This window comes from Pseudomonas pichavaramensis (assembly GCF_050473265.1).
Taxonomy (GTDB): Bacteria; Pseudomonadota; Gammaproteobacteria; order Pseudomonadales; family Pseudomonadaceae; genus Aquipseudomonas.
In genome coordinates, this window is sequence record NZ_JBJKFJ010000009.1 from 1 (window position 1) to 57,395 (window position 57,395).

Here is a 57,395-nt window from a genome sequence, read left to right on the forward strand (position 1 = left end):
CTAAGTTTCCGCATCCAAAGAACTTCTTCGAGAAGATAAAGAAATGGCAGGACGGCCTAGATAACGATGACTCGTTCAGCCTTGGTGAAAGGCAGGCACTGGGTGCGTTCACAGATAAAATTTCCGAGTTTTCCCAAGCTCGTAGTGGGCCGTATCCGACCTTTGATTTCACCCGTGGCGAAATTGACGAGTTTTTAGCACTAGCTAGAACAGCCCATGCGGCATTTGGTGGTAGCGATACCGATATCTTGCCAATTGATGCAGACGTTCCTCGTGAGTTCACAGGTGATCAACTGTTACGCAGCGTGGAGGCTAATGCGGAGTTATTGAATGTCTCGGAGTATGTCGAGACGATGTTGATGCGTATCCGGACGATCCTTTCGGATAGTCGTATGAAAACCGTTACCGGTGATACTCAGGGCGTGACCCTGGCCAGCTGGTTGGAAAACTACATCGGAGACAACCAGGCCTCGAACGGTTCAGTGACAGTTATCGACCTGTCTTTAGTACCAGCGGAGGTGGTGCATATCATCACTGCTGTTATCGCTCGCATGACGCTGGAAGCCTTGCAGCGCTATCGCAAGCTGAACCACGGCAAGACGCTCCCCTCCGTGCTGGTTATGGAGGAAGCGCATACTTTCATCAAGCGCTACAAAGACGATGCAGAGAACCAAAGCTCTGCCGCCATTTGTTGTCAGGTGTTCGAGAAAATTGCCCGTGAAGGTCGTAAATTTGGCCTCGGGCTGGTGCTTTCCTCCCAGCGGCCAAGTGAGCTTTCGCAAACAGTGCTTTCACAGTGCAACAGCTACTTGTTACATCGCATTAGTAACGACCGCGACCAGGAGTTGGTGCACAAGCTAGTACCAGACAATCTGCGAGGTCTATTACGTGATCTCCCTTCCCTACCTTCACGTCATGCCATTCTGCTGGGCTGGGCTTCAGAATTACCTGTATTAGTTCAGATGAATTCTTTACCTGATGGTCAGCGGCCTAAGTCAGATGATCCAGACTTCTGGGCCGTATGGTCTGGAAGTCGCGTTGATGAGGCAGGGAACCGAGTCAATGTGGAGCGGGATGTTAACTGGAAAGAGATTGCTGATGATTGGCAGCAGCTAGCACCTTCAGACGATCAGGAGGAGTGAGTAGGGTTGGTACCCTCTCGTTTGTTGGACATGTTAATGAGACGGATGATTGATGCACGGAGATCTGGAGGTAGAACCCAGAAGGAGTGGCTACCCGCAGGATGGCTTTAACCACAACAGCTTCAGGTATGCAGTTCTCAAGACACATGCCGACGCGATCTACATTGTGGATGGCATTATCTCGCCTGAGAGTTGGCACCAGAGCCGGGTCAAGGTGCTGTTTATCCTGAAGGAAGCGAACGGCTATGACGGTTCAAATATTGCTGAACTGATTCGCAAGGCCATTGTGGAAAAGCCCAAGAGTAAGCTCTGGTGCAGGCCGACATTCCATAACATCGGTCGCTGGGCCTATGGTTTGCAGCGCTGTGGCGAAAGTATTTGTGGGTTCAAGGAAGCACACCGTAACCGAAAATCCGCCCTGCTTGCGTCGGCCTTTATTAACCTTAAAAAAACAACTGGTGGACGTCGCGCTACCGCTGAAGTTCGGGCATTTGCCGAGGCTCACGGCGCGTTTTTGCGCGAGCAGATTCTTTCAATTACTCCAGATGTTGTGGTGATGGGCGGGACATACGACATCATCAAGGAGCACGTGTTTCCTGAGCTGGAGAAGGCTTCCTACCGGGTTCATCTGCTCCACGGCGTGCCATTCATCAACGCCTTTCATCCGGCTTGCACGAAAGTTCGCAAAGCCCTGTACGAGCAAGTCCTGGATAGCTATCAGGATTACCGGCAGCAGGCCGAGGTCACCGTGCCCTTATAGCTCCACCGTCAGCACCTTGATCCCCAGCCCTTTGCAAAACCGCCCCACCGCCGTCAGCGAGCGCCATAGCCGTACCGGTTCACGCCGGGAGCGCACGGGCAGCCATTTCACCCCGAGGCGCTGTCCCAGTCTCGACCAGCGCCTGCAACGTCTCCTGCTCGATGGCTCTTTTCATGGCCCCCTACCCTCGCGTCAAACCAGTCCCCAGGGTTCCGGTATAGCGCAGGGCCGCAGGCCGGATACCGCCATCGGTCGAGCGGTCACCGGCATGGGGTCAGGTGAGGGGGTGGATTAAACAGAACTTCCTATTACGCGCAGACCTATTATTCTGCTCCTCGGATCTCTAGGTCGCCTTCCAATTCCAGCCGCTTGATAAATTCAGTCTTCTCGCTCGCGGTGGCGATCAGGTAAGCAGCCGAAAGCCCTACCAGCCAGACGCCAGAACCAGTCGTCCCAAATCTGCCCAGTACCACGGAGAACAAATCGGAGTGGTCGCGGTAACTACCCACCAGCGAAGTCGAAGTAACTGAACAGGGTCAAATAGGCTCATCAGCGGGGCTTGTTGACCCCTCGCACAGGGGCAGTCTATCTGCCTGGTTGCGTCCTGCCGGATCCCTGCCCTGGGTCAAATTTAGCCGGCAGAGTGGATCGAGATTTTCTTAACAGGATTGTTAATAAACTCCTGAGCAGCGCGGTGGCAGGAGGCTCAGCCCACGCTCGTCAATTGTGAGCGAGCGGTTGCCAAATAACCGTAAGGATGCCATCGTAACGACGAATGTCTTTACATGGAGGCCGCTACCATGGCTTCGATCAATATCCGCATCGACGACGAGCTGAAAGCCCGCGCATACCGGGAACTGGAAAAGCTTGGTGTCACCCCTTCTGAGCTGATGCGCCAAGCTCTGCAATACGTAGCCGAACGCGGTCAGCTGCCCTTCCGTCCGGTACTTATGACCGAGGAAGATGAGGCCCTGATCGCCACTGTGCGTGAACGCCTTGCTGCTCCGCAGCGCGTGAAGGTCTCGCTGGATGACCTATAGCCTCGAATTCGATGCACGAGCACTTAAGGAGTGGCACAAGCTGGGGGATACCATCCGCGAGCAGCTCAAGAAAAAGCTCGCGGAGGTGCTGGTCAATCCGCGCGTTGAGGCGAATCGACTTCACTCACTACCCGATTGTTACAAGATCAAGCTGCGCAGCAGTGGTTATCGCTTGGTCTATCAGGTGATCGAGCATGAGGTGGTGGTGTTTGTCGTCGCGGTGGATCGGCGTGATCGCGAGCAGGCCTATCGCAAGGCTGCTGAGCGGCTCAAATAACGCGCTGCCTGCGTCAAACAGAATCGGGTTTCAACGCGATGAGTGACGGCTACTGGCTGAGCTGCCAAAGCCTGAGCAGGCTGTGGTGCTGCCACCGCTAGTCCCAGTTCTGATTATTGGGGAATTGGAGTTACGCCTACCCTAACGTTTGCGTGTTTTCCTATGTCGTTCGCGCCACGCTGCGCGCTGGCTACGTACCTCCACCATGGCGTCGAGCATGGCGCGGTAACGCTTGCTGTTGAGCGTCAGCAGCGTCACCAGTGGCAGCAGCAGGCCGATGACATACATCAGATCGGCCGCTCGGCGGCCCCAGTGAGTGAGCACCACCAGCATGCACGCCGCCATGCCTGCGACGATCACCCACACCGCCCAGGGGCGGCCGCGTACGATCAGAAAGTTGGCAGCGCACAGGTAGACAGCTATCCCTGCGCTGGCTGACATCATGTAGATACCGTATTCGTCCGGGGCAGGTGGATAGACCTCGAGCAACAGAATCATGCTCACAGCCAGGGCAAACAACGCCAGGTAAAAGGCACCGATAAAAATCAGAAAGTGTCGGCGCAGTATCGTCAGAAAATCCGGCCCCTGCTTCACTCGTCCAGCTCCTCATAGAGGCCGATGGCATAGGTCTGCACGGTGCTGCTGCCAAGCAGACCGATTCCGGCGCCCAAGGCGTCCTTGATATTGACGGCCAGTGCCGAAGAAATTTCACTGGTCGCCATACGTTTGGGCAACTCGCCACCGCGTTGCAGTGCCTTACGCATCGCGGGCGTGAGTGCGGGGTTACGGTTTTCGAGAATCTCGTTGGTCAGACGTCGGCGTTCCTGTCGGCTGAGTCCTTTGAGGCTCTGATACCAACTACGTCCTGTCATGGCTTTACGCATGTTCATGACGCGCAGAATGGTCGCACCGCTTCCCGCCACTCCACCCAGGGAAATGATATCCAGAGCCTTCGAGGTGTTCTGGTACCACTCTTCGCTGTCGAGCTTGTCCAGCGCCTCCGGGTTATTGATCTCGGTATAGACCCTTGCTGCACCTGCAACACACTGCAGGGAGCTCGCCGACGCAGCCGCCACGCCAAGACTGGTAATCACCAGGCTCGCACCACCGGTGAAGGGAATGATGGCGCTACCGCCGATAATCGCGATCCAACCCAGCACCGCGCCCGCACAGGCCAGGCTGGTATTGACGCTCTCGGCCAACAACCGGGATTCGCGGGGATTGCTCTGTACGTTCTGAGCGAACTGTTGCGGCGAGATATTGCGCGGTGCTTCGCGGATGATGATGCGTTTGGGTTTGATGCTGCAGATCGGGGTGAACTCGCGCAGGGTCACCACGTTGAAACTGGAATCGATGTAAACCACGCCTGCACCGGAGATAGCCGGGTCGGCGTCGATGGCTGTATAGAGTTTGCGTAGATCGATCATGGCTTCGATGCGACGCCGCGCCATGATTTGTGATGGGGTATTTCTCAACCCGATCAGGTAGTCGGACATTGGCCCTCCTTGGTCGAAATTACGATAGCCGCCGGCCCTGCCCTGAGGGAGGACCAGCGGAGCTTTCGATCACACAGTCATCTGCGATGACTCAGACGTTCGGGCAGGGGATCGGCGCCCAGTCGCCCATATCCGGGTTATTGCACATGCTGTTGATCTGCGAAGTACCGGCAGTGGCCACTTGCTGGCTCTTGGCCTGCTTGGCTTCGGCCTGTTGCAGCACTTGCTCGGTCTTGACCGCTTCGGTCGGTACCTTGGCCGGCTTCTTGGCCGGAGCCTTGGCCGCGGTTGCCACTTCTGTGCGCTCGACACCAACGTTCTTCAGGTCAGCCTCGTAGGCCTGGGTGTAGTGGTCCAGGTTCTCGCCAGCCTTGCCGTTGACGGCGGTGATCAGATTGTTCGACTCGTTCAGGCCGGCAATGATTTCCGCCAGGCGCTTGCGTCCTTCGGTCTCGTTGACCGCGCCGGACTTGCGCTGCTGCAACAGGTTGGTGAATTCCTTCTGATAGCAGCTCTGCGAAGCTTCTGCGTAGGCGATGCTGCGATCGAAGGTACCGGCACTGGTGCTGATATCGGTGGAGTAGGAGCCGATGCGCTGTTTGTCATCGCTGATCTGTTGCTGCTTGGTGGTGTAATAGGCCGCAGCACCACCGACCAGCGCGCCGCCAGCAGCGCCGATGGCGGCATTGCGCTTGCGGTCTTCCTTGTCCGCGGTCAGGGCGCCAGTCAGGGCGCCGCCTAGCGCACCGATCGCGGCGCCAGTGGCTACCGAGCGGGTCAGGCTGGAGTCGGTGTCACGCAGGTGCTGTACCGGCTGGTAGCAGCTTGGGTAGTAGTTGACCTCGGTGCTCTTGCCGACGCTATTGACCGCGGAAGTGGAGCAACCGCTGATCAGAACGGCCATCGAGGTGAAGCCGATGGCTGCGAGTGTCATGACGCGGCTACGGGATTGCTGGGTGTCGTGCGATTTGGTTAAGCGCATAGCTAGACTCTCTGCTGGGGTTGGAATAATGCGGGTCGACCGAAGTCGCCCGTTTTTCTTGGGCAGACGCTGAAGTTGCTCACGGCTGTCGGGCCGTTCGTGCCTCCAGCAACTGCTTGAGAATGTCCTCCGGATCGGCACGCTGTTGGCGGCGATACAGGTCGACGTGGTTGACGAACAGGGTGGCGCGGCTGACCAGGCTGTTGCCGATCACTGGTTTGCGCGCGAGCTCTTCCTTGATGCGCTGGAACTGCACCTGGATGACCTCATTGGTGTAACGGGTGCCGCTGGCCATGTTGTCGATATAAATGGCAACAGCACCGTTCAGGGCGCTGGTGCCGTTGCGGATGGCTGCGGCGAATATCTGTGCGGTCGTGCTGTCGCCCTTCTGCTGCGCCTCGCGCTGGCTCTGGCGCAGGTTGGTCAGGCGGATGTTGTAGTTGTTGATGGTTTCCGCCACCAGCGCGGCAGACTGGATCAGGTTGCCGGCGGCCTCTTCGCGCTGGCGGGCGATCAGCGAGACATTGCGCTTGAGCTCTTCGTTGACCAGACCCAGCTCGGCCTGCAAGCGCGGATCGCTGGCACTGGCGATGATGCTGTCGAGGCGCTGGGTCGGATCATCGGCGTCAGCGATGTCATCGGTCAGGCCGGCCAGGCGGCCCTGCTTCTGCCACTGGGCGAACAGCTCGTCGTAACGCGAACGGGGCGCCGACAGCGCGCCGATGGCCACGCGAAAACCGGTGGTTTCGTTGCGCTGCTCGCTGCCGTCGGTGCCGAACAGCGGGTACTCGCGGCGCATGCCGGTAAACAGCGTGCCCTCGCCTTCCAGGTAGTTGCCGCCCTTGACCACGAAACCGCCGTAGGTGCCCTGGCGGCGGCCGGCGCTGACCAGCTGGAACGACTCCTGGACCATCTCGGCGGCGTTGCCGATCACGTCGAACAACCCCAGCGGGTTTGCCTGCCGGGTGCCGATCGGCATAAGCCGTGGTGCCTGACCGGTGCCGCCGGCGACCTGGTTGAACACGGCCCACTTGGCCAGCGGGCCGTCATCGTCGCTGCCTTCGACCGGACGCGGGAAGAGCCGCGCTTCCAACTGCTGGCGGCTGACCTCGGAGCCGCCGCGGGCGGCGAACTCCCATTCCACTTCGGTGGGCAGGCGCACGAATGCGGCGCCGCCCTCTTCCGCCTGCTTACCTCTGCCGCTGACTGGCAGCAGATCACGGTGGTTGGCCAGCAGCCAGGCGCTGTATACCGCGGCGAAACGCTCGGCCTCGAAGCGCGATAGTCGGACCTGGGGCAGGCGGCCACTCATGTCAGTGACGGGGGCGCAAGCCGGTGCTGGTTCTCCGCTGGCCAGCGATTGTGCCTGGGCCATCACCTGTGCGTACTGGCGGGCGGTGACCTCGTACTTGCCGATGAAGTACATCATCGGTTTCAGCGGGCTGCCAGCGTCGATCTTCGGCAGGCGGTCGGCTATCTGTTTCTGCCACTGCGGCGCCAGATCCGCCAGGCTGAATTGGCCATTGATGAAGTCGCGGCGATAACCGGAAATGAACGACTGCTTGTAACCCGCCTCGCCCTCGCTGAACGGATAACCCAGGCTGATCTCGCGGTCATCCAGGCTGCCCTGGGTCAGCACGTAGACATGACGGAAGACCATCTCGCCGCCACAGGGCAGCGGCAGGCTGATGTCGCCTGGCAGCGGCTTGGGGTTATCCAGTTTGGCCAGTTGTTCCGGGTCCAGCGCGCGCGCCGGCGCCGCAGCCGCTGCCGGGGCAGCGCTGCTGGCGGCTGCTGGCTTGGCTTTTGCCGGTGGTTCATCGCCCGGCGAGCAGGCGGCCAGGGCCAGCGTGCCGAGCAGCAGCGCAGAGGGAGCGAGGCGACGGTCAGACATCACGAATTCCTTGAGAAGCGTCGATCCGCGCCACCCGCCAGCCGCCCAGCGCGGCGGCGCAGGCACTGGCCAGCAGCACGGTGCCGAGGGCGATCAGGTAATGCACGGGCAGCAGGCGACTGGCGTATTCGCCCGGCACCTGCACGAAAAGATGGTTGAGGCCGCTCTCGGCCAGGCGGTACAGCAGCGCCGCCAGCAGGCTGGCGAACAGGCCGCTGTACAGCGCCTGAGCGATCAGGAACAGCAGCAGCGCGGCGCTGCCTAGGCCGAGCAGGCGCAGCACCGCCAGCTCGCGCTGCTTGCGCTCCACCGCCGCCAGCGCTGCGGCGCTGCTGGCGGCCACGGCGCCGCCCAGGGCCAGGGCGCAGATCAGCCAGAACAGCAGATCGAGGTTGCGGCTCAGCGCCTGCACCTGAGCGATCTGCGCCGCCTGGGTGACCACCTGCAGCTGTTGTGCGGCGAAGTACTGGCGCAGCGGCTCGACGTCGTCCAGCGTGCGCGCGTACAGACGAAAGCCCGGGTAGATACGTGGCGCCGGGCTGGCCGTTGCGCCCGGCCAGCCGAGGGCCTCCACCGCCAGACCGTCGCGGTAATCCTCGACCGCCTCCAGCAGCGCCGCCGGGGCCAACAGCGCGTCGCGTTCGAAGGCCGCCAGCGGCAGCACCGCCAGCACCTGCACGGTGCTCTGCTGCCACTGCAGAACGCCTGCGCGCTGGCGGCCGAAGCGCGCCTGCAGTTCGCTGCCGGCGCGGACGCCAAGCTTTTCTGCGGCACTGTGGCTGAGCACCACCTGCTGCAGCGTCTGCGGCACCGGCAGATTGTCGAGCAGCGGATCGCCGGCAGCGGTGGGTAGCATTTCCACGCCTACTCGCCGCGAGCCGGCCTGCAGTTCGCTGGTCGCGGCAATCTGCCGGGTGCGCGGGATAGCGAAGGCGACATCGGCGCGCTGGCTCAGCGCCTCGATAAAATCAGCCTGCAGCCGCGCCCCGCCCAGCGGGATGATTTCGCGTACCGCCGCGTCGCTGCGCAGGCGCTCGGTCAGGCTGCCGACCAGGCCGTGCTTGAGGCCGAACAGCACCAGCAGCGGCGCGATCACCGCCACCAGCGCCAGCACGCTGCACGCCGACAGGCGCGCTTCGCGGCGATAGTCCTGCCAGGCCAGGCCGGCGATCAGCAGCGGGCGCATCAGGCGGCCTGCTCCAGGCTGGCGCTGACACCGCCGTCGGCATCACGCCGGCAGTGCAGGCGCAGGATGCTCAGGCCGGCGCGCCGCGCCAGCCCTTCGTCATGGGTGGCGACCACGCAGGTGGCGCCGAGCGCTTCGGCCTGGCCGAGCAGCAGCTGCATGACCCGCTCGGCATTGAGCGGGTCGAGTGCGGCGGTCGGCTCGTCGGCCAGCAGCAGTTGCGGGCCATGCACCAGCGCGCGGGCGCAGCTGACCCGCTGGCGCTGGCCGATGGATAGCTCGGCCGGGTATTTGTCCAGCTGCTCCTGCACGTCCAGCGCCTGCGCCAGGCGCTGCACCTGGCCGCCGTCCGCGAGGCCGAGCAACTGCCGTGGCAGGCTGATGTTGCCGCGCACGTCGAGGAAGCCGAGCAGCCCGCCGGTTTGCAGCACGTAACCCAGATGGCGGCTGCGCAGGCGCGCCAGTTGCTCCAGGCGGCGCTGTTGCCACAGGCTGGCGACATCACTGGACACGCCGTTCGGCGCCAGGCTGAAGGCCTCGGCGCTGTCCGGCGCCAGCACCAGCGCCAGCAGATCCAGCAGGGTGCTCTTGCCGCAGCCGCTGGGACCGACCAGTGCCACCCGCGCGCCGGCGTCCAGCTGCAGCTGGTCGATGACCAGGCTGAAGCGCTGGGCGCCCTGGCCGCGGGCTTTGTGCACCTGCTGCAGACGCATCATCACGGCAGCGTCGACAGCGGCACACGGTACAGGGCGTCGCCCGGCTCGGCATTGCCGAAGCGCACCCAGTTGGCCATGTCGTTGTGGAAGGTTTCGTAGAGGCGGATCTTCGACTCCAGCTCGTCGATGAAGTCCTCCTGTTCGGCCACCGACAGCGACAGCCACAGGTCCTGAGTCATGCTCAGCGCCTTGCTGCGGTAAGGCAGGCCGTCGAGGTACTCGCCGAGCACCCCGCTCTGCGCCAGGTTGGCGCCCTGGCGCAGGGCCGCGGGGTCGCGGCTCATGTAGGCGCTGGCGCTGGCGATCTCGCTGAAGAAATCGACCGGCGAGGTCCTGGTCTTGCGCGCCGAGTCGACGATCAGCTTGAGCGACTGCTGCAGGTCGTTGAGCTGCAGCTTGGTCAGCATCACGCACACCTGCAGGGTCGGCAGGCTCGGGTTGCTCAGGTCGCGGTCGGCGGTCCAGGCGCTGACCAGTTGTGGCGCCTGGCTGGCGCTGCGGCGGCCGAGGAAATCCATGTGCATGGCATAGCCGATGGCCTGCGACTTGGCCGCCAGGCTGGCGCTGCCAGCCAGTTGCGGGGTCAGCGGTGCCTGTTGCGCGCGCACCTGCTGCGCCAGTTCGGCGAAGGTCGAGCCGATCTGGCGCACGCGCTCGCCGAAGGTGCCGACATCGCCGCCCGGCACCGACACGTAGAGGTCGCCGATCTGCGGGTTGCTGTCGGCGGTGAGCACCCGGTACTGCTGCTCGGCGGCGCCGTGATTGGCCTGGCCGGCGGCGGTGCGCAGGTGCAGGGCGAAGATCTTGATCTGCTTGCTCAGCGCCGCCTGGCGCACTTCGGCCTCGTTCATCCGGGTGCTGCTGTAGGGGTCGTTCTTGCGCAGCGCGCCGGCATCGCTGACCAGCAGGATCAGGCGCCCGCCATAACCCGACCAGTCCATGCCCTCGACGGCCTGCATGACCCCGGCGAAGGCATCCTCGTTGAACGAATGGCTCGACACCCGGGTGGCCTGCACCTGTTCGGCGGCGCGCAGGAAGCGCTGTGGATCGCTGCCGTCCTGCAGGCTGACCAGGGTCTTGCTCAGGTACTGAAGGCCCGGCGTGCGCTCGGTACTGTTGCGGTAGCCGACCAGGCCGAAGCTGACGTTGTCCAGCTCGCCGCGTGCCTGTAGCTGCCCCTGCAGTTCGCTGACCACCTGGCGCACGCGGTCGATGTAGGGCTGCATCGACACCGAGGTGTCGACCACCAGCACGATGCCGGTGCGGAAGCCGTCCGCGCCAGCGGCGGCCGGCGCTGTGCTGCCGCCCTGCGGCGCCGCGCTGCCCGGGTCGATCGAGGCGACATTGAGCAGCTGCACCGGCTGGCCTTCGCTGTCGAAGGTCTCGCGGAAGTCGAAGATCGGCATCAGGTAGAACTGATCCGCCGGTACCGCACTGGCGGTCGGCTCCAGCGCCACCACCTGCGGCACCTGTTCGGGCTGGTTCTGCGCCTGCAGCAGCTGCTCTCGGGCGAGGCTGACGTGATCGATCAGGCGCTCGACGTCGCTGGCCTGCTGCATGAACTGCACCGGCGCGCGACCGGAGCGTTCGGTGAATTTCAGCACCAGGCTCTGCTTCCAGTCGGCGGCCTGTTCGGCGGCGACCCAGCCCTGCACGCGGCCATCGCTGGCGGCGCCGACCTGCAGCCAGTCTTGGCCGTACTGCTGGTGCCGGGCATATACATAGAGCACCGAGAAGGCCGGCAGCGCTTCACCCTGAGCTGCGCCCGGGGCATCCAGCAGCTGCGCCCCGGGTTTGGCCAGGATGCGCTGGTAGAGGGTCTGCTTGCCCGGCATCAGCAATGGGTGCTCGCCGGCTTCGCCGGTATCGGCCTGCTGCGTCTGACTGACGCTGGCGGTCGGCGTGGTGGCTGACTGATTATCTGCGGCAACCACCGCTGCCGGCTGCGCCATCCACCAGTAGGCGCCGCCGCCGAGGCCCAGTGCGGCGGCCACCGCCAACGCCAGCAGTGCCACGCGTGGACCTTTGCCGGCAGTGGCCGGGCGCGCTGGGGCAGCGTTATCAACGGACGCAGGCGCTGACGGCGGAGCCGACCTGGGCGTTGGTGGCGTGCGCGGAATTTCGATCGACACCGGCTGCAGGTCACCTAGCTCGGCAGCCGACGGTGCGCCCAGTGCGGCTTGCGAGACAGGCATTGGACGGACCAGCGTGGCGTCCTGATCCGAATGTGCTTGTGCATCCAGAGCGGCCACCAGCTCCGCTGCGTTGCTGAAGCGATCGTTCGGCTCCTTGGCCAGCAGGCGCTGCAGCAGCGCCTGGTAACGGCCGTGCTGCATCGGCAATTCCGGCAGGGGCTGGGTCAGATGGGCCAGCGCCGTGGACAATGCATCGGTGCCCATGTACGGCAGCTCGCCGACGAGGATTTCATAGAGCACCACGCCCAGTGCGTAGAGATCGGCGCGGCCGTCGATCTCCAGGCCACGGGCCTGCTCCGGGCTCATGTAATTGGGCGTGCCGACGGCGAAGCCGGCCTGGGTGAACTGGGTGCGGTCGTCCAGCGACTTGGCGATGCCGAAGTCCGAGAGCACTGCGGTGCCGTCGCCGCGGAAGAGAATATTGGCCGGTTTGACGTCGCGGTGGATCAGTCCCTGGCTGTGCGCGTAACCCAGTGCCGCGGCGATCTGGCGAATGTACTGCAAGCCCTGCTCGGGGCTCAGGCCGGCGGCGATGCGCTCGCGCAGGGTGCCGTTGGGCAGGTACTCCATGGCCATGTAGTACTGGCCGTCGACGTGCCCGATGTCGTGCACGGTGACGATATGCGGGTGCGCCAGGCGCGCCAGGGTCTTGCCCTCGCGCAGGAAGCGCTCGCAGAACGAGGCGTCGGCGGCCAGCGCCGGGGCCATGATCTTCAGCGCCACCTTGCGCTCCAGCGAGCGCTGCAGGGCCAGGTAGACGGTGGCCATGGCGCCTTCGCCAATCACCCCTTCGATGTCGAATCCGGGAACGTTCAGGTTCATGACGCAGGCTCGCTCGCCTTGATGACGATGGCAGTGATGTTGTCGGGCGCGCCGCGGGTCAGGCCCAGGTGCACCAGGCTGCGCACCATCTGGTAGGGGTCGCTGTGGGTCAGCACATCGCGGATCTCGTGATCCTCGGCGGTGCGGGTGAGGCCGTCGCTGCACAGCAGCCAGGTATCGCCGGCGCGGATATCCAGCGCGACGCTGGCCAGTTCCAGCTGCTCCTGCACGCCGACGGCGCGGGTGACGATATTGCCGCGCGGATGTACGCGGGCCTCGGCCTCGCTGATCAGGCCGCTGTCCTGCAGCTCCTGCACGTAGCTGTGGTCGCGCGAGATGGCCTGCAGCTCGCCGTCGCGCTGGCGGTACAGGCGGCTGTCGCCGGCCCACAGGCACAGGCCGCGGTTGCCACGCACCAGCAGCAGTACCAGGGTGCTGCCCATCATGCTCACGCCGCGCAGGCTGGCCTGCTCGCGGACGGCGGCGTTGACCTGGGCCAGGCTCTGGTGCAGGGCTGCTGCGGCGTTTTCCAGGCTGTCGTCGGCCGGCAGATGGCGCAGGCTGTCGACGATCAGGCTGCTGACGTAATCGCCCGCCGCATGCCCGCCCATGCCGTCGGCCACCAGCCACAGGCCGGCCTCGGGGCGTTCGAGGTAGGCATCTTCGTTGATCTGGCGCACCAGGCCGACATGACTGTGGGCCGCCGAGTGATAATGCAGAACAGTCATCGGGTGGCCCCCTCCGGCCCCAACAGATAAGCCGCGAAGGACTCGCCTGGCGGCAGGCCGCGGCAACGCCGCAGCCCCGCCGCGATATGTTGTGAACCACGGCCCCACCACAGGCTGGCGCCGTCGCAGGCCTGGGCGGCGAGTGCCGCCAGGCGCCCCGGGGCATCGAGCACCGGCCAGTGCTGCAGGCCGTGGTTGTGTGTGGCGGCGGGCATGCTGGCCGGTGGCAGCGGCGCGAGTGCCTGCACGCCGGCCTCGAAGCTTTCCAGGCGGGCGCCGTCTTCGAGGGTGCTCAGCAGCAGTTCCTCGATCTGTTCGAACCACGCCTCGTCCGCCTGCAGGGCCTGCAGCGGCTGGTCAGTCCCGAGGCGGTAGGCCACCGTCAGCGGGAAGTAACGGCCGACCCGGTCGATGCTCGGCATCAGCACCCCGGCCATCGCCGCCGCGCCGCACACGCCCGGCGCCAGGGCGAAGCGCCACAGCGGGCTGGTCAGATAGGCGTCCAGCCAGCGGCTGCCGAGCTGCTGCTGGCTGCTCTGCAGCCCGGCCGCCAGCCAGGCGTCCCAGCTACGCAGGAAGTCGCCCGCCAGGTTGCGTTCGATGAAGTCGCCGCGGCAGGCGATCTTGCCGTAGAAGCCAACCGTCATCAGAGTCGCTCCGGCAGGCTGAAACCGGCAGCGGCGCGGCCCTTGAACGGGTTGAAGGCGCTGCTGGCGCGCAGCTCGTAGGCCACGCTGGAGCGATCCAGGCGCACCCGCAGGTTGAAGCGGTCCGGCGAGGCGCCGCCGACCAGTTCGGCCTGATCGAGCAGGCGGAACCAGGCCCAGGGCCCTTCCAGGGTCAGCGCCGAGCGCCCGCCTTCCACCGGTGGCGACACGCTCAGGCGCACTACGCCGATGCTGCCGGGGTTGGGCCACTGCACTGACACCGGCCGGCTGGGGCCGTGATCGAAGCTGATCAGCTGGCCGTCGAGGTCCAGCTGCGACTGGCTGATGGTGGCATCCATGCTCACCGGCTTGAGCTCGAAGCGCACGCTCGGTTGCAGGCCGCCGCTGCGGAAGTATTGGTCACGGATCAGCGCGGCGCGCTGGAAGGTCTGCAGCACGCCAGCGGAGATACCCAGCTTCTGTGCCGCCCCTGGCTGCCAGCGCCAGTTGCGCGCCGAGGTGTCGACATAAGGCTGCAGGTACTTGCGGAAGTAGCTGTCCATCACCCCGCCAACGCCGAAGAACTGGCCGAAGTCGTCCAGTGTGGCATCGCGCGGGCTGCCCGCCACCAGCGGATAACGGCCGCTTAGCGACTGCCGCCAGACGCTGACCACATCGCTCTGCCAGGCCGCGTTGAGCTGATTGCGCACACCGCCCATCATGCTATTGGTGCTGGCGTTGACCACCGAGCCGAGCAGGTTCTGGACCAGGGCCGGCTGGCGCGCAGCGGCCAGTTTGACCCGTGCGGCTGCCGCGGCGGCCTGGTTCTTGGCCTCGCCGAGCAGGGCGTCGCCACTGGCACCGACCATGCCGCTGAGCTGCACATAGAGCTCGTTGAGGTCGGCCAGCAGGCTGTCGATGGCCATCGGTGTCGACGGGTCCTGGCTGACCAGGCTGTTGAGCTCGGCGAAGTGCGCGCTCACCGGATCGCGTTCTGCCACCGCCGCCACGGCGTTGCCGGCTGGGGTCTGGCCGAGTAGCGAGCCGAGTTTCTGCTTGAGCTGATCGACGCCCTCGTCGCCGGCCTTGGCCTCACCTTCGCTGGCCGGCGCCTGCTGCAGGTCGGTCTCCTGCGCCACGGCAACCAGCAACTGCTTGAGTGGCGACGCCGGCCCGGAGAGTACCCGCAGCACATCGGCGGCCTGCGCCACGCTGGTGATCGGCACGAAGTCGAGATCGGCGAGCAGCGCATCCCACTGCTGCACGTAGTCGCGCAGGTACAGCTGGCGTACGTCGGCGGCCAGGCTCACGGCATCCTGAGTGCTGTCGAGCTGGCGGCCGAGTACCCATTGTTCCTCGGCGACTACACCGGCCTGGCCGACACTGGCACGCAGAAACGCCTCGCGGTAGCCACGGCGGGTGAAGAGGCCACTCAAGGGATCGCTCAGGGCCTTGCCGCTCTTGCGTGTGAACACCAGCGCGGCATCGCGCCCGGCGGCTTCGCTGAGACGAAAATCGCTGACTCCGGCTGGCAGCTTCTGCCGCTTGACCCGGTCATACACGCGCTGCGCCAGTGGCAGGCGCTGCAGCTGCATGCGCAGTTCGTCGATCAGGCGCTGATCCAGACGTGCATCCGGCGGGCGCCGCTCGAACAGCGCCTGCAGGTGGCCGTCGAGGGCCTGGCGCTGCTCGCCGGCGAGGTCGCGCGGCAGGCTCTGATCCCAGTCCAGGCTGACCCATGCCTTGATGAACTCGGCATCGTAGTGCTCGCCGCCGCCGAACATCAGGTAGGCCTTGAGGCCTTCGTAGAGGTAGTCACTGCCTCCACCTGTGCGCAGCTGCTCTTCCACCCGGCTGACCAGACGCGGGGCGAAGGTGGCCACCAGCAGCCGGCGGTAGACGCTGGCGGCCTGCTCTTCGAGCATGTCGCCCTGATACAGGCCGAAGCCCTCGGCCCAGTCCGGCGCGTCGCCAGCCAGGTTGCGTACGGCATCGAGCAGCGGCAGTACCGCCAGCACGTCGCGCTGCGCCGGGCTGAGGCTGCGTACCTGCTCCTCCAGCGGCGCGGTGCGCGCGCCGACCTGGGCGATGTAGTCGCGGTTGGCGTTGTAGCTGAGCAGCCACAGCGTGCTTACCACCACGACCAGCGCCACGCTGGCGGCCATTGCACCGATGGCGATCCAGCGGCGGCGGCGCTCGACCTTCTGGTCGACGCCGACCAGGCCGCGCTCGGCGAAGGCCACCTGGCTGAACAGACGTTGCAGGAAGTAACTGCGGCCGCTGCCGCTCTGCCGCGCCAGGTGCTGGCGGTCGAGGTTCATGCTCTGCGCCATGGCGCCGATCAGGCGGTCGATGGGACTGCCTTCCTGGGTACCGCTGGTGAAGTACAGGCCGCGCAGTAGCGCACGTTCTTCATAGGCGTTGGGTTTGAACACGCCGTTGAGGAATTCGCCGAGCAGCTGTTTGATCGCCGCGAACTGCTGCGGGAAACCGTAGATCAGATCGCGACGTGCCGGGTCGCGCTCCTGCTGCAGGCGCTCGACCAGACGCTGGTTGAGGCGCTGTTCGAGGGCGGCGAACTCGCTGTCGAAGCTCTCCAGCGGGCCGCCAGCGCTCTTGCCGTCATCGAGGGCGAAGGTAAAGCCCCATACCTGCTCGCGCTCCTCGCGACCGAGGTCATCGAAGAACTCCATGAAGCCCGGCACCAGGTCGCACTTGGTCAGCATCACGTAGACCGGGAAGCGCACGCCGAGCTGGCTGTACAGCTCCTGCACCCGTGCGCGGATTGCCGCCACATGGGCGGCGCGCTCGCTGTCGCTGCTCTGCAGCAGGTCGGCCAGGCTGATGGCGACGAAGGCACCGTCGATCGGCCGGCGCGTGCGCTGGTTCTTGAGCAGGTCGAGGAAGCCCAGCCAGGCCGCCTTGTCCACCTGGGCATGGCTGTCCTGGGTGGTGTAGCGGCCGGCGGTATCGAGCAGCACCGCTTCATCGGTGAACCACCAGTCGCAGTTGCGCGTGCCGCCCACGCCGCGCACGGCCCCGGCGCCGAGCTGTGCGGCGAGGGGGAAGTTGAGCCCGGAGTTGACCAGCGCGGTGGTCTTGCCCGAGCCGGGCGGGCCGATGATCACGTACCACGGCAGCTGATACAGGTTGCGCCGCTCGGCGCCGCCCAGGCGCGCCTTCTTCAGCAGCGCGAGGGCCTCGTCCATGCGCTCGCGCAGGGTCGCCAGTTCCTCGGCGGTGGCCACGCTGGCCGGGTCCGGTGCGGTCTCGGCGGCCAGGCTGTCGAGCACCTTGCGCTCCTGCTGGCGCTCGCGCAGCAGGCAGAACAAACGCCAGCCGAGCCACAGCGAGAACAGCAGGATGATCAGCGTCCAGCGGATCCAGGCCGGTTGCAGGGCGTCGAGCAGCGGGCCGATGAACCAGATGATCAGGCTCAGGGCGATCAGCCCGAGCAGCGGGATGACCCAGCGGGTGATGAATCCGAACAGCGCCTTCACTCCACACCCTCCGCCAGCACGGTGATCTCGACCCGGCGATTCTTCGCCCGGCCTTGCGCCGTGGCGTTGGACGCCAGCGGCTCGGTGTCGCTCAGACCCTCGGCGCTGAAGCGCCGGGGCTGGCCGGTACGTGCCGCAAGTATCTGCAGCACTTCCTCGGCGCGGGCGCGCGACAGCGCCCAGTTGGACGGGAAGCGCAGCGTGGCGATCGGCTGATTGTCGCTATGGCCGGTGATGCGCACCTGGCCCTTGACCTGGCCAACGGCCTCGGCGATGCGCAGCAGCAACGGCTGGAAGTCGTCGCGGATGCTGGCGCTGCCGGAGCTGAACAGCTCGTCGCCACGGATGGTCACCAGCGAGCGGTCGACGCCGTCTTCCACCGCCACGCGGTTGGCGCGGATATCGTCGGCAAGGAAGGTAGCCAGGCGCGGCCGTTCGACAACGCGCGGCTGGACCCGCGCCGGCTCGATGCTCTGCACCGGGATTTCGCCCAAGGCGTGAATCTGCCGGAACACCGGCTCGGCATCGGCGGTGAGCTTCATCCGCAGCACCAGCAGCAACAGCAGCAGCACGGCCAGCGCCACGGCCAGGCCGACCCAGGGCGGCAACAGCCGCGACAGCCGGTCCGGCGCCACGCTGACGCCACGCCAGTGCGGCGACAGCTCGTGTTCACGCTCACCACGGACGCTGTGCAGGGTCGCGGCGGTGCGCTCGCGCAGCGCCTCCAGCTGGCTGCGGCCATCGTGCATGACCCGGTAGCGGCCTTCGAAACCGAGGCTGGTGCACAGGTAGAGCAGCTCCAGCAGGTCGAGGCGTTCGCGCGGGCTCTGCAGGCAGTGTTCGAGCAGCTGGAACACCTTTTCGCCGCCCCAGGCCTCGTTGTGCACGGTGATCAAAAGGCTCTGCTTGCCCCACTCGCTGGTGCTGCCCCACGGTGTGCTCAGCACCGCTTCATCGAGCGCGGTGCACAGCGCGTAGCGCGCCAGCAGCACATCGTTGCGCGGCACCCCGGCGGCTTCGGCGTGTTGTTCGAACTGGCGCAGGTAGCCCAGCAACTGCGCGCGCAGGCTGGCCGGTGCCGGGTGCGCCAGGGTGCTGCGTAAGCGTGTCAGCATACTCAGTAGCGGCCCGGCGGCCTGCTCCAGTGGGTTCATACCGTGGGCCTGACCGGTCGGCAGCGGCGCCGCCGGCATCTGCAGGGGCGCAGCAGGCGCTGCTTCGGCAGTTGGTTGCGGGCCACGGCCACCGGGGCGCGGCATGAACTGGGTACGATCATTGTTCGCCGGTTGTGGCGCTGGCGGCTTGTTCAGCCAGTCATCTTGACCCGTCATGAGTTAACCCCGTATCGCCCAGAAGGCCAGGCTCAGGCCGGGGTATTCGCCGGCCACGTGGAAGGCGAAGCCGCCGGAATGGGCTAACTGCTTCCAGTGTTCGCTGCCACGGTCGAGCTCGTAGTAGGTCGAGCCGGCATGGAACGGAATCTGCCGCGGCGCCACCGGCAACGGCAGCAGGTTGATACCCGGCAATTGCAGGTTGACCAGATCACGGATGTGCTCGACCGAGCCGATCTTGCTCTGCTGGCCGAAGCGCCCGCGCAAGGTCTCGGCCGGCATGTCGGCGCGTACCACCAAGATGAAGCTGGCGTTGTCCAGCAGGCTGCGGTCGGCCAGCATGGCCACGTGCACGCCGTAGGCCTTCTCGACGATGGGAATGGCCACCGCCTTGCTGTCGATCAGCATCGACAGCGCCTCGCGCAGTGCCTGCATCAGCGGAGTGAAGCAGGCCTGCAGATCGTCGTGCAGGTAGGGCGGAAACTCCGGCGGGCGGCGCCCCTCGTTGCAGAAGGTGGCGAATTCGCCGGCCAGCGCCAGCAGTTCGCTGTACAGGCGTTCCGGGTGCAGTGGCTGCAGCTGGATCAGGTGGGCGAACAGCGGCTGGGCGCGGTTGACCAGCTGCAGCAGCATGAAATCGGCGATCTCCGAGGCGCCGCCAGCGCTGGAGGCCACCACCCGCCCGGCCAGGGCTTCGCCCCGCTGGTGCAGCAGGCCCAGCAGCTCGCCACGAAACGCCGCCAGGACTTTGCTGGTGGCAACATCGAGCAGCGGCGGGATGTACTGCTCATCCAGCACCAGGGCGCGGTCGGCGCGCTTCTCGCGCACCCGCGCGACACCGAGCACGGCGTATTCCTGCAGGCCGTCGGCAGCCGTGAGCAGGCGCAGGGCACGCTCGCCGACCATCACCGGGGTACGGCTCTCGAATGCCGCGTTGTCATCACGCACCTCGCGCACCTGGCCGCGATAGCGCGCGCCGCCCAGTGGCTCGCCGGCCTCGACGCTGTCGCGTACGCCGGCGCGGCGCAGCGGCAGGGCCAGGTAGATCACGCCATCGCGCAGGTCTTCGGGAACATCCAGCGGCTCCGGCGCTACGTCGTCCTGGGGGATGTTGAACGGCGTGCCATCGGGCAGCAGGCCACTGGCGCGGAGAATGGCCAGCTTGCCCTGCGTGAGCAGGCCTTTATCCAGCTGCAGCTCGGCAAAACCCCAGCCGGCGGCCGACAGCGGGCGGCTGCGGGCGTCGATCAGCGTCTCCAGGTAGCGGTCGTGCTGCTGGAAATGCTGGGTGCCGAGGAACATGCCTTCGGACCAGATCACACGGTTATTCCAGGACATAGGGGCTCCGGTTAGCGGGATTCGTTGCGTTCAGGCCTGGCCAGCAGCGCAGCGCTGAGGGCGTTGACGCCAAGGTTGATGCGGTAATGGCTGAGTGCGCCCTGTTGCGGCTCGAGCACTAGGCGCCATTGCGCCCGGTCGATGTCGCGGTAGCCGACCATGATGCCGAGATGGCGTGTCGCGGCGTTCAGCTCGCGCTTCAGCTCACGGGTTTGCCCGGGGTGCACCAGCCACTCGTCCTGCGCTACCAGTTCGTCGCCGACGGTCGCGTCGGCACGTTCGGCCAGGCTGAAGTAATCGGCGCGGCTGAAGGCCGCGGCGCTGCGCAACTCCAGCACGCGCACACGCACGGGGGCACTGTGGCCCTCGGTGGTAGGATTCAGCGCTTCACCGGCCTGCAGCTGCAGCACGACGGCGGTGCTGCCTGGTGAGCTGTCTTGCAGCTGGCCTGCATCCTTGCTGCAGCCACCGAGGATGGCCAGTAGCAGTCCCAGCATGACTGGCCGGAGTGTTCGTTTACGCACGTTGCTCATCCTTGAACGTAACCCTCACGGGCGCCGCTGGCGGGCGATGTGTTGTTCATAAGCCCGGCCGAACTCACGGCCGAACAGGTCCTGAAAATCGTCTTCGGCTTCACGCGACAACGTCGCGTAGAGCGCCACGAACTGCTGCCAGCACTGTGCCTGCCGAGCGTTCGGCAGCAGGCTGGCAAGCCCGCCACTGCTGCCCATGCGCGCCTCCAGCGCTTGCGGTTCGAAGCGTGCCAGCAGGTGACGAATGGCGGCCTGCACGCCGGCCATGACCGCCAACTGATGGGCGCGCAGGTCTTCGAAACCGTCCTGCACCGCCTGATCGGCAGGCATGAACGCCGAATTGCCACCGCGCAGTAGCAGGAGCAGGGCCTCCTCGGCATTGGGCGCGAACTTCAGCGGGTTGTTTTCCACCGGCTGGACCATGGTCTGCTGCAGGCGGAACTCGCCCTTGAGACTGCTGCGCGCGCGCAGTACGTCGATCAGGCCATCGACCATAAGCCGGTAACTGCGGCCGATGCTCTCCATCTGTTCGGCGGCCTGCTGGCTGTCCAGGCGCAGATGATCGAGTCCGGCGCCACGCAGAAAGGCTCGTAGCAGCGCGTCATCCTGCATTGCTGGCGCCGGTGCGCTTGCAACTGCAGGGATGGGGGCTGCCATAGGAGGCGTCTGCTCAACTGCAGGTGCAGCCGGCATTGCGCTCGGAGCCGGTTCAGGCGGCGGTGGTGTTCTTGCCGGAGCCTCGGGCGCGGCAGGGATTTCACCGAGCAGGTCCCAGTCTTCGGGAATCAGCCCCGCGTCGGCAGGTGCTGCTGGCTCGGTGGCCATGGCGCTGAATTCTGGAGGGCGGAAGTCGTGCTGTTGAGCCGGTACATGGTCGGCGACCGCTACCGGTGGCGGGGTGCCTGGGGCGAGGAAATCGAACAGATCCGGTAGCGTTTCGTGCGGCGCAACGCTCTGCAGGTGGGCGCTGGCCGAAGGATTGAATGCATCACTGAATGGATCGCTGACCGGCGCCTGCTGAGCCGCCATCAAGGCTTCGAAACTATTGCTGGATGGGCTTGCGGCAAAGATTTCGGGGCCGTCGGAAATGGAACTTTCCAGCGCGACCTGTATTTCGTATTCACCGATACGAATAACTTCGCCGTGATTGAGAAGTTCACTGTTGCCACGCTGCATGCGTACACCGGCATTAATCAGCTCAACGCCGTTAGTGCTCTGGTCGGTGATGTAGTAGCGCCCGTCGCGATGTTGCACGAGGCAATGTTTCGATGAAACAAGGCGTGCCGGGTCCGGCAATACCCAGTCATTATCCGGCGCGCGGCCAATTGCCATCACGCCATCTTGCAGTGTCTTCTCGGCGCACTGACCCGGCGTGATCTTGTGATAGCTGGTGATGGTCAAACGCAGCGCCATGCGGCCTCCCTGCCCGGCTTTCCTGGCGCCCGCAAAATCATGGAATCCTTTCACTGCGCGGCTTTCAGGCCGCCAAAAGCTTATCTGGAAAATCCATCAAGCGGACGCAGATCGCGAAAAACGCACGATGTTACCCTGCTTCGCATGGTCCGAGACAAGGCTCGGGCGCATGACTCCCTGACACTTTGGCTTCGGTCACAAATAACCAAGGTGCGCGCTATCCTACCTTGACATTCATATATTCCAAGTTAAAAAATGCTGATTACATCGCAATTACGTAGTGGCTCTTTAATATGAGTCGCTGTTTGACGGAGTGTCGGCGAGGATAATGCCGTTGCACTTTTGCGACGCAGTTCAAATCGATAGGGAGATCGAAAATCGTGGAGGCTTCTTTGTTACTGGCCGCTATTTCAGACACTTCGCCATGCGGTGAAGACCTGGAATACGACAGTGATTTTCTCCAACTTGAGCGCGATGCTCAGGGGCGCCCCGAGCGCAGCATGGGCGATATCGTCCAGGCTGCCGAGCCACCGGATTGGCGTCAGCTGGAACAGGCCTGCCACGCCCTGCTGCAACGCAGCAAGGATCTGCGCATCACCCACTATCTGCTGCAGAGCCGTCTGGCTTTGCATGGCTTCGAAGGCCTTGCCGACAGCCTTGAGCTGACTCTCGAGCTGCTGCTGCGCTACTGGCCGCATATCCATCCACAGCTCGATGTCGACGACGACAATGATCCGACGGTACGGGTCAATGTTCTCTCCGGGCTGACCTGCGAAACCAATCTCGATCTGCTACGTAGCGCCTTGCTGGTCCGTTCGCGAGTCTTCGGCAACATCACTCTGCGGGCTGCGCTGAACGCGGCCGGGTTATTGCCAGCCAGCGACGAAACGCTTGCCGCCGAGGCACTCGGCGGCGCCTTGCAGGATGCCGACAGCGAGGCCCTGCAGCGCACCCGTGATGCCCTGAAGCGCGCGCTGGACAGTCTCCAGGCCATCGAGCGACAGGTCAGCGAGCAGGTCGGTTCTGCCCAGGGCGTCGATCTTTCCGCGCTGCGTCAACCACTCAAGCTGGCTCTGCAGGCGATCGGCGATGGTGCTGCCGGCGAGTTGCCGACTGCCGCTCAGGACAGCGCCACTGCGGTTGCCGAGCCGGGCGTACAAGGTTCGTCGACGCCTGCTGCGGTGCGCGTCAGTGGCGAAGTCGCCAGCCGCGACGATGTGCTGCAGAGCCTGGATCGCATCCTCACCTATTACGCCCGGCATGAGCCGTCCAGCCCGCTGCCAGTGCTGCTCAAGCGAGCCCGTGGCCTGGTCAACGCCGATTTCGAAAGCATCGTCCGCAACCTGATTCCCGAAGGCATGAGCCAGTTCGAAAACCTGCGCGGCCCCGACGAGTACTAGGCCAACTGGCCAAGGTAGCGGGATCACGCTTCACCGTAGACGGCCGTTGGCCGACACGCCGCGTCGCGTCAGGCGACCAGGAGAGCAACCATGGCGAACAGCAGTTCTCAGAAATTCATCGCGCGCAATCGCGCGCCCCGGGTACAGATCGAGTACGACGTCGAACTCTATGGCGCCGAGAAGAAGGTCCAGCTGCCGTTCGTCATGGGCGTCATGGCCGACCTCACCGGCAAACCGGCCGAGCCACTGCCGGCAGTAGCTGATCGCAAGTTCCTGGAGATCGACGTCGACAACTTCGACTCGCGCCTCAAGGCGATGAAGCCGCGCGTGGCCTTCAACGTGCCCAACGAGCTGACCGGTGAAGGTAACCTGAGCATCGACATGACCTTCGAGAGCATGGACGACTTCAGCCCGGCCGCCGTGGCGAGCCAGGTCGACGCCCTCAACCAGCTGCTCGAAGCGCGTACCCAGCTGGCCAACCTGCTGACCTACATGGACGGCAAGACCGGCGCCGAAGACATCATCTTGAAGGCGATCAAGGACCCGGCCCTGCTGCAGGCCCTGGCCAGCGCGCCGAAACCCCAGGACAACGAGCCCCAGGCCTGATTCGGAAGACCACCATGAGCGAACTGTTGCAGCAAGACCAGGCCGCACTGGCCAACACCGAGCAGACCAGCGACTTTGCCGCGCTGTTGATGCAGGAATTCAAACCCAAGACCGAGCGTGCCCGCGAAGCGGTGGAAAGCGCCGTGCGTACCCTCGCCGAGCAGGCGCTGGCGCAGACCAATCTGGTCTCCAACGACGCGATCAAATCGATCGAATCGATCATCGCCGCCATCGACGCCAAGCTCACCGCGCAGGTCAACCAGATCATCCACCACCAGGACTTCCAGCAAGTGGAAAGCGCCTGGCGTGGTCTGCACTACCTGGTCAACAACACCGAAAGCGACGAGCAGCTGAAGATCCGCGTGCTCAACATCGCCAAGCCGGAGCTGCACAAGACCCTGAAGAAATTCAAGGGCACCGCCTGGGACCAGAGCCCGATCTTCAAGAAGATGTACGAAGAGGAATACGGCCAGTTCGGTGGCGAGCCCTACGGCTGCCTGGTCGGCGACTACTACTTCGACCAGTCGCCGCCCGATGTCGAGCTGCTAGGTGAGCTGTCCAAGGTCTGTGCGGCGATGCACGCGCCGTTCATCGCCGCCGCGTCGCCAACCGTGATGGGCATGGGCTCCTGGCAGGAGCTGTCCAACCCGCGCGACCTGAGCAAGATCTTCACCACCCCGGAATACGCTGGCTGGCGCTCGCTGCGCGAGTCCGAGGACGCGCGTTACATCGGCCTGACCATGCCGCGCTTCCTAGCCCGCCTGCCCTACGGCGCCAAGACCGATCCGGTCGAGGCCTTCGCCTTCGAGGAAAACACCGACGGCGCCGACAGCAGCAAGTACACCTGGGCCAACGCGGCCTACGCCATGGCGGTGAACATCAACCGCTCGTTCAAGCACTACGGCTGGTGCTCGCGCATCCGTGGCGTGGAGTCCGGTGGTGAAGTGCCGAACCTGCCGGCGCACACCTTCCCCACCGATGACGGTGGCGTGGACATGAAGTGCCCGACCGAGATCGCCATCAGCGACCGCCGTGAGGCCGAACTGGCGAAGAACGGTTTCATGCCGCTGCTGCACAAGAAGAACACCGACTTCGCTGCGTTCATCGGTGCGCAGTCGCTGCAGAAGCCGGCCGAATATGACGATCCGGACGCCACCGCCAACGCCAACCTGGCCGCGCGCCTGCCGTACCTGTTCGCCACCTGCCGCTTCGCCCATTACCTGAAGTGCATCGTTCGCGACAAGATCGGCTCGTTCAAGGAGAAGGACGAAATGCAGCGCTGGCTGCAGGACTGGATCCTCAACTACGTCGACGGTGATCCGGCGCATTCCACCGAAACCACCAAGGCCCAGCATCCACTGGCTGCCGCTGAAGTGGTGGTCGAGGAGGTCGAGGGCAATCCGGGTTACTACAACTCGAAGTTCTACCTGCGCCCGCACTACCAGCTCGAAGGGCTGACCGTGTCGCTGCGGTTGGTTTCCAAACTGCCGTCGGCCAAGGGCGCCTGATCCAGCAGTTTGTCTGAACTCGCGCGGCACCTCGCTGCCGCGTGAGGCATCTGTCTGACACATGGAAAAACACCGGGCTTTTCGCTCATCCAGACCCGTGGCGACGACCACACCCAGGAGAAAAAATGGCTGTCGATATTTTCATCAAGATCGGTGACATCAAGGGCGAGTCTCAGGACAAGACCCACAAGGACGAAATCGAAGTGCTGAACTGGAGCTGGGGCATGTCCCAGTCCGGCAACATGCACTCCGGCACAGGCGGTGGTGCGGGCAAGGTAAGCATTCAGGATCTGTCGCTGACCAAGTACGTCGACAAGTCCACTCCCAACCTGATGATGCATTGCTCCAGCGGCAAGCACGTGCCCAAGGTCACCCTGACCGTGCGCAAGGCGGGCGGTGAGAGCCAGGTCGAGTACCTGATCATCAACCTCGAAGAAGTGCTGATCTCCTCGCTGAGCACTGGCGGCTCGGGCAGCGATGATCGCCTGATCGAGAACGTCACCCTGAACTTCGCCAAGGTCACCGTCGACTATCAGCCGCAGAAAGCCGATGGCACCAAGGAAGGCGGCCCGATCAAGTACGGCTGGAACATCCGCTCCAACGTCAAGATCTGACGCCCTTCACCCCCGGTGGCTTGTCCCTGGGGGTGCCTCTATCAGGAAGATGGAAACAGACAGGACTCGCAGCCATGGCCAAACCTTCGTTCATCAATCTCTGGAAAGCGTACGAGGACATGCTGGTCGAATTTCCGGACAAGCGGCCTTGTGATGGCGACTGGGCCAACCAGTGCGCGATTCGCCTGAGCGTTGCCCTGAACAAGGAGCGCAGCGTCATGGTCAACGCCTCGACCTACAGCGAGCCGCGCTGTGCGCATGGCCATGCCCGGGGCGCCGAGTCGCTGGCCAACTGGTTGTGGAAAAGACCGCAGCTAGGGCCACCCAGGATCTACAACGCAAGCGACAGAGCCCGCCTGCTCGACAAGACCGGGATCATTTTCTACAAGGATTTCTACTACCGCCCCAGCGACGCAGAAGGCCGCCCCACTGGCGACCATATCGATCTGTGGAACCGTGGCCTGACCATGACCGGTGACTACTTCCACCGCGCCAAGGCCGTCTGGTTCTGGGAGCTGAGCTGATGCGCGCCCTGCTTCTGCTGACCGCTTTGCTGAGCCTTGGCGCTTGCGCCGGGCAGGATGCCGGCCCGGTTACCGGTATCACCCAGGCCGAATTTGCCGGCCAGCCAGTGAGCCTGAGCGAAAACCAGGGGCGTTGCACCCTGAGCTATGGCGATGAGGCCCCATTGACGCTGGACATGGCCTGGCCGTGTCGCTTCAGCGAGAACCAGCAGCAGGCGCTGCGGGTGGAAACCTTCCGTGACACGCCGATCATCATGGTCGAGCGCAGTGAGCCGCTGCCGGCGCCGAGCAAGAGCTGCCTGACCGACCTGCAGGCTGTGCGCCTGCATCAAGGCATGCTGCAAGCCGCTCCAGTCAGCCGTATTGCCGCCTGTGGCCCGGCATTGTGGGACCAGAAGGCCTTCGTCGGGATGTTCGATTGGTAGCTTCCATGACCCCGCGCGATCGCCTGCAGCCATCGCTGCTCGACCGCATCACCGACGACGACCCGGGCAATCCACAGGAGAGCGCGGAGCGTCGTGTGCTCTCGCTCAATCAGCTCAAGGCCTCGGTGCTGCGTGATCTGACCTGGCTGCTCAACACCACCTCGCTGCTCGATGCCGACACCACCCGCACCACCCCGGCGGGTACTTCGGTGATCAACTACGGGCTGCCGGCGCTGGCCGGCAGCAGCGCTTCCAGCGTCGATATCGTCGCGCTGGAACGCATGATCCACCGCGCCATCGTCACCTTCGAGCCTCGTATCATCGCCCACAGCGTGCGGGTCAACGCGCATGTCGGCCATGAGCAGATGAACCACAACGCCCTGAGTTTCGAGATTCAGGGCGACCTCTGGGCCGAGCCGGCACCGCTGCCGCTGTTGCTGCGCACCGAGCTGGATCTGGAGTCCGGCCATGTGCAGGTGCTGCCTGCCGCACAGCGGAGACGCGCATGAATCCCCGCCTGCTGGAGCTGTACAACCAGGAGCTGCAACACATCCGCGACGGCGCGGCCGAGTTCGCCCGCGATTACCCGAAAATCGCCAGCCGCCTCAGTTTGTCCGACCAGGAGTGCACCGACCCTTACGTCGAACGCCTGCTCGAAGGCTTCGCCTGGCTTACTGCCCGGGTGCAGCTCAAACTCGACGCCGAATACCCGGTGTTCACCCACAACCTGCTGGAAATCGCCTACCCGCACTACCTGGCGCCGACCCCGTCGATGACCGTGGTGCAGATGCACACCGATGCCAATGACGGCAGCCTCAGCGGCAGTTTCACCCTGCCGCGTGACAGCGTGCTGCGCGCCAATCTGGGCAAAGACAGCCAGACCGCCTGTGAATACCGCACCGCCCACCCGGTGACCCTGTGGCCATTGCAGGTGGCGGAGGCCGAATACATCAGCAACCCCGCCGCCACCCTGGGCCGTCTTGCCGCCAGTGAGGCGCAGGCCAAGGCGGCGCTGCGCATTACCCTGCGCAGTGGCGCCGAGACGCCCTTCGCCAGTCTCGAGCTGGACAACCTGCCGCTGTACCTGAACGGAGTCGACGAGCTGCCGTTCCGCCTTTACGAGCAGCTGCTGGGTAACCGTATCGCCGTGTTCGCCCGTCAGCCGGGGCGCGACTGGGTCGAGCGCCTGCCGGCCGATGACCTGCGCCCGGGTGGTTTCGATGATGCCGAGGCGGCCCTGCCGGTGGTGCCACAGGCTTTCCAGGGCTACCGCCTGCTGCAGGAATACTTCGCCCTACCGCAGCGTTATCTGTTCGTCGACTTCAGTGGCCTGCGCCGTGCCGTACGCCAGTGCGACGGTGAAGAGCTGGAGCTGATCGTGCTCTTCGATCGTCTCGACAAGCATCTGCAGAACCAGGTCGACGCCAGGCATTTCCTGCCCTTCTGCACCCCGGCGATCAACCTGTTCCCGCGCCGTCTGGACCGCATTCACCTCAGCGACAAGGTGCACGAGCATCATGTCATCGCCGACCGCACACGACCGATGGATTACGAGATCCACTCGCTGCGCAGCGTCAGTGGCCATGGCAGCGGCCCCGAGCAGCATTTTCTGCCGTTCTATGCGGTGCGCGACCCGGCCCGCTACGGCCGCGATCAGGCCTACTACATCGTGCGCCGCGAGCCGCGCGTGCTGTCGGCGCAGCAGCGCCGCAACGGTACGCGCTCCAGCTACGTCGGCAGCGAAACCTTCATCAGCCTGGTCGACAGCCAGCAGGCGCCGTATCGCCACGACCTGCGCCAGCTTGGCCTCAGCGCGCTGTGCACCAACCGCGATCTGCCGTTGTTCATGAACCTCGGCAGTGGCAAGAGCGACTTCACCCTCGCCGACAGCGCGCCGGTGCAGAGCGTGCGCTGCGTTGCCGGGCCGAGCCGGCCGCGCGCCAGCCAGGCGCATGACAACCAGGCCTGGCGCCTGATCAGCCAGTTGTCGCTGAACTACCTGTCGCTGGCCGAACAAGGCCAGGGCGCCGCCGCCCTGCGCGAGATGCTGCGCCTGTACGGCGACGCGCAGGACCCGGCCCTGCAACTGCAGATCGAAGGCCTGCGTGAAGTCAGCGCCAAACCCTGCACGCGGCGCCTGCCGATGCCCGGGCCGATCGTCTTCGGCCGTGGCCTGGAAATCACCCTGGAGTTCGACGAGAACGCCTTTCGCGGCACCGGGGTATTCCTCCTCGGCGCCGTGTTCGAGCGCTTCCTGGCGCGCTACGTATCCCTCAACAGCTTTACCGAGACGGTGCTGCGCAGCACCGAGCGCGGCGAGATCATGCGATGGAAAGCCCGGCCCGGCCGTCGTCCGAACCTCTAGACACGCTTGCACAGATGCAGGCGCAGCCCTGGGAGTACGACTTCTTCCAGGCCCTGCGCCGTATCGAGAACGAGCATCCCGATCTGCCGCGCCTGGGCCGTTCCCGGCGCCTGGCGGACGATCCGCTGCGCCTCGGCCAGCGCCAGGAAGGCAGCTTCGCCCCGGCCACCCTGGCGGCCGTAACGCCCTCAGGCGACGCCCGCCCGGCGCGTCTGGAGCAGTACTTCTTCGGCCTCGGCGGCCCAAACGGGCCGCTGCCGTTGCACCTCACTGAGTACGTGCGCGAGCGCCAGCGCAACCACGACGACAGCACCAGCAAGCACTTCCTCGACCTGTTCCACCACCGCCTGCTGAGCCTGTTCTACCGTGCCTGGGCCGAAGCCCGGCCGACCGTCAGCCACGACCGCCCGGGTGACGACTACTGGTCCGCTCGCCTGGCCGCCTTCAGTGGCCGCGGTATGCCCGGCCTGCGCCATCAGGGCCTGCTGCCCGACGCTGCGAAGTTGCACTACAGCGGCCACCTAGCCGCGCAAACACGCTACCCGGACGGCCTCAAGGCAATCCTCGCCGACTACTTCGGCGTGCCGGTACAGATCGAGGAATACGCCGGCAGCTGGCTCAGGCTGCCCGAGCGCACGCGCCTGGGTGTCGAGTCGAGCCAGCTGGGCATGGACTTCTGTATCGGCAGCCAGGTCTGGGACCGCCAGCACAGCTTCCGCATCGTCTTCGGCCCGCTCAGCCGCGAGCAGTACGACGCCATGCTGCCCGACGGCGAATCCTTCGCCGCGCTGGTGGCCTGGGTCGCCGAATACCTGGGCGACGAGTTCGACTGGCAACTGAATCTGATTCTGCAGCGCGAGCAGGTGCCCGCGCTGCACCTCAACGGCCAGGCCCGTCTGGGCTACACCACCTGGCTTGGCCGGCCACAGGACGACGCCAGGGATCTGGTGCTGACCCGCCATCACGCCGCAGCGAGCCCGCCGGCGGATCAATCAAGGAGAACCCCTCATGGGTGAAATCAGTCGTTCCGCACTGTTCGGCAAACTCAACAGCGTCGGCTACAAGGCCATCGAGGCCGCCACCGTGTTCTGCAAGCTGCGTGGCAACCCCTATGTCGAGCTGGCGCACTGGCTTCATCAGTTGCTGCAACTGCAGGACAGCGACCTGCACCGCATCATCCGCCAGTTCGATATAGAGCCGGCGCGCCTGGCGCGTGACCTGACCGAAGCCCTCGACCGCCTGCCGCGCGGCTCGACCTCGATCACCGACCTGTCCTCGCACGTCGAGGAAGCGGTCGAGCGCGGCTGGGTCTACGGCAGCCTGATGTTCGGCGAACACCAGGTGCGCACCGGCTACCTGATCATCGGCATCCTCAAGACGCCGAGCCTGCGCCAGGTGCTGCTGGGCCTGTCGCGCGAGTTCGACAAGATCAAGGTGGAGGCGCTGAGCGAGCGCTTCGACGAATACGTCGGCGACTCGCCGGAAAACCACCTCAGCGCCAACGACGGTTTCGCCGCCGCCGCGCCGGGTGAGGCCAGCGGCGCCATGGCGCCGGCGGCGATGGGCAAGCAGGAGGCGCTCAAGCGCTTCACCGTCGACCTCACCGAGCAGGCGCGCAGCGGCAAGCTCGACCCCATCGTCGGCCGCGACGAGGAGATCCGCCAGCTGGTCGACATCCTCATGCGCCGCCGGCAGAACAACCCGATCCTCACCGGCGAGGCCGGCGTCGGCAAGACCGCCGTGGTCGAGGGCTTCGCCCTGCGCATCGCCGCCGGTGACGTGCCGCCCTCGCTCAAGGACGTCGAACTGCGCAGCCTCGACGTCGGCCTGCTGCAGGCCGGCGCCAGCATGAAAGGCGAGTTCGAGCAGCGCCTGCGCCAGGTCATCGAAGACGTACAGGCCTCGCCCAAGCCAATCATCCTGTTCATCGACGAAGCCCACACCCTGGTCGGCGCCGGTGGCGCGGCCGGTACCGGCGACGCCGCCAACCTGCTCAAGCCGGCACTGGCGCGCGGCAGCCTGCGCACCGTGGCCGCCACCACCTGGGCCGAGTACAAGAAGCACATCGAGAAGGACCCGGCGCTGACCCGCCGCTTCCAGGTGGTGCAGGTGCCCGAGCCGTCCGAAGACAAAGCCCTGCTGATGATGCGTGGCGTGGCCTCGACCATGGAAAAACACCATCAGGTGCAGATCCTCGACGAAGCCCTGGAAGCTGCGGTGAAGCTGTCGCACCGCTATATTCCGGCGCGCCAGCTGCCGGACAAATCGGTCAGCCTGCTCGACACCGCCTGCGCCCGCGTGGCCATCAGCCTGCACGCCGTGCCGGCCGAGGTGGATGACAGCCGCCGGCGCATCGAAGCGCTGGAAACCGAGCTGCAGATCATCGCCCGCGAACACGCCATTGGCATCGACGTCAGCCTGCGCCAGGCCAACAGCGAAAGCCTGCTGCTGGCCGAGCGCGAGCGTCTGGTCGGGCTGGAAAGCCGTTGGGTCGAAGAGAAACAACTGGTCGACGAGCTGCTGGCCACCCGCGCCAGCCTGCGTGAAAGCGCCGGCGTGGTCGATCAGGACAGCGGCGCCGACCACCAGGCCCTGCGTGCCCAACTGGTCGAACTGCAGCAGCGCCTCAATGCGCTGCAAGGCGAAACCCCGCTGATCCTGCCCACCGTCGATTACCAGGCCGTGGCCTCGGTGGTCGCCGACTGGACCGGCATCCCGGTCGGGCGCATGGCGCGCAACGAAGTGGAAACCGTGCTCAACCTCGACAGCCTGCTGGCCAAGCGCATCATCGGCCAGGACCACGCGCTGAAGATGATCGCCAAGCGCATCCAGACCTCGCGCGCCGGCCTCGACAACCCCAACAAGCCGATCGGCGTATTCATGCTCGCCGGCACCTCCGGCGTGGGCAAGACCGAAACCGCGCTGGCCCTGGCCGAAGCCCTGTATGGCGGTGAGCAGAACCTGATCACCATCAACATGAGCGAATTCCAGGAAGCGCACACCGTCTCCACCCTCAAGGGCGCACCACCCGGCTACGTCGGCTACGGCGAAGGCGGCGTGCTGACCGAGGCCGTGCGCCGTCGGCCGTACAGCGTGGTGCTACTCGACGAGGTGGAAAAAGCCCACCCCGACGTACACGAAATCTTCTTCCAGGTATTCGACAAGGGCGTGATGGAAGACGGCGAAGGCCGCCTGATCGACTTCAAGAACACCCTGATCCTGCTCACCACCAACGCCGGCACCGAGCGCGTGGCGCAGCTCTGCCAGGATCCGGACAACGTGCCCGAGCCGGAAAGCATTGCCCGCGACCTGCGCCAGCCGCTGCTGGAAATCTTCCCGCCGGCGCTGCTCGGCCGCCTGGTGACCATCCCCTACTACCCGCTCAGCGACGCCATGCTCAAGGCCATCACCCGCCTGCAGTTGGGGCGCATCAAGCAGCGCATCGAAAGCACGCACAAGGTGCCGTTCGACTTCGACGAGGCGGTGGTGGACTTGGTGGTTTCGCGCTGCAGCGAAGGCGAGAGCGGCGGCCGGCAGATCGACGCCATCCTCACCAACGGCATGCTGCCGGACATGAGCCGCGAGTTCCTCACCCGCATGATGGAAGGCAAGCCGCTGGCCGGCGTGCGCATCAGTGTGCAGGACAACGACCTGAACTACAGCTTCGCCGACAACGCCTGAGCCTGAGCGCGGGCCGGCTGCTGCCGGCCCGCCTCAGCACCGGCTGGAACCCGACCTATGTTCTTCGCTCAATCCACCCGTTTTGCCCGCATTTCCTGCCCACTCGGGCCGGACGTGCTGTTGCTGCGCTCGATGCGTGGCAGCGACGAGCTTGGGCGCCTGTTCGAGTACGAACTGCAACTGGTCTCGCACGATGGCAGCCTCGATCTCAATCAACTGCTCGGCAAACCGTTGTCGCTCGCCGTGCAGCAGCACGGGCTCGGCGAACGCTACTTCCACGGCATCGTCGCCGCCTGCGGGCAGACCGTCGACAGCGGCCAGTTCGCGGCCTATCAGGTCACCCTGCGGCCCTGGCTGTGGTTGCTCAGCCGTACTTCGGACTGCCGCATCTTCCAGCACATGAGCGTGCCGCAGATCATCAAGCAGGTGTTCCGTGACCTCGGCTTCTCCGATTTCGAGGACGCACTCAGCCGCCCGTACCGCGAGTGGGAATACTGCGTGCAATACCGCGAGACCAGCTTCGACTTCGTCAGCCGGCTGATGGAGAAGGAAGGCATCTACTACTACTTCCGCCACGAGGCCGAGCGTCATGTGCTGGTGCTGGCCGACGCCTATGGCGCGCATCAGCCCGCGCCCGGTTATGCCAGCGTGCCCTACTATCCGCCAGACGGGCAGCATCGCGAGCGTGACCATTTCAACGACTGGCGTCTGGCGCACCATGTGCAGTCGGGCTCGATGGAACTCAACGACTACGATTTCGAGCGCCCCAGTGCGCGCATCGACGTACGCTCGGACATGCCGCGCCCGCACAGTGCCGGCGACTACCCGCTGTACGATTACCCCGGCGCCTATGTGCAGAGCAGCGACGGCGAGCACTACGCGCGCAACCGTATCGAGGCGCTGCAGAGCCTGCATGAGCGGGTCGAAGTCAGTGGCAGCGTGCGCGGCATCGCCTCCGGCAATCTGTTCAGCCTTACCGGTTTCGGCCGTGGCGACCAGAACCGCGAGTACCTGGTGGTTGGTGCCAGCTATCACGCCGCTCAGGAGTCACTGGAAAGCGGCAGCGGTGGCGGTGGTCAGTTTCAGTGTCAGCTCACCTGCACCGACGCCCAGCAGACCTTCCGCCCGCTGTGCGCCACCGTCAAACCCACGGTGCAGGGTCCGCAGACCGCCGTGGTGGTCGGCCCCGCCGGCGAGGAGATCTGGACCGACCAGTACGGCCGGGTCAAGGTGCACTTCCACTGGGACCGTCACGACCAGTCCAACGAAAACAGCTCCTGCTGGATTCGCGTGTCGCAATCCTGGGCCGGCAAGAACTGGGGGCATATCCAGATTCCGCGCATCGGCCAGGAGGTCATCGTCAGCTTCCTCGAAGGCGACCCCGACCAGCCGATCATCACCGGTCGCGTTTACAACGCCGAGCAGACCGTGCCCTACGACCTGCCCGCCAACGCCACCCAGAGCGGCATCAAGAGCCGCTCCAGCAAAGGCGGCACGCCGACCAACTTCAATGAAATCCGTATGGAGGACAAGAAGGGCGCCGAGCAGCTGTACATCCACGCCGAGCGCAACCAGGACATCGTCGTCGAGGTGGATGAAACCCACTCGGTGGGCAACAACCGGGTCAAGAGCATCGGCATGAACGAGACCGTGACCATCGGCAACAACCGCCTGCGCGCGGTGAAGCTCGACGACGTGCTGCTGGTGGGTTCGACCAAGACCGACAGCATCAGCCAGAGCTACCTGATCGAAGTCGGGCAGAACCTGCGACTGGTCTGCGGTAAGAGCATTCTCGAACTCAACGCCAGCGGCCAGATCAACCTCAGCGGCGTGGCGATCAACTTCCACGCCAGCGGTGACGCCGAGTTCAACACAGGCGGCGTGCTCAACCTGAACATCGGCGGCGAGGCCGGCGCCAGTCCCGAAGGCCGGGGCGAGCAAGGCAAGATCGATGAAGCCGTCAAAGCCTTCTTCGGGCAAGAAAAAGGAAACGCATGATGAGTTACACCACCCAGGAACTAAGCCTGCAGCTGCCTACCGATGAGATGCAGGACGGCACCATCAACATCCTGCGCTTCCCTGCGTTGGGCACCTCGTTGGTGATTACCCGCGGCAACTTGGCTGCGGACGAAACCCTGCGCAGCCACTTCGAGGAGCAGCTCGGCAAACTGGCCACACAGCTCAAGGACATGAAGACCAGCCCGATCAGCGATACCTGCGTCGGACCGGCTGGCGATATCGACGCAGTGGAGCTGCGCAACCAGTTCATCAAAGGTGGCGAACAGGTGTACCAGTTTCAGCTTGGCTTCATACCGGCTGCGGGTCGCATCATGTCGCTGAGCTATGTGAAGCCCAAGCCAATGGGTGAGGCCGAGGCTAGCCACTGGGAAAGCATCAAGCGCTCGCTGGTTCTCAACGCAGCGGGATAAGCGTAGATGTCCGACCTGTTCTGGGCCGCCCGGCTTGGTGATGACCTTGAGCACACCTCAGTCTTCGCTGACGTTCTCAGCGGTGTACTGGAGGTAGCCGCCTACGCCGCTGCCGGCGCGGCGCTGGTAGCCGCTGCCGGCCTGGTCGTTGTTACCGCCCCTGTTTCCGCCTGCGTGCTGAGCTTTGCGGCCGGTGTAGTGATCGGTGTCGGGATGAATCTCACCGGGCTGGACAAGGGCGTCACCACTTTTTGTGACTGGGTGGCCAATGCGATTTTCCCGCCCAGCCCGCAGGCCAAGATCACCAGCGGCGCCAGCAAGACCTTCACCAACGGTCTGCCGTCGGCACGTGCGGCCGGCAAGCTGGGCGAAGTGACGCCACCCTCCGGTACCGAGCTGGAACAGCCCGAACCCAGTTATCTGGACATGGCTGCCAGCTTTTTCAGCGAAATGTGGAATCCCACGGTTGAAAGCCCGGTGCCGGGTGCCATCCCCTGTCCGCTGGACACCATCCTCTGCAGCAAACACCCGCCTATGCCGCCGCAGTTGCTGGCCGAAGGTTCCAGCAAGGTCAGCATCGAAGGCCAGCCAGCAGTACGCAGCGGAGACCGCTCCACCTGCGAAGCCAAGGTGGTGGAAGCCGGCACTATTTCTTCCAACGTGCGCATCGGTGGCGACTCCGTGGTGGTGCGGCCGATCCGCAGCGGCAAGACGCCCGGCGTCGGTCTGGTCCTGAGCGTGCTGATGGCGTTGCGCGGTAATCCGCGCAAGCTGCTTAGCGGCTTGCCATGTCTGGCCATGGGCATGGTCAACGGCTATGTCACCAACCAGGTCGCCGGGGCGGCCACACGGGCCATCACCGGCGCGCCCAACCCGGTGCATGCCGCCACCGGGGCCAAGGTACTCAACGGGGCCGATGATCTGGACTGCGTGCTGCCGGGCCTGCTGCCCTTCGAATGGCAGCGCTTCTATTGCAGCCGCGACGAACGCCAGAATGGCCTGTTCGGCCCGGGCTGGAGCGTGGCCTATGAAGTGTCGGTTGCGTTCACCACCGCTGCCGACGGCACGCGCAGCTTCATCTACACCGACGAACAGAGCCGGCCCATTGACCTCGGCTGGCTGGAACCCGGCGACGCCGCTTACGGCCCCGGCGAAGGCCTCAACCTGCGCCGCGATGCCCGCACCGGTGCCCTGCTGATTGAAAGTGCCGACGGCCTCTACCGCCTTTTCGAAGCACGCCCCGAAGCGCCTCACCTGCTGCGCCTGAGCAAGCTCGGCGACCGCAACGACAATCGCCAGTTGCTGCACTACGACGCTCAGGGCCGCCTCGCTGCCATCAGCGAAAACGAGCCGAACCTGCGCGTGGAGCTGCACTACGACGCCGCTCATCCCACGCGCGTGGCGCGCCTGGAGCGCTGCTTCAGCGATGGCCGCCGGCAATTGCTGGCCGCTTACCGCTACAGCGCGCAGGGCCTGCTGCTTGAAGTGCATGACAGCAATGGCCAGGCCGTGCGCCGCTTTACCTACGATGACCGCCAGCGCCTGAGCAGCCATCAGCTGCCCAGCGGCTTGCAGTGCTTCTACCAGTGGGCCGAGTTTCAGGAAGTCTCCGGCGTATTCTCCCGCGTGGTGCATCACTGGACCGATGAGGGTGAAGATTACCGCCTCGACTACGACATCGAGGCCGGAATCACCCGCGTTACCGACGGCCTCGGCCGCATCAATCAGCACCAGTGGAACAGCCAGTACGAGGTCACCCGGTTCACCGATCCGCTGGGCCAGAGCTGGAGCTTCGACTGGAACGACGACCGCCAGCTGCTCGCGGCCACCGCGCCGGATGGCGCACGCTGGCAGTACGACTACGACCAGTTCGGCAACCTCTGCGGCTCCATCGATCCGCTCGGCCGCCGCGACTGCACCGAGTACCTCGGCCACTGGCCGCTGCCCACCAGCGAAACCGACGCCGCCGGCCACGCCTGGCAGTACCAGTACGACAAGCGCGGCAACTGCACCGCCGAGATCGACCCGCTGGGCCATGTCACCCGCTACCGCTACGACAGCAGCGGCCTGCCGGTGGAAATCATCGACGCCAGCGGCAAGCGCAGGACCCTGCGCTGGAACGCGTTCGGCCAGCTTACCGAACAGGTCGACTGCTCCGGCTACCCGACGCGCTTCGCCTACGACGAGCGCGGCAACCTGGTGCAGATCACCGACGCCCTCGGCGAAATAACCCGCTACCACTACGACGCCCAGGGCCGGCTGCTGCAGACGCAACTCGCCGACGGCCGCTGCGAGGAGTTTCAACGCGACGCCATCGGCCAGCTCAGCGCCTACCTCGATCCCGCCGGCAAGCCGGTGCGCTATCGCTATGACCGCCGTGGCCAAGTGCGTCAGCGCATCGACGCCCTCGGCCGCAGCGTCGGTTTCGAATACGACGCCTATGGCCGTCTGCTCGCCCTGAGCAACGAGAACGACGAGCGCTACCGCTTCACCTGGGACGTGCTCGACCGCCTCACCGCCCAGCACGACCTCGACGACAGCGCCCGCCATTACCGCTACGACGCGCAAGGCAACCTGATCGCCCTGGCCTACACCCCGGCGCCGCACGGCACCGGCCTGACCAGCGTGCCCGAGACGCCGCCGGCGCCGATCATCCACCGCTTCGAGCGTGATGCCGTGGGCCGGCTGACCGCCAAGCTCACCGATGATGGCCGCAGCGAATACCGCTACGATCCGCTCGACCGCCTCACCGCCATCGACCTCACCGCCAGCGATGGCCAGGTGCAGTCGCTGGCTTTTGCCTACGATGCCCTCGGCCAACTGCTCAGTGAGCAGAGCGCCGCCGGCGCCCTGCAGCATGCCTACGACGAACTCGGCAACCTGCTGGAAACCCAACTGCCCGACCAGCGCCGCATTCGCCGCCTGTATTACGGCAGCGGCCACCTGCAACTGCTCAGCCTCGACGATCAACTGGTCAGCCGCTTCGAGCGCGACCGCCTGCACCGCGAAGTGCTGCGCACCCAGGGCCAGCTCATCACCCGCAGCCAGTACGACCGCAGCGGCCGACTGATCGCCCGTCAGCGGCGGCGCCAGGAAACGCCCGTGCAACTGCCGGCCGAAGCCGAACGGCGATACGCCTATGACCCCAGCGACAACCTGATCGGCCGCCTTGACCGCGACCCGGCCAACCAGCGCGAACAGAAACAGCAGCTGCACTACGACGCCAGCGGCCGCATCATCGCCAGCCAGGACCTGGTGCGCGGCAACCTGGAAACCTACAGCTACGACGCCGCCGCCAACCTGCTGCACCCGGTCGGCGGCGATGCCGCCAGCAGCGGCTGGGTGCGCCACAACAAGCTGCTCACCTACCAGGACAAACGCTACCGCTACGACGCCTTCGGTCGGTTAGTGGAAAAACGCAGCGGCCGTCATCAACTGCAGCGCCTGAGCTACGACGCCGAACACCGCGTACGGGAAGTCAGCAACCACGACGGCAGCCGGGTGGTCATGCACTACGACCCGCTCGGCCGGCGCATCGGCAAGCGCCACTACGACGCCCGAGGTGCCCTGCTCAGCCAGACCGACTTCACCTGGGACGGCATGCGCCTGCTCAGCGAAACCCGCAACGGCCGGCCCAGCCTCTACCTCTACGACGAAGCCAGCTACGACCCGCTGGCGCGCATCGACGGCCAGGGTGAACACGCGCGCCTGCGCTATTACCACAACGACCCCAACGGCCTGCCCCAGCAGCTCACCGAAGATGACGGCCAGTGCATCTGGCAGGCCAGTTATCAGGTCTGGGGCAACACCCTGACCGAGCAGCAGGAAAGCCTGTTTATCGACGAGCAGAACCTGCGCTTCCAGGGCCAGTACCTGGACCGCGAAACCGGGCTGCACTACAACACCTTCCGCTTCTATGATCCGGATATCGGACGCTTTATCAGTCTGGACCCGATTGGGTTGGCGGGTGGGATCAACCTGTTCCAGTACGCGCCGGAGCCGTATGGGTGGGTGGATCCGTGGGGGTGGGCAAAATGCAACTCTCCTAATGGATACAAGACAGGAGCCGTTGACGCACATGGGAGATTATCCCCAAATAAAAACCGGGCAGCAGGTCATACAAATAGTAAGGCGGATAAATTCGTTCAAAGCCACCATGCCATCCAAGATGCTTGGGCCAAAAAGAATATTTTTGGGTATCAGCGAAACTCTGCGCCGGGCACTTTGCTCCAGTCGTCCTCTGGTAGCCCTCATGCTGCGATTAGCGTTGCTCAGCGTGTACGGCGTGCAACGCCTGGCGGTTGGAATACAACTCTTAAGAGCGAGTTCAATATTAGTTATAGAGAGATGCTTGACGCAGGGGTATCCTCAAAACAAGCTAGAAAGGCGCTTTCAGATTCATATAAATACTTCGATGGCATTCGGAGTAATAATGTCGGAAATCCATTCTTTGATATTTAAAACTGACCGGACGCTTCTATGGAATCACAAGATATTCAAGAAAAAATACATGGCATAGAAAAGCTTTTCAATATGACATTACCTGTCAAGTATAAGCAGTTTCTATCAGAGGAAGTAATGGGTGAAGATAATTATCAAATATTCAGCGGTGCCGGGGAGTGCATATATATATATAGCCACTTAGATATAGTTGAAAGAAATCAGACATATGCCATACAAGATTATGAGCCTGAGTTCTTAATGATTGGCCAGGATGGTGATATTGGTTTCTTTGTTAACTTTGGTGCTGGAGAAGAAAAGATATACAGATGCGATCTCGGAGCGCTTGGAAGCCTTCCTATGCAAGAGGAGGCAACCGATATCTATAGTTTGTAATCGAAAATGGCCCGCAAAAGGGGGCATGTTTTTTAGACCTTTCTTAGACCAAAAGGGGACAGATTTATTTTCTCTCGCCCCTCCGCGCGCATATAAAAAACCAGCTCTAATTCTGCACCAGCCCAACACTCCAATAAGGAATAACCTGTGAAAGAAACCGATGCCCTCAATTCACGCATCTCTACCCTGTGGCGCCCTGTTCTTGCGTTGATTGTGGTCCTGCTGCTGATCATCAGCGTGATGAACAGCTGGTACACCATTGATGAAAAGGAGCGGGGCGTGGTGCTGCGTAACGGCGCTTTCGTCGATATTGCCGAGCCGGGGCTGGGCTTCAAGATGCCGTGGATCGACAGCGTCAAGATCATTTCCGTACAGAACCAGACCACGACCTACAAGAATGTGCAGGCTTACAGTCGCGACCAGCAGACGGCGAGCATGTCGATTTCGGTGTCCTGGCATGTATCGCCTGACGACGTTGAGCAGGTCTACAAGCAGTTCGGCAGTGAGGATGCGCTCGTCACGCGGCTGATCAGCCGCCAGGTGGGCACTCAGGCCGAGCGCATTTTCGGCGGCTATACCGCCGTGCGTGCGGTGCAGGAGCGCGGCCAGCTTGGGCTCGATTACGCCAAGGCCTTTACCGATGCCATCTCCGGCCCGGTCGTGATCGACAGTGTTCAGCTTGAGAACATCGACTTCTCCGATGCCTACGAACGTTCCATCGAGGAGCGGATGAAGGCCGAGGTGGCGGTAAAAACCCGTGAACAGGATCTGGCCCGTGAGCGCGTCAATGCCGAAATCGCCGTGACCCAGGCCCAGGCTGCAGCGGACTCCTCCCTCGCTCGTGCCCGCGCAGAGGCCGAAGCGACGCGCCTGCGTGGTGAGGCGGAGGCTGACGCGATCAAGGCCCGTGCCGACGCGCTGAAGGCCAACCAGGCGCTGGTAGAGCTGACCAAGGCCGAACGCTGGGACGGCAAACTGCCAACCACCGTCCTGCCCAACAGCGCCGTACCCTTCATTGATGCTCGTACCGGTAGCCGCGACTAGGCTACGACCCTTTTTGGCCTTCGCGCAGGGTTCCTATGGCAAAAGGCTTACACGCTTGAGCGCAATTGGCCTCTCCCATCACCTGCGCAGGCTGGCTAATCTACGCACACCTACCGGGAACTGGATGTCCCGGGTCACGGAAGACAGACCGCGCCAGGATGGCAAACGACAGGACGTCGGAAGGTCATAAAAAACCCGCTTCGGCGGGTTTTTTATTGTCTGCAGGAAAGTCAGGCGATGCTGAACGCTGCTAGCCGAACATTATTCAGGTCCGCCAGAAGAAAGCTGTTGGCCTTCTATAGATCACCAGTAAATTCGGGCCCCTTCTATCAGTCCGCCGTAGCCAGCACCTGTGTGTTACGCCCGGCGTGCTTGGCGCGATAGAGCGCAGTGTCGGCCTTGAGCAGCATGCTCGTAATGTCCTCGGCGGCCGGACTGGCACTGCCATAAACGCCGGCGCTGAAGCTCAGGGGGATGGGCTGCTTGTCGGCGCTGGCTGGATGCTCGGCCAGCGACAGGCGCAGCTGGTCGACCAGCTCCAGGGCGCCCTGCGCATCGGTGCCCGGCAGGATCAGCAGAAACTCCTCGCCACCGTAGCGGCCGATGCTGTCGTTCAGGCGCAGGCGCCGCTGCAGGTGGTCGGCGCAGTGCCTGAGCACGGCGTCGCCAACCAGGTGGCCGTGCTGGTCGTTGATCTGCTTGAAGTAGTCCAGGTCGAGCATGGCGATGGCCAGCGGGGTCTGCTGGCGGCGGGCGCGTTCGAGTTCGCTGCTCAGTTGTTCGAGTATCGCCAGGCGATTGGGGATACCCGTGAGGGTGTCACGCAAGGCGGTGTGCTTGAGCTGGGCCTCGATCCGCTCGCGCGACAGCAGCACCAGGCCGAACGACAGCATGAGTACCGTCGCCGCACCGATGGATACCGAGACGGTCTGCTTGAGATTGCTGACGTCGTAGTGCATTTCCGTCGGTGCGCCGCTGAGGATCACCACCACCCGGATACCCAGGCCGAACAGGCTCAGCGCGGCGCCGATGAGCAGCACACGATGAGCCTGGCCGTCCGGTAGGGCGTATCGCCAGGTCAGGCGCATGATCAGCAGGCATTGGCTGAACAACAGCAAACAGGCAGTCAGCTGGCGCGGGGCCTGAGTGTCGATGAGCAGGGCCAGCAGGGTGCACAGCAGCAGAGGGAAGGCAAAGGCCAGCCGCCATGACGGTCGCTCTCCACCAATCAGCGGCAGGCTGACGGTGTAGAAGGCCAGGGCGATCGACAGCAGTGTGTTGGCCAGCACATAGGTTATCCACAGCGAGGCATGGCCAAACAGCGTGTAGCCGACGTAAGCCAGGGCATGCACGAGCATGCCCACGCCGGTGGTCAGCATGCCGTCGCGGCGCTGCAGGCGCCCGACCAGCAACAGGCAGGTGCCCATGATCACGGCGACCAGCGCGACGGCTCCGAACAGCGTTTGCGTGTGGGCGACCATGGCCATTCCTCCGCCTTGTTGCGAGAGCCGAACGCTAGCGTGCTTATACCGATGTCAGTGGATCACGCCCACCAGTAGCGCACCATATGGAAGAACACCGGCGCGGCGAAGCACACCGAGTCGAGGCGGTCGAGCATGCCGCCGTGGCCTTCGATCATATGGCCCCAGTCCTTCACCCCGCGGTCACGTTTGATCGCCGACATCACCAGGCCGCCGGCGAAGCCGAGCATGCACACCAGCAGGGCGAACAGCGCCGCCTGCCAGAAGGCGAACGGGGTGATCCAGCACAGCATGGCGCCGATCAGGGTAGCCAGTGCCACGCCGCCGATAAATCCTTCGATGGTCTTGGATGGCGACAGGTTGGGGGCGATCTTGTGTTTACCGGCCAGCTTGCCGCAGACGTATTGCAGCACGTCGGAGAGCTGCACGACGATGATCAGCCAGGCGATCAGCAGCAGGTTGCGCCCTTCATAACCGGGGATCTCCAGGGTCAGCAGGGCCGGCACCGAGGAGATGCAGTACACCGCGATCATCAGCCCCCATTGCACCTTGGCCGCGCGCTCCAGGTAGCGCGTGGTGTCGCCACCCAGCGAGGCGAGGATCGGCAACAGCAGGAACAGATAGACCGGGATGAAGATAGCGAACAGGCCGTACCAGCCGAAGGCGATCAGCAGGTACTGCATCGGCAGGGCGAAGTAGAAGGCTGCGACCAGCGCCGGATAATCGCTGCGCCGGGTCGGCGTCAGGGTCATGAACTCGCGCAGGGCGTAGAAGGACACGCAGTAGAACAGCACCACCACGCCGATGTTGCCGAACAGGAAGGCGATGCCGATGACCAGCACCATGACCCACCAGGCATTGATCCGTGCGTTGAGGTTGTCGACCACGGGGTTGGGGCGGTCGCCGCTGCGTTTTTTCAGCAGGAAACCAACCAGGCTGGCCAGCAGCAGCAGGCCACCGATACCAGCGAACAGCAGCAGAGTATTGCGATCCATCTCAGGCCTCCTCGGGTGCCAGTGCCAGCAGGGCGTTGCGTGCGCGTTCCAGGAAGGCGTCCTTGCCCTCCCCCTCGATGGGCTCCAGCGCCGCACCGAAACTCAGGGTGCACAGCAGCGGCAGCGGCAGCGCCCTGCCCTTGGGCATCACCCGATTGAGGTTGGCGATCCACACCGGCACCAGTTCGACTTCTGGGCGGGCCTGGGCCAGGTGGAACAGGCCGCTCTTGAACGGCAACAGCGGCTCGTCACTGAGGTTGCGCGTGCCCTCGGGGAAGATGATCAGCGAGTCGCCGCCATCCAGCGCATCGAGCATTGCCTGCAGCGGATTGGCGCCTTCCTTGCGTTCGCGGTCGACCAGCACGCCGTTGAACACGCGATTGATCAGGAAGCTGCGCACACCTGGTTTCTGCCAGTAGTCGGCGCCGGCCACCGGGCGAGTGCGCTTGCGCAGCTCCGGCGGCAGCGAGGCCCAGAGCAGGACGAAATCACCGTGGCTGCTGTGGTTGGCGTAATACAGGCGCTGAGTGGGCTGCGCGGTGCTGCCCAGCCAGAGGGCACGAGCGCCCGTTAGCAGGCGTGCTGCCGAGGTGATGGCGAAAGCGGTCAATGCGGCGAGCATGGCGACTCCTTAACCGAGTGGAGGGAACAGGTGAATGAGGACGATAGCGAGCATGAGCAGAGCGACCTGCAACAGCAGGCACAGTGCCTGTTTGCGCAGCAGGCCCAGTGCGCCCTGACCGCGCTGGTTCCAGCTGCGCTCGGGCAGTCCGACAGGTTGCAGTTTGAGGCGCTGCAGGGCTTGGTCCAGGGCCTGGGTCTGGCTGCCGAGTTGTTCACCGGCCAGGGCCAGTTGGGCGAACAGCTCGGCGTCGAGGGCTACGCGCAGGGCCCAGTACTTTTGCGCCAGGCCGGCAGCCAGCAGGGCAATGCAGAGCAGCGCCAGGCCAAGGCTGGACGGCGCGCCGAGCAGGGGCGACAGCCCCAGCAGCACGGCGACCAGGCTCAGTGCGCTGGAGCAGTGATCGAGACTGCGGCCACGGCGCAGCAGCGCCGCCACCAGTAGCAGGTCAGCCTGCATGAGCGACCTCCAGCACCGGTTGTGCATCGACCATGGATTGCAGCGCGGCCAGGTGCTGCGGGCTGAGCACCACCTGCGGGCGCGCCTGGCGGATCAACTCGACGGCGGCATTCACATCCTTGCAGCGGCCGCTGTGCAGCAGCCAGGCGGCCAGCGCTGTGGCGCTGCGCGAATAACCCAGGGCGCAGCACACCAGCAGCGGCCCGGTCTGCCGCAAGCGTTCGATGGCCTCGGCGGCGCGTCGGCAGGTCTGTGCATCCGGCGCTACCAGGTCCAGCGCCGGCAGGCTGCAATAGGCCTGTGGCGTGCGCTGCAGCGGCAGTTCGGCGCACAGGTCGAGCAGGGCGGCGTAACCTTCGAGATCGCGCGCAGCAGGCAGGCGGCCGAGGTAGATACCGTCGAGCACCTGGCTGGGGGCGGGCTGGCGCCGGGTCCACAGGCGTGAATTGATCCAGGCGCCGAGCAGGTAGGGCGCGAACAGCACCGTCGCGGCCGGGCTGAGACGGCCATTGGCCTGTTTCTGAAAACCGCTGGCGTCGAATAGCAGGTAGTTGAGCGCAACCAATGCCTGGGAAACGGCGGGCCACAACAGCCACAGCCAGGCACCCTTGAGATTCACCGCCAGCGCCGAGCACAGCAGCGCGCCGAGGCTGTAGCGCAGTGCCAGTCGCCAGCGCCTTGGTTCATGGGGCAGGCGCATCTGCTGCAACGGCGTGTCGCCCTGCAGCGGCAGCAGCCAGAGACAGAAGAAGCCTGCCAGCAGGCCAGTTGGCAGGTCGATGAAATGGTGCTGCCAGGTGGTCAGCACGGACAGACCGATCAGCCCCATCCACAGGTGCAACAAGCCGCGCAGCAACGGGCCGCGGGTGTGCCTGGCGAACATCGCCCAGATGATCACCAGCAGGGTGATGTGCAGGGAGGGCGCCTGGTTGAAGGGTTTGTCGAAGCCCATCAGCAGGTCGAAGAGCATGCCGAAGGTGCCGTCCAGCGGCGGTCGTTCGAAGGTGAAGCGCAGCGGCCAGAGCAGGAAGCAGGCGACGCAGATCAGCTGCGCGGCGAGCAGGCGCAGGGCGTGGCGATCCATCTCGCGGCGGCAGGCGGGCAGCAGGAAGGACAGGCCGTAGAGCAGGTCGATCGACCAGTACGGCACGATGGTCCAGGGCCACAGCGGGATCTGCGACTCCCAGGCGAAGACCAGACTGCCGACATCCTCGCGCTGCCCGGTGAACCAGTTGGCGAAGCCGTAGCTGGCGAAGAACAGCGGGCCGAGCAGCAGCAGCCAGAGAACCCCGCGCTTGTACAATCCCTGTTCGCGCGTGGCCGGCATCAGTTCACCCGCTGTGCCAGGGACACGCTGAAGATGCCCCACTGATCGATGCGCTGCGCCACCTTGCGAAAGCCCGCGGCCTCTACCAGCTGGTCCATTTCCGCCTGGCTGCGGCGGCGCATGACCCAGGCCTGGCCCTCACGGTGGCTGGTCAGGGCGCGGGCGATCAGTTCCAGCTGCGGGTGCCAGGGCTGGCCGGTGTAGACCAGATAACCGCCCTCCTCGACCGCCGCCGCCAGGCCGGCCAGCGAGTCGCCGACCATCTGGTTGCTGGCGAACAGTTCATACAAGCCGGAGACCACGGCCAGGGTCGGCTTCGGGTCGAGCGCCGCGAGGTCCGCCCGGTCGAAGGCGTCGCCTTTGACGAAGCGGGCGATGTCGCCAAGGCCTTTGTGCTGGATCAGGGCATTGCCGTCGCGCACGTTGATGTCGCTGTAGTCGCGCAGCAGGATCGCTTCGGGGCGCTGCGCCTGGCCTTCCAGCGATTCGAGAATGTAGCGGCCGTGGCCGGCGGCGATATCGACGATACGTATGGGGTTGTCTGCCTCACGCAGGCGGCTCATGGCCAGGCGCAGCAGCTCTTCGGCATGCAGCTTGCGCTGGCGGATGCCGCGCCAGCCGATGGAGTCGAGGTAGTTCTGGTCGATCAGGCGGCCCAGCGCGCCCTTGCCGGTGGGCTGGTTGCGGTAGACGTAGTCCAGCGTGCTGCCGGAGTCGAAGCCGGTGTCGAAGCCCAGCTTGACCCCGGCCGACAGGCTGCTGCCCAGACGCATGCTGGCGCGGGTGGCGCGCCAGTAGAGGTCGCGCAGGGAGTTTTTCGGCAGCGGCGCGGCCAGCTCTTCGGCTTCGGCGCAGGTGGCGCCGAGGCGGTCGGCATCGAGCAGCGACGGCCGCGCCACGGGCTCCTCGAAGTTACGCAGGATGAAGCGCCGCGCGCGGCTCAGGGCATGGGCGCGGTCACGCTCGCCGAGGGTGTCGTGGAAGAAGCCGGGCAGCAGGTGCTTTTCCTTGCGCAGGCTGCCGAGGCGCTGGAAGAAGTCCTCCTGCGGCTGGCGATGCACGACGAAGTCGGCGCCGGAGATCAGCAGCTGGGTCGGCACCTGGATCGCCTGGGCGTCGGCGACTACACGGTCAGCGGCCTCATACAGGCCCAGCAGCATGGTCACCGAGATCGGCCGGGCGATCAGCGGGTCGTTGTCGAAGGAGGCGATGCGCGCAGGGTCGTGAGTGAGAAAGCGCGCCTTGACGTAGCTGTTGACGAAGAAGTTGCCGCGCCAGGCATGCAGCAGCTTCAGGCCGGGGCGGGCGAAGGGCACGTAGAGCTTGACCTTGAACGCCGGCGAGGCGAGTACCAGGCAGCGTACCTTGGGCGCGTAGTCATGCGCCCAGGTGGCGATGATCACCGCGCCGACGCTCTGCGCCACCACGGCCAGGTCCTGCTCGGCGATGCCGTAGGTGCTGTCGATGTGCTCGATGAAGGTCTGCACGTCGCGCACGCTGGTGGCGAAGCTCGGGCTGTCGCCGCGCGCGCCGGGTGAGAGGCCATGACCACGGGCGTCCCAGGCGAAGAAGTCGCAATGCGGCAGGTCCAGCTCATCCACCAGATGCGCCATGCGTCCGCCGTGTTCGTGGCCGCGGTGAAACAGCAGCACGGCCTGGCGCGGACCGTCAGCCGGGGTACTGGCCGGCCAGTGGCGGTAGCTCAGTTCGACGCCATCATGGGTGGTAAAGGTGTGAATCTGTTCGGGGCGCATGGAATCTCCTTATTCCTTGGGGCTGGCTCAGGCGGTTTCGGCCAACCCCTGGCGAACGCGGTTGTACAGGGTGTAGAGCAGCAGGGCCAGAACCACTGCCAGCAGTGCGTTGATCCACCAGGCGGAGAGCAGACCCGTGGCAACGCCCGCACCGAGTACGCCGAAGCAGAAGGCGCGGTCGCTCTTGCCCATCGGCCCGTCGTAGCGCCGCGAGGCGCCGACCATGGGGCCGAGCACGCCGGCGTATTCGCTGATCACCGCCAGCAGCACCACGATCACCACCAGCAGCGGCGCCACGCCCGCAATCAGGGCGAAGGGCAGGTACAGCGCGCTGTCGGCGATCACGTCACAGAGTTCGTTGAGGTAGGCGCCGAGTTTCGACTGCTGACCGAATTCGCGGGCGAGCATGCCGTCGACGGCATTCAGCGCCATGCGCAGGATCATCCACAGCGGAATCAGGGCGAACAGCCAGCTGATGTGGCTGAAGGCTGCGAGCAGGGTGCCCAGCAGCACGGAAACGATGGCGGCGGCCAGCGTTACCTGGTTGGCCGTGACGCCACGCGCATGCAGGCGCTCGACGCCGGGGCGCAACAGGTTCTGAAAGGCAGGTTTGAGCTGGTAGATCGACGGCATGGCAGCGAATTCCTTTTCCTGATCGAATCATCGGCCATCTGCATGGGCGAGACTGTGCGCCCGTCGAGGCTTATGAGGCATGCATTGGTATTGCCGCAACTTATACCCTGTGCCCCGATTTTCCTAGTGGCGGCGGGTTGGTCGACACGGACAGCTGGCGCGCTGTTCAACCGTCACCCGCCGTCACAGCTATTCGCCCAGGCGGCTCAGTTGTGGCGCTTCACCGCGCAATTCGGTCTGCTGCTGGCAGACCCACTGGAACGCGCGCTCGTTGAGTTCGGCAATGGCACGCGGGCCTTCGCCCTCGGCGTACATCGGTGCGCCGATAATCACCTGAACCGTTCCCGAGCGCTTGGACCAACCGACCTTGGGCCAGAATTCGCCGGCGTTGTGGGCGATCGGCAGCACCGGCAAGCCGGCGTTGACCGCCAGCGCCGCGCCGCCGCGGGAGAATTTGCCGATCTGCCCTGGCGGGATGCGCGTGCCTTCGGGGAACACCAGCACCCAGGCGCCCTGCTTGAGGCGTTCGTCGCCCTGCTTGGCCAGTTGCTTGAGCGCTGCCTTGGGGTTGCTGCGGTCGATGGCGATGGGCTTGAGCAGGGCCATGCCCCAGCCGAAGAACGGCACGCGCAGCAGCTCGCGCTTGACCACCTGCGACAGTGGCTCGAAGAAGCCGCAAAGGAAGAAGGTTTCCCAGGTGCTCTGGTGATTGGCGAGGATCACGCACGGGCGCTCGGGGATGTTCTCCTGGCCGCGCACCTCGTAACGGATACCGACGATGACCTTGGCCAGCCACACCGCGCAGTTGCACCAGGCCTGGACCACGAAGCGGTAGCGCTGGCGGAAGGGCAGCAGGGGCGCGACGAGCAGACTGATCAGGCACCAGAAGAACGAGCTGGACGACAGCAGCAGGTAGAAAAGCGTGATTCTGAGGGCCTGCACGATCGCCATTTAACCTTGCACCTTATGAGAGCAGCCGATCGGCGACAGCCGCCAGATCGTCGAATACCAGGGTTCCTGGCGGCAATGCCTTGGCCAGGGTTCGTTCGCCCTTGCCGGTCTTCACCAGCACAGGTTGACAGTCGACGGTCTGCGCCGCCTGCAGGTCACCGCTGCTGTCACCGACGAACCAGATGCCTGCCAGTTCCGTGCCGTAGTGCGCAGCGATCTGCTCGAGCATGCCCGGCTTCGGTTTGCGGCAGGCGCAGCCGTCATCCGGGCCATGCGGGCAGTAGACGATCAGGCCGACTTCACCGCCCTGCTCGGCCACCAGTTCCCGCAGGCGCTGGTGCATCGATTCCAGTGTCGCCAGGTCGTAGTAACCACGGGCGATGCCGGACTGATTGGTGGCCACGGCCACGGTCCAGCCGGCACGTGACAGGCGCGCGATGGCCTCGATCGACGAGGCAATCGGCAGCCACTCGTCGAGCGTCTTGATATAGGCGTCGGAGTCTTCATTGATGACGCCGTCGCGGTCGAGGATCAGTAGTTTCATGCAGCCATTTCAGATTCTGCTGAAGGAGCGAGCGCCGCTCGCTCCTTCAGGGGGACGTCAGCCCAGCAGCGAGATATCCGCCACGCCGAGGAACAGCCCACGCAGGCGGGCCAGCAGTGCATAGCGGTTGGCGCGTACACGGGCATCTTCGGCGTTGACCAGCACCGCCTCGAAGAAGGCGTCCACCGGCTCACGCAGGCTGGCCAGCTTGGCCAGCGCTTCGTTGTACTGACGCGCGGCGGCCAGCGGTTGCACGGCCTGATCGGCCTGCTGGATGGCGGCGTGCAGGGCGAACTCGCTAGGATTGTCGAAGTAGTGCGCTTCGACCTGGGCGGCAACGCCGCCTTCGGCCTTGCTCAGCAGGTTCGACACGCGCTTGTTGGCGGCAGCCAGGGCCTCGGCTTGCGGCAGCTTGCGGAAGGCCTGCACGGCCTGCACGCGCTGGTCGAAGTCCAGCGGCGAGGTCGGGTTGACCGCGCGCACCGACTGGTACACGGCCACGTCGACGCCTTCGTCTTCGTAGCGCGCACGCAGGCGGTCGAAGATGAATTCCAGCACCTGGGCGGCCAGGTTGTCAGCCTTGACCTTGCCGGCGTACTGGGCGACGGCGAAGTCGACCGCGGCGGCCAGGTCCAGATCCAGGCCCTTCTCGATGAGGATGCGCAGCACGCCGAGGGCGGCGCGACGCAGGGCGTAGGGGTCCTTGGAGCCGGTCGGCAGCATGCCGATGCCGAAGATGCCGACCAGGGTGTCGAGCTTGTCGGCCACGGCCACGGCCGCACCGGTCAGGGTGCTCGGCAGTTCGGCGCCGGCACCGCGCGGCATGTACTGCTCGTTCAGCGCCAGGGCGACGTCTTCCGGCTCACCGTCGTTGAGTGCGTAGTAGTAACCGGCCACGCCCTGCATTTCGGGGAACTCGCCGACCATCTCGGTGGCCAGGTCGCATTTGCACAGCAGGCCGGCACGCGTCGCGCGCTGCGCATCGCCACCGACTTCGCGGGCGATGAAGCCGGCCAGCGCGGAGACGCGCTGGGCCTTGTCGAACACCGAGCCCAGCTGGGCCTGGAACACCACGTTGGCCAGACGCTGGTTGAAGTTTTCCAGCTTCTGCTTCTTGTCCTGCTTGAAGAAGAACTCGGCGTCGGTCAGGCGCGGGCGCACCACTTTCTCGTTGCCGGAGATGATCTGCGCCGGGTCCTTGGACTCGACGTTGGCCACGGTGATGAAGCGCGGCAGCAGCTTGCCGTCGGCATCGAGCAGGCAGAAGTACTTCTGGTTGTCCTGCATGGTGGTGATCAGCGCTTCCTGCGGCACTTCGAGGAAACGTTCCTCGAACGAGCAGACCAGCGGCACCGGCCATTCGACCAGGGCGGTCACTTCATCGAGCAGCGCCGGCGGCACGATGGCCGTGCCCTGCTCGGCGGCGGCCAGCTCGTCGACACGACGGCTGATGATCTCGCGGCGCTCGGCGAAGTCGGCCAGCACGTAGGCGCCGCGCAGGTCTTCGGCGTAGGCCTTGGGGCTGCTGATGCGCACGTCGCGGTTGGCGTGGAAGCGGTGGCCACGGGAAACGCGGCCGGCCTTCTGGGTAAGGATCTCGCAGTCGATGACCTCGTCACCGAAGAGCATCACCAGCCACTGGGTCGGACGCACGAACTCGTCGCGGCGCGCGGCCCAGCGCATGCGTTTGGGGATTGGCAGGTCGTTCAGCGAATCGGCGACGATGGTCGGCAGCAGGTTCACCGCCGGCTGGCCGGGGATGTGCTGGGCGAAACGCAGTTTCGGCCCGCTGCGGTCGATCTCGGCGATGTCCACGCCGCATTTGCGGGCGAAGCCCAGGGCGGCCTGGGTAGGCTTACCATCGGCGTCGAAGGCGGCCTGGATGGGCGGGCCGTCGAGGTTCATGCTGCGGTCGGCCTGCTGCGCTTCGAGCTGCTCGACCAGCACCGCCAGGCGGCGTGGCGCAGCGTAGGCGCGGGCGCTGGCGTAGTTCAGGCCCGCGGCCTTGAGGCCTTTCTCGACGCCGGCGAGGAAGGCGTCGCCGAGGTTTTTCAGGGCTTTCGGTGGCAGCTCTTCGGTGCCCAGTTCAACCAGAAAGTCGTGTGCACTCATGCTTGTGCCTCCGCGTTGTTGCCTTGCCCATCGTCTTGCAGCAGACCCGACTCCTTGAGTTTGGTCAGCACTTCGTCACGCAGCTCGGGGGTGGCCATGGGGAAGCCGAGGCGGGCACGCGCCTTCAGGTAGCCGTGGGCCACGTCGCGGGCCAGGGTGCGCACACGCAGGATGTACTGCTGGCGCGCGGTCACCGAGATGGCGCGGCGGGCGTCGAGCAGGTTGAAGGTGTGCGAGGCCTTGAGCACCATTTCGTAGGTCGGCAGCGGCAGGTCGAGGGCGATCAGGCGGTTGGCCTCGCTCTCGTAGAAATCGAACAGCTCGAACAGTTTCTCGACGTTGGCGTGCTCGAAGTTGTAGGTGGACTGCTCCACCTCGTTCTGGTGGAACACGTCGCCGTAGGTCACGGTGCCGAACGGGCCGTCGGTCCAGATCAGGTCGTAGACCGAGTCGACGCCCTGCAGGTACATGGCCAGGCGCTCCAGACCGTAGGTGATCTCGCCGGTCACCGGGTAGCACTCGATGCCACCAGCCTGCTGGAAGTAGGTGAACTGGGTGACTTCCATGCCGTTGAGCCAGATTTCCCAGCCCAGGCCCCAGGCGCCGAGGGTCGGCGATTCCCAGTTGTCCTCGACGAAGCGCACGTCATGCACTTCCGGGTCGAGGCCGATGGCTTTCAGCGAGCCGAGGTACAGCTCCTGGAAGTTTTCCGGGTTGGGCTTGAGCACCACCTGGAACTGGTAGTAGTGCTGCAGGCGGTTGGGGTTTTCGCCGTAACGGCCGTCGGTCGGGCGACGCGAAGGCTGTACGTAGGCGGCGTTCCAGGTTTCCGGGCCGACGGCGCGCAGGAAAGTGGCGGTGTGGAAGGTGCCGGCGCCCACTTCCATGTCGTAGGGCTGCAACACGACGCAGCCCTGTTCGGCCCAGTAGTTTTGCAGGGCCAGGATCAGGTCCTGGAAGGTGCGCACGGCAGGCTTGTTCTGGCTCACGAAGAAATCACCTGTGGAGGCTTGCGAGGGAAAGCCGGGGAGTATATCGAAACTCGGCGCAAGCCGCAGGGTACGGCACGTCGGCATCATCGCGATGAGTGCTTGTGCTGTATTTATATCCAGTTATTTTGTGGTTATAGTCGCTTCTTCTCCTGACCGAGGCTCACAGACATGCCCCGCTGCTTCTGGTGTACCGACGATCCGCTGTACCAGGCCTATCACGACGAGGAATGGGGCGTGCCGCAGCGCGATGCGCGGCACCTGTTCGAGATGTTGTTGCTCGAAGGCGCGCAGGCCGGGCTGTCGTGGATCACCGTGCTGAAGAAGCGCGAGCGCTATCGCCAGGTGCTGCACAACTTCGATGCCGAGCGCCTGGCGCGGCTCTCCGACGAGGAAATCGAGGCGCTGATGCAGGACCCCGGCATCATCCGCAATCGCCTCAAGCTCAAGGCCGTGCGGCAGAACGCTCAGGCCTGGCTACGGCTGGAGGACCCGGTGGCGCTGCTCTGGTCGTTCGTCGGTGGCACGCCGAAGATCAATCACTTCAGTGATCGCAGCCAGATGCTGGCCGTAACCCCTGAGGCCGAGGCGATGAGCAAGGCGCTGAAGAAAGCCGGTTTCACCTTCGTCGGCCCGACCATCTGCTATGCCTTCATGCAGGCCACGGGTATGGTGATGGACCACACCACCGACTGCGACCGTTACGCGCAACTGAAGGGCTCATGACCACCATCACCACGCTGGATGAATTGCAGGCACTGTACGGCGAAAGCCATGAGCGCTCGCGGCGCAAGGAGCTGCCGCAGCTGATCGAACCCTATCGTGCGCTGATCCAGGCGTCGCCCTTCGTGGTCCTGGCCAGTGCCGGACCGGATGGCCTGGACTGCTCGCCGCGCGGCGATGCGCCAGGCTTCGTGCACATCCTCGATGACCACACCCTGCTGCTGCCGGACCGCCCCGGCAACAACCGCATCGACAGCTTGCGCAACATCGTGCAGAACCCGCAGGTGGCGCTGCTGTTCCTGATTCCGGGCGTCGGCGAGAGCCTGCGGGTCAATGGCCGTGCCGAGATCTGCCTCGACCCCGCGTTGCTCGAACTGGGCCGCGCGCAGGACAAGCTGCCGCGCAGCGCGCTGCGCATTCATATCGACAGCTGCTACTTCCAGTGCTCCAAGGCCGCGGTGCGCTCTGGCCTGTGGGACGCTGCGCGCCAGGTCGAGCGGGGCAGCCTGCCAAGTGCCGGGGATATCTTCCGCAGCATTTATCAGGAGTTCGATGTCGAAGCCTACGAACGTGACCTGCAGCAACGGCTGCGCACCAGCCTGTACTGACTGCGCTGTGCCCCCGTTACAGGCTCTAGGAAAACTACCTGCGTTGGCAATACTGCGTTAAAAACGCCCTCAAAATGCTCATTTACACCTCGTAAACTGCGCTTTTTCGTTCGTTTTTGCCTTGTCTTGCCTGTCTCGCTTACGTTTTCCAAGCGCCTGTTACAATTGACCCTTTTTTGAGCGGTTGGAGTCTGTCGTGGAAAAACTCAAGGGCGCCCTGGTGGTCGGCTTCCTGCGTCTGTTCGCACTGCTGCCTTGGCGTGCCGTGCAGGCAGTGGGCAACGCCATCGGCTGGTTGATGTGGAAGCTGCCGAACGGCTCGCGCGATGTGGTGCGCATCAACCTGGCCAAGTGTTTTCCCGAACTGAGCGAGGCCGAGCGCGAGCGTCTGGTCGGGCAAAGCCTCAAGGACATCGGCAAGACCCTGACCGAGAGCGCCTGCGCCTGGATCTGGCCGGCGCAGAAATCGCTCAAGCTGATCCACGAGGTGGAAGGTCTGGAGGTGCTGCAGCAGGCGCTGGTCTCGGGCAAGGGCGTGGTCGGTATCACCAGCCACCTGGGTAACTGGGAGGTGCTCAATCACTTCTACTGCAACCAGTGCAAACCGATCATTTTCTACCGCCCGCCCAAGCTCAAGGCGGTCGACGAGCTGCTGCAGAAGCAGCGCGTGCAGATGGGCAACCGCGTGGCGCCTTCGACCAAGGAAGGCATCCTCAGCGTCATCAAGGAAGTGCGCAAAGGCGGCGCGGTGGGTATTCCGGCCGACCCGGAGCCGAGTCGCTCCTCCGGGGTGTTCGTGCCCTTCCTCGGCACCACTGCGCTGACCAGCAAGTTCGTGCCTGGCATGCTGACTGGCGGCAAGGCTGTCGGTGTGTTTCTGCATGCCGTGCGTCTGCCCGACGGCAGCGGTTACAAGGTGATCCTCGAGGCGGCGCCCGAAGGCATGTACAGCGAGAGCGTGGAAGAAGGTGTGGCGGCCATGAGCGAGGTGGTGTCGCGTTATGTGCGTGCCTATCCGAGCCAGTACATGTGGAGCATGAAGCGCTTCAAGAAGCGCCCGGAAGGTGAGGCCAAGTGGTACTGACGTACTGCTGACAGCCAGGATTTACGCTGAAGGCGCCTCGATGGCGCCTTTTTTCTGCCGCCCGCTGGGCCTCGGCGCGGGAATGCGCTATTAAAGGCGACACCGCTCGCCCAATCCTCGGAGCCGTCATGTCCAACCAGCGTCAACAGGTGCGTACCCCGATGAAGTGCCGGATCAAGATCAGCCACCCGAGTTTCGGTGAGCTGCTGGCACAGACCCGTGACCTGTCCGACAGTGGGGTGTACGTGAAGCACCCGGACATGGCTGGCCTGGCCATCGGCACCGAGGTCACCGGGCAGGTGCAGGATCTGCCGTTCCCCGCGCCGATACTGAAGATGGAAGTGGTGCGGGTGGATGCCGAAGGTGCCGGCCTGCGCTTTCTCGGCGAAACCTGAACGGCATCAGCCAACCCGGACATTCGCAACGCTACTGGCAACAGCGCCGCCGAACTGTCGCGGCTGAAGCTACTCCTACAAAGGGAGCATTGCTGGTTTGCGGGTTGATGTAGGAGCCCCGTCCCGGGGCGAAGCTGTTGCAGGCGGGCTTGGCATTTCGGATGACCGCTGCTCGCGGCGGGGGCGCCGCTCCTACGCAAAGCGGGGCACTCAATGAGCCTCGTTCACCGCGCTGAGAAAGGCCCGCGTGCGCTCCTGCTGCGGGTTGCCGAACAGCTCTTCCGGCGCGCCCTGCTCGTGGATGTTGCCCTGGTGGAAGAAGCACACGCGGTCGGCGAATTCGCGGGCGAAGCCCATCTGGTGGGTGACCATCAGCATGGTCAGGTTGTGCTCGCTGCCGAGGCGGCGGATCACCCCCAGCACTTCGCCGCACAGCTCCGGGTCGAGCGCCGAGGTGACCTCGTCGAACAGCATCACCTTGGGCCGCATAGCCAGCGCACGGGCAATGGCCACGCGCTGTTGCTGGCCGCCGGACAGCTGCGAAGGAAAGTGGCGCAGCTTCTCGCCCAGGCCGACCATCGCCAGCAGCTCCTCGGCGCGTTCGGTGGCTTCCTTCTTGCCCATGCCGAGTACCTGCATCGGCGCCTCGATCACGTTCTGCAGCGCGCACATGTGCGGGAACAGGTTGAAGCTCTGGAACACCATGCCGATCTTGCCGCGCACCTTGCGCTGGTAGCTGGCGCTGGCCGGCACCAGGCGGCCGTCACGGGTGCTCATGTGGGTCAGCGGCTCGTCGTCGACGGCGATCAGACCCTCGTCGATGCTCTCCAGGGTCATCAGGGCGCGCAACAGGGTCGACTTGCCCGAGCCGCTGGGGCCGATGATCGCCACCTTCTCGCCGGGGGCGACGTCCAGGTTGAGCTTGTTGAGCACGGTGAGGTTGCCGTAACGCTTGGTCACGTCGCTGAAGCGGACGATAGGCTGGGGCATGGAGGAACTCCCTGCGGCGTCGGTAGAGTTGAGAAAAGCAGTCATCGGACGGTGACCTCCAGGCGGTCTTCCATGCGTCGCACGCACCAGGCCAGGACCAGGCTGAGGGCGAGGAAGAACAGGCCAACCATGGTGATGGGCTCGAGGTAGCGGAAACTCTCCGAGCCGATGTTCTTGGCTTGCTGCATGATTTCCACCACGGTGATCGCGGACAGCACCGGGGTGTCCTTGAGCATGGCCACCAGGTAGTTGCCCAGCGCAGGCAGAATGGGCCGCAGCGCCTGCGGCAGGATGAT

The 57,395-nt window shown here is 64.6% G+C and carries 50 protein-coding genes and 1 pseudogene (1 of these 51 running past the window's edge); 23 read left to right on the plus strand and 28 right to left on the minus strand.

The features are described 5' to 3' along the window. Together ACJRW5_RS15465 and ACJRW5_RS15470 are read left to right on the plus strand one after the other, a co-directional pair. On the plus strand, window positions 1-1,142 hold a 1,142-nt coding region (locus ACJRW5_RS15465; RefSeq protein ID WP_484571391.1), incomplete at its 5' end, for an ATP-binding protein. A gap of 52 nt (window positions 1,143-1,194) precedes the next feature. Further along, window positions 1,195-1,902, plus strand: coding sequence for a hypothetical protein (locus ACJRW5_RS15470; protein WP_484571392.1), 708 nt, complete (start codon window positions 1,195-1,197; stop codon window positions 1,900-1,902). Here the strand turns inward: ACJRW5_RS15470 and ACJRW5_RS15475 are convergent. Continuing rightward, window positions 1,897-2,077 (minus strand): annotated as a pseudogene (locus ACJRW5_RS15475) (hypothetical protein). The gene ACJRW5_RS15470 and the pseudogene ACJRW5_RS15475 overlap by 6 nt on opposite strands. 625 nt (window positions 2,078-2,702) lie before the next feature. Here ACJRW5_RS15475 and ACJRW5_RS15480 point away from each other — a divergent pair. Further along, window positions 2,703-2,942: a type II toxin-antitoxin system RelB/DinJ family antitoxin gene (locus ACJRW5_RS15480; RefSeq protein ID WP_484571393.1), complete on the plus strand. Its 240-nt coding sequence runs from the start codon at window positions 2,703-2,705 to the stop codon at window positions 2,940-2,942. After that, on the plus strand, window positions 2,932-3,219 hold the full coding sequence (locus tag ACJRW5_RS15485; protein ID WP_484571394.1) for a type II toxin-antitoxin system RelE family toxin: 288 nt from the start codon (window positions 2,932-2,934) through the stop codon (window positions 3,217-3,219). The genes ACJRW5_RS15480 and ACJRW5_RS15485 overlap by 11 nt, the downstream gene beginning before the upstream one ends. A 141-nt stretch (window positions 3,220-3,360) precedes the next feature. On the opposite strand, the gene ACJRW5_RS15490 is transcribed toward ACJRW5_RS15485, so the two are convergent. The 14 genes from ACJRW5_RS15490 to tagH form a co-directional block, all read right to left on the minus strand. Further along, window positions 3,361-3,813, minus strand: coding sequence for a hypothetical protein (locus tag ACJRW5_RS15490; protein WP_484571395.1), 453 nt, complete (start codon window positions 3,811-3,813; stop codon window positions 3,361-3,363). Continuing rightward, the gene (ssp4, locus tag ACJRW5_RS15495) at window positions 3,810-4,715 is read right to left on the minus strand and encodes an Ssp4 family T6SS effector (protein WP_484571396.1); all 906 of its coding nucleotides are present in this window, start codon (window positions 4,713-4,715) and stop codon (window positions 3,810-3,812) included. The genes ACJRW5_RS15490 and ssp4 overlap by 4 nt, the downstream gene beginning before the upstream one ends. Window positions 4,716-4,806: 91 nt before the next feature. Then, a complete protein-coding gene (gene tagQ, locus ACJRW5_RS15500) occupies window positions 4,807-5,697 on the minus strand; it encodes a type VI secretion system-associated lipoprotein TagQ (protein ID WP_484571397.1) in 891 nt (296 codons plus the stop codon). 79 nt (window positions 5,698-5,776) lie between these two features. Further along, complete coding sequence (locus tag ACJRW5_RS15505) at window positions 5,777-7,591, minus strand: formylglycine-generating enzyme family protein (protein ID WP_484571398.1); 1,815 nt, start codon at window positions 7,589-7,591, stop codon at window positions 5,777-5,779. Next, complete coding sequence (locus ACJRW5_RS15510) at window positions 7,584-8,777, minus strand: ABC transporter permease (protein ID WP_484571399.1); 1,194 nt, start codon at window positions 8,775-8,777, stop codon at window positions 7,584-7,586. The genes ACJRW5_RS15505 and ACJRW5_RS15510 overlap by 8 nt, the downstream gene beginning before the upstream one ends. Beyond that, window positions 8,777-9,493 (minus strand): ABC transporter ATP-binding protein, encoded by a 717-nt coding sequence (locus ACJRW5_RS15515; RefSeq protein WP_484571617.1) that lies wholly within the window; start codon window positions 9,491-9,493, stop codon window positions 8,777-8,779. The genes ACJRW5_RS15510 and ACJRW5_RS15515 overlap by 1 nt, the downstream gene beginning before the upstream one ends. After that, window positions 9,493-12,510 (minus strand): protein kinase domain-containing protein, encoded by a 3,018-nt coding sequence (locus tag ACJRW5_RS15520; RefSeq protein ID WP_484571400.1) that lies wholly within the window; start codon window positions 12,508-12,510, stop codon window positions 9,493-9,495. Before ACJRW5_RS15520 ends, ACJRW5_RS15515 begins: the two co-directional genes overlap by 1 nt. Beyond that, window positions 12,507-13,238: a PP2C family protein-serine/threonine phosphatase gene (locus ACJRW5_RS15525; protein ID WP_484571401.1), complete on the minus strand. Its 732-nt coding sequence runs from the start codon at window positions 13,236-13,238 to the stop codon at window positions 12,507-12,509. The genes ACJRW5_RS15520 and ACJRW5_RS15525 overlap by 4 nt, the downstream gene beginning before the upstream one ends. Next, window positions 13,235-13,888 (minus strand): type VI secretion system-associated protein TagF, encoded by a 654-nt coding sequence (tagF, locus tag ACJRW5_RS15530; protein WP_484571618.1) that lies wholly within the window; start codon window positions 13,886-13,888, stop codon window positions 13,235-13,237. Before tagF ends, ACJRW5_RS15525 begins: the two co-directional genes overlap by 4 nt. Beyond that, entirely contained in the window at window positions 13,885-17,385 is a 3,501-nt protein-coding gene (gene tssM / locus ACJRW5_RS15535; protein WP_484571402.1) for a type VI secretion system membrane subunit TssM, read from the minus strand. The genes tagF and tssM overlap by 4 nt, the downstream gene beginning before the upstream one ends. Continuing rightward, window positions 17,382-18,716, minus strand: a complete 1,335-nt coding sequence (locus ACJRW5_RS15540; protein ID WP_484571403.1) for a DotU family type VI secretion system protein — start codon at window positions 18,714-18,716, stop codon at window positions 17,382-17,384. Before ACJRW5_RS15540 ends, tssM begins: the two co-directional genes overlap by 4 nt. 3 nt (window positions 18,717-18,719) lie before the next feature. Further along, on the minus strand, window positions 18,720-20,054 hold the full coding sequence (gene tssK, locus ACJRW5_RS15545) for a type VI secretion system baseplate subunit TssK (protein WP_484571404.1): 1,335 nt from the start codon (window positions 20,052-20,054) through the stop codon (window positions 18,720-18,722). An 11-nt stretch (window positions 20,055-20,065) separates the two neighbouring features. Further along, window positions 20,066-20,578 carry a type VI secretion system lipoprotein TssJ gene (gene tssJ / locus ACJRW5_RS15550; RefSeq protein WP_484571405.1) on the minus strand — a complete coding sequence of 171 codons (513 nt, stop codon included), beginning with the start codon at window positions 20,576-20,578 and terminating at the stop codon, window positions 20,066-20,068. Window positions 20,579-20,602: 24 nt separating this feature from the next. Further along, window positions 20,603-22,000, minus strand: a complete 1,398-nt coding sequence (gene tagH, locus ACJRW5_RS15555) for a type VI secretion system-associated FHA domain protein TagH (protein ID WP_484571406.1) — start codon at window positions 21,998-22,000, stop codon at window positions 20,603-20,605. A 380-nt stretch (window positions 22,001-22,380) separates the two neighbouring features. On the opposite strand from tagH, the gene tssA reads away from it, so the two are divergent. The 15 genes from tssA (at window position 22,381) to ACJRW5_RS15630 (ending at window position 41,432) form a co-directional block, all read left to right on the plus strand. After that, window positions 22,381-23,400 carry a type VI secretion system protein TssA gene (gene tssA / locus ACJRW5_RS15560; RefSeq protein WP_484571407.1) on the plus strand — a complete coding sequence of 340 codons (1,020 nt, stop codon included), beginning with the start codon at window positions 22,381-22,383 and terminating at the stop codon, window positions 23,398-23,400. Window positions 23,401-23,490: 90 nt separating this feature from the next. Then, entirely contained in the window at window positions 23,491-24,006 is a 516-nt protein-coding gene (tssB, locus tag ACJRW5_RS15565; protein ID WP_484571408.1) for a type VI secretion system contractile sheath small subunit, read from the plus strand. Between the two features lie 14 nt (window positions 24,007-24,020). Continuing rightward, window positions 24,021-25,514, plus strand: a complete 1,494-nt coding sequence (tssC, locus tag ACJRW5_RS15570; RefSeq protein ID WP_484571409.1) for a type VI secretion system contractile sheath large subunit — start codon at window positions 24,021-24,023, stop codon at window positions 25,512-25,514. A 125-nt stretch (window positions 25,515-25,639) separates the two neighbouring features. After that, window positions 25,640-26,128 (plus strand): Hcp family type VI secretion system effector, encoded by a 489-nt coding sequence (locus ACJRW5_RS15575; protein WP_484571410.1) that lies wholly within the window; start codon window positions 25,640-25,642, stop codon window positions 26,126-26,128. A 74-nt stretch (window positions 26,129-26,202) separates the two neighbouring features. Further along, window positions 26,203-26,652 carry a type VI secretion system amidase effector protein Tae4 gene (locus tag ACJRW5_RS15580; RefSeq protein ID WP_484571411.1) on the plus strand — a complete coding sequence of 150 codons (450 nt, stop codon included), beginning with the start codon at window positions 26,203-26,205 and terminating at the stop codon, window positions 26,650-26,652. After that, window positions 26,652-27,077, plus strand: coding sequence for a hypothetical protein (locus tag ACJRW5_RS15585; RefSeq protein ID WP_484571412.1), 426 nt, complete (start codon window positions 26,652-26,654; stop codon window positions 27,075-27,077). Before ACJRW5_RS15580 ends, ACJRW5_RS15585 begins: the two co-directional genes overlap by 1 nt. Window positions 27,078-27,082: 5 nt before the next feature. Then, on the plus strand, window positions 27,083-27,586 hold the full coding sequence (tssE, locus tag ACJRW5_RS15590; protein WP_484571413.1) for a type VI secretion system baseplate subunit TssE: 504 nt from the start codon (window positions 27,083-27,085) through the stop codon (window positions 27,584-27,586). Then, window positions 27,583-29,442 (plus strand): type VI secretion system baseplate subunit TssF, encoded by a 1,860-nt coding sequence (gene tssF / locus ACJRW5_RS15595; RefSeq protein WP_484571414.1) that lies wholly within the window; start codon window positions 27,583-27,585, stop codon window positions 29,440-29,442. The genes tssE and tssF overlap by 4 nt, the downstream gene beginning before the upstream one ends. Then, window positions 29,406-30,458 carry a type VI secretion system baseplate subunit TssG gene (tssG, locus tag ACJRW5_RS15600; RefSeq protein ID WP_484571415.1) on the plus strand — a complete coding sequence of 351 codons (1,053 nt, stop codon included), beginning with the start codon at window positions 29,406-29,408 and terminating at the stop codon, window positions 30,456-30,458. Before tssF ends, tssG begins: the two co-directional genes overlap by 37 nt. Beyond that, window positions 30,451-33,123: a type VI secretion system ATPase TssH gene (gene tssH / locus ACJRW5_RS15605; protein WP_484571416.1), complete on the plus strand. Its 2,673-nt coding sequence runs from the start codon at window positions 30,451-30,453 to the stop codon at window positions 33,121-33,123. Before tssG ends, tssH begins: the two co-directional genes overlap by 8 nt. A 57-nt stretch (window positions 33,124-33,180) precedes the next feature. Then, a complete protein-coding gene (locus tag ACJRW5_RS15610) occupies window positions 33,181-35,121 on the plus strand; it encodes a type VI secretion system Vgr family protein (RefSeq protein WP_484571417.1) in 1,941 nt (646 codons plus the stop codon). Next, window positions 35,121-35,552, plus strand: a complete 432-nt coding sequence (locus tag ACJRW5_RS15615) for a DcrB-related protein (RefSeq protein ID WP_484571418.1) — start codon at window positions 35,121-35,123, stop codon at window positions 35,550-35,552. Before ACJRW5_RS15610 ends, ACJRW5_RS15615 begins: the two co-directional genes overlap by 1 nt. A gap of 6 nt (window positions 35,553-35,558) precedes the next feature. Continuing rightward, a complete protein-coding gene (locus ACJRW5_RS15620) occupies window positions 35,559-40,013 on the plus strand; it encodes an RHS repeat-associated core domain-containing protein (RefSeq protein ID WP_484571419.1) in 4,455 nt (1,484 codons plus the stop codon). Between the two features lie 18 nt (window positions 40,014-40,031). After that, window positions 40,032-40,388 (plus strand): SMI1/KNR4 family protein, encoded by a 357-nt coding sequence (locus ACJRW5_RS15625; protein ID WP_484571420.1) that lies wholly within the window; start codon window positions 40,032-40,034, stop codon window positions 40,386-40,388. Window positions 40,389-40,535: 147 nt separating this feature from the next. Beyond that, window positions 40,536-41,432, plus strand: coding sequence for a prohibitin family protein (locus tag ACJRW5_RS15630; protein ID WP_484571421.1), 897 nt, complete (start codon window positions 40,536-40,538; stop codon window positions 41,430-41,432). A 329-nt stretch (window positions 41,433-41,761) separates the two neighbouring features. On the opposite strand, the gene ACJRW5_RS15635 is transcribed toward ACJRW5_RS15630, so the two are convergent. The 11 genes from ACJRW5_RS15635 to glyQ form a co-directional block, all read right to left on the minus strand. After that, the gene (locus ACJRW5_RS15635; protein WP_484571422.1) at window positions 41,762-42,913 is read right to left on the minus strand and encodes a GGDEF domain-containing protein; all 1,152 of its coding nucleotides are present in this window, start codon (window positions 42,911-42,913) and stop codon (window positions 41,762-41,764) included. A 62-nt stretch (window positions 42,914-42,975) separates the two neighbouring features. Then, the gene (locus tag ACJRW5_RS15640) at window positions 42,976-43,908 is read right to left on the minus strand and encodes a phosphatidate cytidylyltransferase (RefSeq protein ID WP_484571423.1); all 933 of its coding nucleotides are present in this window, start codon (window positions 43,906-43,908) and stop codon (window positions 42,976-42,978) included. A gap of 1 nt (window position 43,909) precedes the next feature. Continuing rightward, window positions 43,910-44,530 (minus strand): lysophospholipid acyltransferase family protein, encoded by a 621-nt coding sequence (locus tag ACJRW5_RS15645; RefSeq protein ID WP_484571424.1) that lies wholly within the window; start codon window positions 44,528-44,530, stop codon window positions 43,910-43,912. Between the two features lie 9 nt (window positions 44,531-44,539). Next, entirely contained in the window at window positions 44,540-44,989 is a 450-nt protein-coding gene (locus ACJRW5_RS15650; protein ID WP_484571425.1) for a hypothetical protein, read from the minus strand. Continuing rightward, window positions 44,979-46,316 carry a phosphatase PAP2/dual specificity phosphatase family protein gene (locus ACJRW5_RS15655; protein WP_484571426.1) on the minus strand — a complete coding sequence of 446 codons (1,338 nt, stop codon included), beginning with the start codon at window positions 46,314-46,316 and terminating at the stop codon, window positions 44,979-44,981. The genes ACJRW5_RS15650 and ACJRW5_RS15655 overlap by 11 nt, the downstream gene beginning before the upstream one ends. Further along, on the minus strand, window positions 46,316-48,070 hold the full coding sequence (locus ACJRW5_RS15660) for a bifunctional alpha/beta hydrolase/class I SAM-dependent methyltransferase (protein ID WP_484571427.1): 1,755 nt from the start codon (window positions 48,068-48,070) through the stop codon (window positions 46,316-46,318). Before ACJRW5_RS15660 ends, ACJRW5_RS15655 begins: the two co-directional genes overlap by 1 nt. A 27-nt stretch (window positions 48,071-48,097) precedes the next feature. Beyond that, window positions 48,098-48,703 carry a CDP-alcohol phosphatidyltransferase family protein gene (locus ACJRW5_RS15665; protein WP_484571428.1) on the minus strand — a complete coding sequence of 202 codons (606 nt, stop codon included), beginning with the start codon at window positions 48,701-48,703 and terminating at the stop codon, window positions 48,098-48,100. A 189-nt stretch (window positions 48,704-48,892) separates the two neighbouring features. Then, window positions 48,893-49,654 (minus strand): lysophospholipid acyltransferase family protein, encoded by a 762-nt coding sequence (locus ACJRW5_RS15670; RefSeq protein ID WP_484571429.1) that lies wholly within the window; start codon window positions 49,652-49,654, stop codon window positions 48,893-48,895. Window positions 49,655-49,667: 13 nt separating this feature from the next. Beyond that, entirely contained in the window at window positions 49,668-50,198 is a 531-nt protein-coding gene (gene gmhB / locus ACJRW5_RS15675; protein ID WP_484571430.1) for a D-glycero-beta-D-manno-heptose 1,7-bisphosphate 7-phosphatase, read from the minus strand. A gap of 57 nt (window positions 50,199-50,255) precedes the next feature. Next, complete coding sequence (gene glyS, locus ACJRW5_RS15680; RefSeq protein ID WP_484571431.1) at window positions 50,256-52,310, minus strand: glycine--tRNA ligase subunit beta; 2,055 nt, start codon at window positions 52,308-52,310, stop codon at window positions 50,256-50,258. Then, window positions 52,307-53,299: a glycine--tRNA ligase subunit alpha gene (gene glyQ / locus ACJRW5_RS15685; RefSeq protein WP_484571432.1), complete on the minus strand. Its 993-nt coding sequence runs from the start codon at window positions 53,297-53,299 to the stop codon at window positions 52,307-52,309. Before glyQ ends, glyS begins: the two co-directional genes overlap by 4 nt. A 171-nt stretch (window positions 53,300-53,470) precedes the next feature. On the opposite strand from glyQ, the gene ACJRW5_RS15690 reads away from it, so the two are divergent. The 4 genes from ACJRW5_RS15690 to ACJRW5_RS15705 all read left to right on the plus strand — a co-directional run bounded on the left by ACJRW5_RS15690 (window position 53,471) and on the right by ACJRW5_RS15705 (window position 56,109). Continuing rightward, window positions 53,471-54,025 (plus strand): DNA-3-methyladenine glycosylase I, encoded by a 555-nt coding sequence (locus tag ACJRW5_RS15690; protein ID WP_484571433.1) that lies wholly within the window; start codon window positions 53,471-53,473, stop codon window positions 54,023-54,025. Beyond that, a complete protein-coding gene (locus ACJRW5_RS15695; RefSeq protein WP_484571434.1) occupies window positions 54,022-54,630 on the plus strand; it encodes a pyridoxamine 5'-phosphate oxidase family protein in 609 nt (202 codons plus the stop codon). The genes ACJRW5_RS15690 and ACJRW5_RS15695 overlap by 4 nt, the downstream gene beginning before the upstream one ends. Window positions 54,631-54,826: 196 nt before the next feature. Then, window positions 54,827-55,714, plus strand: a complete 888-nt coding sequence (locus ACJRW5_RS15700) for a lysophospholipid acyltransferase (RefSeq protein ID WP_484571435.1) — start codon at window positions 54,827-54,829, stop codon at window positions 55,712-55,714. 128 nt (window positions 55,715-55,842) lie between these two features. Continuing rightward, a complete protein-coding gene (locus tag ACJRW5_RS15705) occupies window positions 55,843-56,109 on the plus strand; it encodes a PilZ domain-containing protein (protein WP_484571436.1) in 267 nt (88 codons plus the stop codon). 210 nt (window positions 56,110-56,319) lie between these two features. Here the strand turns inward: ACJRW5_RS15705 and ehuA are convergent, their stop codons facing one another. Together ehuA and ehuD are read right to left on the minus strand one after the other, a co-directional pair. Beyond that, a complete protein-coding gene (gene ehuA, locus ACJRW5_RS15710) occupies window positions 56,320-57,099 on the minus strand; it encodes an ectoine/hydroxyectoine ABC transporter ATP-binding protein EhuA (protein WP_484571437.1) in 780 nt (259 codons plus the stop codon). A gap of 41 nt (window positions 57,100-57,140) precedes the next feature. Next, window positions 57,141-57,395, minus strand: partial view of an ectoine/hydroxyectoine ABC transporter permease subunit EhuD gene (gene ehuD, locus ACJRW5_RS15715; protein WP_484571438.1) — the end only. Its footprint extends 408 nt past the window's final position; 255 of the gene's 663 nt are visible here — the last part of the coding sequence; its start codon lies off the right edge, out of view; it ends in the stop codon at window positions 57,141-57,143.

Coding starts and splice junctions, on each gene's coding strand:
- ACJRW5_RS15705 (WP_484571436.1), top strand. CDS start 55,843: ATGTCCAACCAGCGTCAACAGGTGCGTACCCCGATGAAGTGCCGGATC.
- ACJRW5_RS15660 (WP_484571427.1), bottom strand. CDS start 48,070: ATGCGCCCCGAACAGATTCACACCTTTACCACCCATGATGGCGTCGAA.
- ACJRW5_RS15585 (WP_484571412.1), top strand. CDS start 26,652: ATGCGCGCCCTGCTTCTGCTGACCGCTTTGCTGAGCCTTGGCGCTTGC.
- ACJRW5_RS15615 (WP_484571418.1), top strand. CDS start 35,121: ATGAGTTACACCACCCAGGAACTAAGCCTGCAGCTGCCTACCGATGAG.
- ACJRW5_RS15515 (WP_484571617.1), bottom strand. CDS start 9,493: ATGATGCGTCTGCAGCAGGTGCACAAAGCCCGCGGCCAGGGCGCCCAG.
- tssB (WP_484571408.1), top strand. CDS start 23,491: ATGGCGAACAGCAGTTCTCAGAAATTCATCGCGCGCAATCGCGCGCCC.
- tagQ (WP_484571397.1), bottom strand. CDS start 5,697: ATGCGCTTAACCAAATCGCACGACACCCAGCAATCCCGTAGCCGCGTC.
- ssp4 (WP_484571396.1), bottom strand. CDS start 4,715: ATGTCCGACTACCTGATCGGGTTGAGAAATACCCCATCACAAATCATG.
- ACJRW5_RS15620 (WP_484571419.1), top strand. CDS start 35,559: ATGTCCGACCTGTTCTGGGCCGCCCGGCTTGGTGATGACCTTGAGCAC.
- glyS (WP_484571431.1), bottom strand. CDS start 52,310: ATGAGTGCACACGACTTTCTGGTTGAACTGGGCACCGAAGAGCTGCCA.
- ACJRW5_RS15525 (WP_484571401.1), bottom strand. CDS start 13,238: ATGACTGTTCTGCATTATCACTCGGCGGCCCACAGTCATGTCGGCCTG.
- ACJRW5_RS15480 (WP_484571393.1), top strand. CDS start 2,703: ATGGCTTCGATCAATATCCGCATCGACGACGAGCTGAAAGCCCGCGCA.
- tagH (WP_484571406.1), bottom strand. CDS start 22,000: ATGGCGCTGCGTTTGACCATCACCAGCTATCACAAGATCACGCCGGGT.
- ACJRW5_RS15625 (WP_484571420.1), top strand. CDS start 40,032: ATGGAATCACAAGATATTCAAGAAAAAATACATGGCATAGAAAAGCTT.
- ACJRW5_RS15580 (WP_484571411.1), top strand. CDS start 26,203: ATGGCCAAACCTTCGTTCATCAATCTCTGGAAAGCGTACGAGGACATG.
- ACJRW5_RS15520 (WP_484571400.1), bottom strand. CDS start 12,510: ATGAACCTGAACGTTCCCGGATTCGACATCGAAGGGGTGATTGGCGAA.
- ACJRW5_RS15650 (WP_484571425.1), bottom strand. CDS start 44,989: ATGCAGGCTGACCTGCTACTGGTGGCGGCGCTGCTGCGCCGTGGCCGC.
- ACJRW5_RS15540 (WP_484571403.1), bottom strand. CDS start 18,716: ATGACGGGTCAAGATGACTGGCTGAACAAGCCGCCAGCGCCACAACCG.
- ACJRW5_RS15655 (WP_484571426.1), bottom strand. CDS start 46,316: ATGCCGGCCACGCGCGAACAGGGATTGTACAAGCGCGGGGTTCTCTGG.
- tssK (WP_484571404.1), bottom strand. CDS start 20,054: ATGTCCTGGAATAACCGTGTGATCTGGTCCGAAGGCATGTTCCTCGGC.
- ACJRW5_RS15690 (WP_484571433.1), top strand. CDS start 53,471: ATGCCCCGCTGCTTCTGGTGTACCGACGATCCGCTGTACCAGGCCTAT.
- ACJRW5_RS15485 (WP_484571394.1), top strand. CDS start 2,932: ATGACCTATAGCCTCGAATTCGATGCACGAGCACTTAAGGAGTGGCAC.
- ACJRW5_RS15640 (WP_484571423.1), bottom strand. CDS start 43,908: ATGGATCGCAATACTCTGCTGCTGTTCGCTGGTATCGGTGGCCTGCTG.
- tssH (WP_484571416.1), top strand. CDS start 30,451: ATGGGTGAAATCAGTCGTTCCGCACTGTTCGGCAAACTCAACAGCGTC.
- tssG (WP_484571415.1), top strand. CDS start 29,406: ATGGAAAGCCCGGCCCGGCCGTCGTCCGAACCTCTAGACACGCTTGCA.
- ACJRW5_RS15510 (WP_484571399.1), bottom strand. CDS start 8,777: ATGCGCCCGCTGCTGATCGCCGGCCTGGCCTGGCAGGACTATCGCCGC.
- ACJRW5_RS15665 (WP_484571428.1), bottom strand. CDS start 48,703: ATGCCGTCGATCTACCAGCTCAAACCTGCCTTTCAGAACCTGTTGCGC.
- tssF (WP_484571414.1), top strand. CDS start 27,583: ATGAATCCCCGCCTGCTGGAGCTGTACAACCAGGAGCTGCAACACATC.
- ACJRW5_RS15505 (WP_484571398.1), bottom strand. CDS start 7,591: ATGTCTGACCGTCGCCTCGCTCCCTCTGCGCTGCTGCTCGGCACGCTG.
- ACJRW5_RS15670 (WP_484571429.1), bottom strand. CDS start 49,654: ATGGCGATCGTGCAGGCCCTCAGAATCACGCTTTTCTACCTGCTGCTG.
- ACJRW5_RS15610 (WP_484571417.1), top strand. CDS start 33,181: ATGTTCTTCGCTCAATCCACCCGTTTTGCCCGCATTTCCTGCCCACTC.
- tssE (WP_484571413.1), top strand. CDS start 27,083: ATGACCCCGCGCGATCGCCTGCAGCCATCGCTGCTCGACCGCATCACC.
- ACJRW5_RS15470 (WP_484571392.1), top strand. CDS start 1,195: ATGCACGGAGATCTGGAGGTAGAACCCAGAAGGAGTGGCTACCCGCAG.
- ACJRW5_RS15645 (WP_484571424.1), bottom strand. CDS start 44,530: ATGCTCGCCGCATTGACCGCTTTCGCCATCACCTCGGCAGCACGCCTG.
- ACJRW5_RS15635 (WP_484571422.1), bottom strand. CDS start 42,913: ATGGTCGCCCACACGCAAACGCTGTTCGGAGCCGTCGCGCTGGTCGCC.
- ehuA (WP_484571437.1), bottom strand. CDS start 57,099: ATGCCCCAGCCTATCGTCCGCTTCAGCGACGTGACCAAGCGTTACGGC.
- ACJRW5_RS15575 (WP_484571410.1), top strand. CDS start 25,640: ATGGCTGTCGATATTTTCATCAAGATCGGTGACATCAAGGGCGAGTCT.
- gmhB (WP_484571430.1), bottom strand. CDS start 50,198: ATGAAACTACTGATCCTCGACCGCGACGGCGTCATCAATGAAGACTCC.
- tssC (WP_484571409.1), top strand. CDS start 24,021: ATGAGCGAACTGTTGCAGCAAGACCAGGCCGCACTGGCCAACACCGAG.
- ACJRW5_RS15695 (WP_484571434.1), top strand. CDS start 54,022: ATGACCACCATCACCACGCTGGATGAATTGCAGGCACTGTACGGCGAA.